This is a genomic window from Thalassovita sp. (assembly GCF_034670005.1).
Taxonomy (GTDB): domain Bacteria; phylum Pseudomonadota; class Alphaproteobacteria; order Rhodobacterales; family Rhodobacteraceae; genus Thalassobius.
Map to the genome: position 1 here is coordinate 115344 of NZ_JAXMOH010000008.1, position 57671 is coordinate 173014.

General features: G+C 60.4%; 47 protein-coding genes and 1 pseudogene (2 of these 48 cut by a window edge). 25 read left to right on the plus strand and 23 right to left on the minus strand.

Features of this window, described 5'->3' with window-relative positions:
* Positions 1-395 carry the 5' portion of a folate-binding protein gene (locus VOI23_RS14080; protein WP_323785541.1) on the minus strand. Its footprint begins 337 nt before the window's first position, so the window shows 395 of its 732 coding nt (coding positions 1-395); the start codon lies at positions 393-395; its stop codon lies beyond the left edge, outside the window.
* A gap of 67 nt (positions 396-462) precedes the next feature.
* On the opposite strand from VOI23_RS14080, the pseudogene VOI23_RS14085 reads away from it, so the two are divergent.
* Positions 463-1077, plus strand: a pseudogene (locus VOI23_RS14085) (glycosyltransferase); the annotation flags it as partial.
* On the opposite strand, the gene VOI23_RS14090 reads toward VOI23_RS14085, so the two are convergent.
* Both VOI23_RS14090 and VOI23_RS14095 read right to left on the minus strand, forming a co-directional pair.
* The gene (locus tag VOI23_RS14090) at positions 1013-2899 is read right to left on the minus strand and encodes an ABC transporter ATP-binding protein (protein ID WP_323785542.1); all 1887 of its coding nucleotides are present in this window, start codon (positions 2897-2899) and stop codon (positions 1013-1015) included. The pseudogene VOI23_RS14085 and the gene VOI23_RS14090 overlap by 65 nt on opposite strands.
* Entirely contained in the window at positions 2896-3588 is a 693-nt protein-coding gene (locus tag VOI23_RS14095; protein WP_323785543.1) for a fused DSP-PTPase phosphatase/NAD kinase-like protein, read from the minus strand. Before VOI23_RS14095 ends, VOI23_RS14090 begins: the two co-directional genes overlap by 4 nt.
* 270 nt (positions 3589-3858) lie before the next feature.
* On the opposite strand from VOI23_RS14095, the gene VOI23_RS14100 reads away from it, so the two are divergent.
* The gene (locus VOI23_RS14100) at positions 3859-5055 is read left to right on the plus strand and encodes a pyridoxal-phosphate-dependent aminotransferase family protein (RefSeq protein WP_323785544.1); all 1197 of its coding nucleotides are present in this window, start codon (positions 3859-3861) and stop codon (positions 5053-5055) included.
* Positions 5056-5324: 269 nt separating this feature from the next.
* Here the strand turns inward: VOI23_RS14100 and VOI23_RS14105 are convergent, their stop codons facing one another.
* From VOI23_RS14105 to VOI23_RS14145, 9 genes are all read right to left on the minus strand, one after another.
* Complete coding sequence (locus VOI23_RS14105) at positions 5325-5777, minus strand: carbon monoxide dehydrogenase subunit G (RefSeq protein WP_323785545.1); 453 nt, start codon at positions 5775-5777, stop codon at positions 5325-5327.
* A gap of 116 nt (positions 5778-5893) precedes the next feature.
* The gene (locus tag VOI23_RS14110; RefSeq protein ID WP_323785546.1) at positions 5894-6499 is read right to left on the minus strand and encodes a nucleotidyltransferase family protein; all 606 of its coding nucleotides are present in this window, start codon (positions 6497-6499) and stop codon (positions 5894-5896) included.
* Positions 6492-7271: an XdhC family protein gene (locus VOI23_RS14115; protein WP_323785548.1), complete on the minus strand. Its 780-nt coding sequence runs from the start codon at positions 7269-7271 to the stop codon at positions 6492-6494. Before VOI23_RS14115 ends, VOI23_RS14110 begins: the two co-directional genes overlap by 8 nt.
* Entirely contained in the window at positions 7268-8455 is a 1188-nt protein-coding gene (locus VOI23_RS14120) for a vWA domain-containing protein (RefSeq protein ID WP_323785549.1), read from the minus strand. Before VOI23_RS14120 ends, VOI23_RS14115 begins: the two co-directional genes overlap by 4 nt.
* Entirely contained in the window at positions 8452-9327 is an 876-nt protein-coding gene (locus tag VOI23_RS14125; protein ID WP_323785551.1) for a MoxR family ATPase, read from the minus strand. The genes VOI23_RS14120 and VOI23_RS14125 overlap by 4 nt, the downstream gene beginning before the upstream one ends.
* A 51-nt stretch (positions 9328-9378) precedes the next feature.
* On the minus strand, positions 9379-11793 hold the full coding sequence (locus tag VOI23_RS14130; RefSeq protein WP_323785552.1) for an aerobic carbon-monoxide dehydrogenase large subunit: 2415 nt from the start codon (positions 11791-11793) through the stop codon (positions 9379-9381).
* Positions 11790-12284 carry a (2Fe-2S)-binding protein gene (locus tag VOI23_RS14135; RefSeq protein WP_323785553.1) on the minus strand — a complete coding sequence of 165 codons (495 nt, stop codon included), beginning with the start codon at positions 12282-12284 and terminating at the stop codon, positions 11790-11792. Before VOI23_RS14135 ends, VOI23_RS14130 begins: the two co-directional genes overlap by 4 nt.
* Before the next feature lie 13 nt (positions 12285-12297).
* Positions 12298-13152: a xanthine dehydrogenase family protein subunit M gene (locus VOI23_RS14140; protein WP_323785554.1), complete on the minus strand. Its 855-nt coding sequence runs from the start codon at positions 13150-13152 to the stop codon at positions 12298-12300.
* 134 nt (positions 13153-13286) lie between these two features.
* Positions 13287-14420, minus strand: coding sequence for an MHYT domain-containing protein (locus tag VOI23_RS14145; RefSeq protein WP_323785555.1), 1134 nt, complete (start codon positions 14418-14420; stop codon positions 13287-13289).
* A 534-nt stretch (positions 14421-14954) separates the two neighbouring features.
* On the opposite strand from VOI23_RS14145, the gene VOI23_RS14150 reads away from it, so the two are divergent.
* A complete protein-coding gene (locus tag VOI23_RS14150; protein ID WP_323785556.1) occupies positions 14955-15518 on the plus strand; it encodes a hypothetical protein in 564 nt (187 codons plus the stop codon).
* 25 nt (positions 15519-15543) lie between these two features.
* Here VOI23_RS14150 and VOI23_RS14155 read toward each other — a convergent pair whose 3' ends face one another.
* A complete protein-coding gene (locus tag VOI23_RS14155; protein ID WP_323785557.1) occupies positions 15544-16290 on the minus strand; it encodes an AraC family transcriptional regulator in 747 nt (248 codons plus the stop codon).
* A gap of 645 nt (positions 16291-16935) precedes the next feature.
* Between VOI23_RS14155 and VOI23_RS14160 the strand changes: the two genes are divergently transcribed.
* Genes VOI23_RS14160 through VOI23_RS14170 form a run of 3 tightly spaced genes read left to right on the plus strand, consistent with a single transcriptional unit; the run spans position 16936 to position 19046 of the window.
* Positions 16936-17610, plus strand: a complete 675-nt coding sequence (locus tag VOI23_RS14160) for a phosphatidylserine decarboxylase (RefSeq protein WP_323785558.1) — start codon at positions 16936-16938, stop codon at positions 17608-17610.
* An 11-nt stretch (positions 17611-17621) separates the two neighbouring features.
* The gene (gene pssA / locus VOI23_RS14165) at positions 17622-18392 is read left to right on the plus strand and encodes a CDP-diacylglycerol--serine O-phosphatidyltransferase (RefSeq protein ID WP_323785559.1); all 771 of its coding nucleotides are present in this window, start codon (positions 17622-17624) and stop codon (positions 18390-18392) included.
* Positions 18393-18413: 21 nt separating this feature from the next.
* On the plus strand, positions 18414-19046 hold the full coding sequence (locus VOI23_RS14170) for a class I SAM-dependent methyltransferase (RefSeq protein ID WP_323785560.1): 633 nt from the start codon (positions 18414-18416) through the stop codon (positions 19044-19046).
* 195 nt (positions 19047-19241) lie between these two features.
* Here VOI23_RS14170 and VOI23_RS14175 read toward each other — a convergent pair whose 3' ends face one another.
* Positions 19242-19883 (minus strand): class I SAM-dependent methyltransferase, encoded by a 642-nt coding sequence (locus tag VOI23_RS14175; protein WP_323785561.1) that lies wholly within the window; start codon positions 19881-19883, stop codon positions 19242-19244.
* A gap of 61 nt (positions 19884-19944) precedes the next feature.
* On the opposite strand from VOI23_RS14175, the gene VOI23_RS14180 reads away from it, so the two are divergent.
* A complete protein-coding gene (locus tag VOI23_RS14180) occupies positions 19945-20616 on the plus strand; it encodes a hypothetical protein (RefSeq protein ID WP_323785562.1) in 672 nt (223 codons plus the stop codon).
* A 282-nt stretch (positions 20617-20898) separates the two neighbouring features.
* On the opposite strand, the gene VOI23_RS14185 is transcribed toward VOI23_RS14180, so the two are convergent.
* A complete protein-coding gene (locus VOI23_RS14185) occupies positions 20899-22014 on the minus strand; it encodes a pyridoxal phosphate-dependent aminotransferase (protein ID WP_323785563.1) in 1116 nt (371 codons plus the stop codon).
* Between the two features lie 117 nt (positions 22015-22131).
* On the opposite strand from VOI23_RS14185, the gene VOI23_RS14190 reads away from it, so the two are divergent.
* The 3 genes from VOI23_RS14190 to VOI23_RS14200 all read left to right on the plus strand — a co-directional run bounded on the left by VOI23_RS14190 (position 22132) and on the right by VOI23_RS14200 (position 24593).
* Positions 22132-22920 (plus strand): crotonase/enoyl-CoA hydratase family protein, encoded by a 789-nt coding sequence (locus tag VOI23_RS14190; protein WP_323785565.1) that lies wholly within the window; start codon positions 22132-22134, stop codon positions 22918-22920.
* Positions 22921-23313: 393 nt separating this feature from the next.
* Positions 23314-24390 carry a ribosome small subunit-dependent GTPase A gene (rsgA, locus tag VOI23_RS14195; RefSeq protein ID WP_323785566.1) on the plus strand — a complete coding sequence of 359 codons (1077 nt, stop codon included), beginning with the start codon at positions 23314-23316 and terminating at the stop codon, positions 24388-24390.
* Between the two features lie 50 nt (positions 24391-24440).
* Positions 24441-24593: a hypothetical protein gene (locus tag VOI23_RS14200; protein ID WP_323785567.1), complete on the plus strand. Its 153-nt coding sequence runs from the start codon at positions 24441-24443 to the stop codon at positions 24591-24593.
* 79 nt (positions 24594-24672) lie between these two features.
* On the opposite strand, the gene VOI23_RS14205 is transcribed toward VOI23_RS14200, so the two are convergent.
* Positions 24673-27765 carry a valine--tRNA ligase gene (locus tag VOI23_RS14205; RefSeq protein WP_323785568.1) on the minus strand — a complete coding sequence of 1031 codons (3093 nt, stop codon included), beginning with the start codon at positions 27763-27765 and terminating at the stop codon, positions 24673-24675.
* A 283-nt stretch (positions 27766-28048) separates the two neighbouring features.
* Positions 28049-28480: an Lrp/AsnC family transcriptional regulator gene (locus VOI23_RS14210; protein ID WP_323785569.1), complete on the minus strand. Its 432-nt coding sequence runs from the start codon at positions 28478-28480 to the stop codon at positions 28049-28051.
* A 104-nt stretch (positions 28481-28584) separates the two neighbouring features.
* Between VOI23_RS14210 and VOI23_RS14215 the strand changes: the two genes are divergently transcribed.
* The 3 genes from VOI23_RS14215 to VOI23_RS14225 all read left to right on the plus strand — a co-directional run bounded on the left by VOI23_RS14215 (position 28585) and on the right by VOI23_RS14225 (position 33118).
* Complete coding sequence (locus VOI23_RS14215) at positions 28585-29715, plus strand: type III PLP-dependent enzyme (RefSeq protein ID WP_323785570.1); 1131 nt, start codon at positions 28585-28587, stop codon at positions 29713-29715.
* 63 nt (positions 29716-29778) lie between these two features.
* Complete coding sequence (locus VOI23_RS14220) at positions 29779-32088, plus strand: xanthine dehydrogenase family protein molybdopterin-binding subunit (RefSeq protein ID WP_323785603.1); 2310 nt, start codon at positions 29779-29781, stop codon at positions 32086-32088.
* Complete coding sequence (locus VOI23_RS14225; RefSeq protein WP_323785571.1) at positions 32054-33118, plus strand: DUF2235 domain-containing protein; 1065 nt, start codon at positions 32054-32056, stop codon at positions 33116-33118. The genes VOI23_RS14220 and VOI23_RS14225 overlap by 35 nt, the downstream gene beginning before the upstream one ends.
* Here VOI23_RS14225 and VOI23_RS14230 read toward each other — a convergent pair.
* Together VOI23_RS14230 and metF are read right to left on the minus strand one after the other, a co-directional pair.
* Positions 33102-33590 carry a PaaI family thioesterase gene (locus tag VOI23_RS14230; RefSeq protein WP_323785572.1) on the minus strand — a complete coding sequence of 163 codons (489 nt, stop codon included), beginning with the start codon at positions 33588-33590 and terminating at the stop codon, positions 33102-33104. The genes VOI23_RS14225 and VOI23_RS14230 overlap by 17 nt on opposite strands.
* 71 nt (positions 33591-33661) lie before the next feature.
* A complete protein-coding gene (metF, locus tag VOI23_RS14235; RefSeq protein WP_323785573.1) occupies positions 33662-34528 on the minus strand; it encodes a methylenetetrahydrofolate reductase [NAD(P)H] in 867 nt (288 codons plus the stop codon).
* A 97-nt stretch (positions 34529-34625) separates the two neighbouring features.
* On the opposite strand from metF, the gene VOI23_RS14240 reads away from it, so the two are divergent.
* Together VOI23_RS14240 and VOI23_RS14245 are read left to right on the plus strand one after the other, a co-directional pair.
* Positions 34626-35531 carry a LysR family transcriptional regulator gene (locus VOI23_RS14240; protein WP_323785574.1) on the plus strand — a complete coding sequence of 302 codons (906 nt, stop codon included), beginning with the start codon at positions 34626-34628 and terminating at the stop codon, positions 35529-35531.
* Positions 35532-35686: 155 nt separating this feature from the next.
* Positions 35687-36484, plus strand: coding sequence for an inositol monophosphatase family protein (locus tag VOI23_RS14245; RefSeq protein ID WP_323785575.1), 798 nt, complete (start codon positions 35687-35689; stop codon positions 36482-36484).
* 188 nt (positions 36485-36672) lie between these two features.
* Here VOI23_RS14245 and VOI23_RS14250 read toward each other — a convergent pair whose 3' ends face one another.
* Both VOI23_RS14250 and VOI23_RS14255 read right to left on the minus strand, forming a co-directional pair.
* Positions 36673-40113, minus strand: coding sequence for a pyruvate carboxylase (locus VOI23_RS14250; RefSeq protein ID WP_323785576.1), 3441 nt, complete (start codon positions 40111-40113; stop codon positions 36673-36675).
* A gap of 209 nt (positions 40114-40322) precedes the next feature.
* Entirely contained in the window at positions 40323-41453 is a 1131-nt protein-coding gene (locus VOI23_RS14255) for an alpha-hydroxy acid oxidase (RefSeq protein ID WP_323785578.1), read from the minus strand.
* A gap of 197 nt (positions 41454-41650) precedes the next feature.
* Between VOI23_RS14255 and VOI23_RS14260 the strand changes: the two genes are divergently transcribed.
* On the plus strand, positions 41651-44071 hold the full coding sequence (locus VOI23_RS14260) for an ATP-dependent helicase (RefSeq protein ID WP_323785579.1): 2421 nt from the start codon (positions 41651-41653) through the stop codon (positions 44069-44071).
* A 693-nt stretch (positions 44072-44764) separates the two neighbouring features.
* Here VOI23_RS14260 and VOI23_RS14265 read toward each other — a convergent pair.
* Positions 44765-44983 (minus strand): DUF1127 domain-containing protein, encoded by a 219-nt coding sequence (locus VOI23_RS14265; RefSeq protein WP_323785580.1) that lies wholly within the window; start codon positions 44981-44983, stop codon positions 44765-44767.
* A gap of 304 nt (positions 44984-45287) precedes the next feature.
* On the opposite strand from VOI23_RS14265, the gene VOI23_RS14270 reads away from it, so the two are divergent.
* Positions 45288-46358 carry an Mrp/NBP35 family ATP-binding protein gene (locus tag VOI23_RS14270; protein ID WP_323785581.1) on the plus strand — a complete coding sequence of 357 codons (1071 nt, stop codon included), beginning with the start codon at positions 45288-45290 and terminating at the stop codon, positions 46356-46358.
* A 122-nt stretch (positions 46359-46480) separates the two neighbouring features.
* Here VOI23_RS14270 and VOI23_RS14275 read toward each other — a convergent pair whose 3' ends face one another.
* A complete protein-coding gene (locus VOI23_RS14275; RefSeq protein WP_323785582.1) occupies positions 46481-48571 on the minus strand; it encodes a DEAD/DEAH box helicase in 2091 nt (696 codons plus the stop codon).
* A gap of 747 nt (positions 48572-49318) precedes the next feature.
* Between VOI23_RS14275 and mraZ the strand changes: the two genes are divergently transcribed.
* The 8 genes from mraZ to murD form a co-directional block, all read left to right on the plus strand.
* Positions 49319-49912 carry a division/cell wall cluster transcriptional repressor MraZ gene (gene mraZ / locus VOI23_RS14280; RefSeq protein ID WP_323785583.1) on the plus strand — a complete coding sequence of 198 codons (594 nt, stop codon included), beginning with the start codon at positions 49319-49321 and terminating at the stop codon, positions 49910-49912.
* Positions 49913-49915: 3 nt separating this feature from the next.
* Entirely contained in the window at positions 49916-50905 is a 990-nt protein-coding gene (gene rsmH, locus VOI23_RS14285; RefSeq protein ID WP_323785584.1) for a 16S rRNA (cytosine(1402)-N(4))-methyltransferase RsmH, read from the plus strand.
* 3 nt (positions 50906-50908) lie between these two features.
* A complete protein-coding gene (ftsL, locus tag VOI23_RS14290; RefSeq protein ID WP_323785585.1) occupies positions 50909-51256 on the plus strand; it encodes a cell division protein FtsL in 348 nt (115 codons plus the stop codon).
* Positions 51253-53037, plus strand: coding sequence for a penicillin-binding protein 2 (locus VOI23_RS14295; protein WP_323785586.1), 1785 nt, complete (start codon positions 51253-51255; stop codon positions 53035-53037). The genes ftsL and VOI23_RS14295 overlap by 4 nt, the downstream gene beginning before the upstream one ends.
* 18 nt (positions 53038-53055) lie before the next feature.
* Positions 53056-54564: a UDP-N-acetylmuramoyl-L-alanyl-D-glutamate--2,6-diaminopimelate ligase gene (locus VOI23_RS14300; protein WP_323785587.1), complete on the plus strand. Its 1509-nt coding sequence runs from the start codon at positions 53056-53058 to the stop codon at positions 54562-54564.
* Positions 54561-56003, plus strand: coding sequence for a UDP-N-acetylmuramoyl-tripeptide--D-alanyl-D-alanine ligase (locus VOI23_RS14305; RefSeq protein WP_323785588.1), 1443 nt, complete (start codon positions 54561-54563; stop codon positions 56001-56003). Before VOI23_RS14300 ends, VOI23_RS14305 begins: the two co-directional genes overlap by 4 nt.
* A gap of 3 nt (positions 56004-56006) precedes the next feature.
* Positions 56007-57089, plus strand: a complete 1083-nt coding sequence (gene mraY, locus VOI23_RS14310; RefSeq protein WP_323785589.1) for a phospho-N-acetylmuramoyl-pentapeptide-transferase — start codon at positions 56007-56009, stop codon at positions 57087-57089.
* 150 nt (positions 57090-57239) lie between these two features.
* Positions 57240-57671, plus strand: the 5' end (the start) of a protein-coding gene (gene murD / locus VOI23_RS14315; protein ID WP_323785590.1) for a UDP-N-acetylmuramoyl-L-alanine--D-glutamate ligase. 972 nt of this gene lie beyond the right edge of the window; the window shows 432 of its 1404 coding nt (coding positions 1-432); the start codon lies at positions 57240-57242; its stop codon lies beyond the right edge, outside the window.

Genomic DNA, 57671 nt, shown 5'->3' on the forward strand with positions numbered 1-57671 from the left:
ACCCGGATCGCGTCCCAGTCGCTGCCGTCATCGCCATTGTCAGCGCCATAAAGCCGCCAGCCAAGCGCGGCGTCGCGCGGATCGGCAAAGGCCCCTTCGGGCATCGGCCCGGTGCCGCGCCGCACCTGTAGCCCGGTTTCCTCGATCGTGACCTTGGCGCGCAGTTTGTACATGTTCAGCCGCTGCAACAGCATCGGTGCCAGACTGCTGTCGGCATCGACAAGAATGGCGTCCGCCTCGGGCACCAGGAAAAAATCGGCCAGATATTTGCCCTGCGGTGTCAGCAGCGCGGTATAAACCAGACCATGATCAAGCTGATCGACATCATTCGTCACCAGATTTTGCAGGAAATGCCGGGCCTCTTGCCCGGTGATGCGAAAAACATGTCGGCTCATTTCAACTCTCCCTTTCGGTCATTGGCTGTAATATAGCGCGGGGCAGGGACGGCAACAGGGGACAGACATGCGCGCGGCACTCTCGGTGATTATTCCAACCCTGAATGCGGAACAACAGCTTCCGGCCTGCCTGTCGGCGCTGATCGAAGGGTTGCAAGCCGGACTGGTCCGCGAATTGGTGATCAGCGATGGCGGATCGACCGACGCGACCCTGCGCATCGCCGACGAAGCCGGGGCGCTGCTGGTCAAGGGCGCGCCATCGCGCGGCGGCCAATTGCGGCGCGGCGTACTGGCCTCGGGCGGCGACTGGATACTGGTGCTTCATGCCGACACGGTGCTGCCGCCGGGCTGGACCGATTGCGTTCAGGATCACATGAATTTCCGCATAGATCAGGCCGGGTATTTCCGGCTTGGTTTCGACAGCGGCGGCTTTGCGGCCGGTTTCGTCGCCGGTTGGGCCAATTTCCGGTCGCGCCTGTTCGGTCTGCCTTATGGCGATCAGGGGTTGCTGATGTCGCGCACGCTTTACGACAGTATCGGTGGCTTTGCCGATCAGCCGCTGATGGAGGACGTGGCGATCTGCCGTCTGTTGCAGGGGCAATTGCGGGAAATCCCGCTTATCGCCCGAACAAGCGCCGCGAAATACGTGAAAGAAGGCTGGTGCCGTCGCGGGGCGCGGAACCTTTGGACGCTTTTGCGCTATCTTTCCGGCGCCGACCCGCATGATCTTGTGCAATCATATCGGCGGTCGGACCCTCGGTCTTGAATTGCAGCCGGTACAGATCGGCATAAAGCCCGCCGCGGGCCAGCAATTCATCGTGACTGCCTTCGTCGACCACCCGGCCCTTGTCCATCACCACGATCTTGTCGGCATTGCGCACCGTCGACAGCCGGTGCGCGATCACCAGCGTGGTACGCCCCTTCGACAGCTTGTCCAGCGCGTCCTGCACCACCTTTTCCGATTGCGCGTCCAGCGCGCTGGTGGCTTCGTCCAGCAACAGCACAGGCGTGTCGCGCAACAGCGCCCGGGCAATCGCGATGCGCTGACGCTGCCCCCCCGACAGGTTCGACCCGCGCGGACCGGCCGGGCTTTGCAACCCCTCCGGCAGCTTGGGCAGGAAATCTGCCACATGGGCGGCCTGCAACACGGTGTCGAGCTGTGCGTCGCTGACATCGCTCCGGCCCAGCAGGATGTTTTCTTTCAATGTTTCGTCAAACAGCGCGGCATCCTGCGACACCACCGAATAAAGCCCGCGCAGATCGGCCAGAGACATCGCCTTTGCCGCCACGCCGCCGATTTCGACCGTGCCGCCCTGCGGATCGACCAGCCGGGTCAGGACGTTGAAAATCGTTGATTTCCCGGCACCAGAGGCCCCGACCAACGCGGTGGTCTTGCCGGCTGGCGCGATCAGTGTCGCGCCATTCAGAACCTTGGTGTCGCCATAGCTCAGCTCGACCCCGGTTAACCGGATTTCGGGCATCCCCGCGGGCGCGGGCACCGGGTGGGCGGGCGAGGTCAGCTTGGGCTTTTCGTCCAGCAATTCCTTGATCCGCTCGATCGCGGCGGCGGCGTTCTGCCAGATGCCGGTGACCGCGCCCAGCCGGCGCAGCGGTTCAAAGGCAAAGCCGATGGCGGTGAAAAAGCTCATGAACTGGCCAATGCTTTTCTCGCCTGAAATGATCTCGGCGCCGCCGAAGACCAGCACGCCCAAAAATCCCAGCCCGGCCATCACGTCGATCAGCCCGGGGATCGCAGCCGCGCCCAGTTGCGCTTTCACATCGGCCCGAACCAGATCCCCGGTCAATGCGCGGTAGCGGTTCGATTGATACTCTTCCAACCGGTTCAGTTTGACCGGCACGATACCGTGAAACACCTCGTCCAGACGGATCGCCAGCTTCGCCCCCAAATCGCGGGCTTCACGGGACCGGCTGCGGACAAATCCCTGCACGAATTGCGACGGCAGCACCAGTATCGGCGTGCCGATACAGGCCACCAGTGTCCATTGCCAATCGACCGAAATCGCCACCCCCATCAGGATGATCAGCGCAATCAGGTCGCGCCCGGCCCCGGTGATGACGGCGTTCCAGACCTGACCGACCGCTTCGACATCGGCCTGCACCCGCTGGATCAGGAACCCCGGCGGGTGGGTCTGATGGAACCCACCGTCAAGCCGCATCAGGTGATCCAGCATCTCGGTCCGCATGTCAGCGGCCGAGCGTTGCGAAATCAGCGCCAGCAGCGCCTTTTGACCGACGCTGGCGACCGCGCGGGTCACGAAAATCCCCATGATCGCTGCGCCGACCCACCACAGGGCGGCGTGATCCCCGGCGATGAACACCTGATCGAACATCGGTTTCATCATCCAGCTCAGCGCGCCAAGGGTCGATCCTTCCAGCGCCATGAAGCCAAGCGCCACCAGCAGCAGCCACAGATGTTTGTGCAGGTATTTACGCCACAGCCAGATCAGCAGCTGGCGGCTTTTGACACCGGCGGCGGCGGTCATTGCGGGACTTTCCGGCCATTGCGGTATCCGGCGGTCAGCGCCTCTTCGTCATATTCGTCGCGCAGCCAGGTTTCGAACGCGATCGGGCCATGCTTCAACCGGGCCTCGTATACGTCGAGGAAATAATCCAGAATCCCTGTCGTGTGCCATTTGATATGCAGGTATTTGAACGACAGCATGGCCTTGGCCTCGGCCAATGGTGCGCCTTCGATTACCAGCTTGTACACCGCGCTGGCCAACCCGGCCCGGTCGGCCCCGGATTTGCAATGCATCATGAACGGGCGCTCGATGTCGCGGAAGGTCTCGATCAGGTCCAGCATGTTGTCGCGCGGCGGCGCGGCGCGGGCATGCAGCCCGATATCAATCATCCGTATCCCCAGCGCGGCACAGCTTTCGCGTTCCAGCAGGTAATGCGGCCTGCCGGGCGATGCGCCGCGCAGGTTGATCACCGTCTTGATCCCCATCGCCGCGTAGCGTTCGAACCGTTCATGGGTTGGCTGGTTCGATCGGTACACCCCCGGGGCAATTTCAAAAAAATTGGTCCAGCGGCGGCGCAGAATGGCATGATCGGCCCAGTTGTAATGGGTCATCGCCCGGCGGCGATGGTCGGGATTCGTCAGATCGATCGTGGCGGGCAGGGTGCTGCCCCTTTCCCAATCCCGGTATTTCTGCACCAGAGTCATAGGCATTCCGCATCTTTTCAGTCGCGCATCTTGTAGGCATCCCGCATCACATAGGCAAGGATGATGGTTCCCGCAGCCCCATGCGCTGAATTGCAGGCAGCGCACGGAGCGAAATATATGACATCACCAAATTTGATCCTTATCGCGATTGACGCCGGTCCGGCTTTGATTAACCTCACTTCGTCAATACATTGCTTTGACACCCCGCGACATTTTTCTAACTGCCTGAATTGATGGTGCCTCCCCGGTGCCGGCAGAAACCCACCGGAGCCGCCTATGAATCTGTCCAACGGTCGTCCCTATCTCGCCATCCCCGGCCCATCCGTCATGCCCGATGAGGTGCTGCGCGCGATGCACCGCGCCTCCCCCAATATCTACGAAGGCGCGCTGATCGACATGGTCGCGGGGATGGTCCCCGATCTCAAGAAAGTGGCGGGGACCGACCATAACGCCGCGATCTATATCAGCAACGGACACGGCGCATGGGAAGCGGCGCTGTCCAATGTGGTAGCGCCGGGCGACCGGGTTCTGGTGCCCGCGACCGGCCGGTTCGGCCACGGCTGGGCCGATATGGCCGGCGGGCTGGGCGCCGATGTTCAGTTGAACGATTTCGGCCGGAACCGCCCGTTCGACCTGACCCGGATCGAGGACACGCTGCGCGCCGACGAGGAACACCGGATCAAGGCGGTTCTGGCCAGCCATGTCGATACCTCCAGTGGGGTGCGCAACGATATCGCCGGGCTGCGCAAGGTGCTGGACGCGGCGGGCCACCCGGCGCTCCTGATGGTCGATTGCATCGCCTCGCTGGCCTGCGACCGGTTCGAAATGGATGCTTGGGGTGTCGATGTGATGGTCGCGGCCAGCCAGAAAGGGCTGATGACACCGCCCGGATTGGGTTTCGTTTTCGCAAGCCCGCGCGCGGTGGAAGCGCGCGCCGGAATGGAGCGGGTCAGCCGCTACTGGGACTGGACGCCGCGGTTCAACCCCGAAAGCTTCTACCAGTATTTCGGCGGCACCGCGCCGACCCATCACCTGTTTGGCCTGCGCGCCGCTCTGGACATGATCCATGCCGAAGGGATGGAAAATGTCTGGCGCCGCCATGACGTGCTGGCCCGCGCGATCTGGGCTGCTGCCGATGTCTGGGGCAGCGACGGCCCGCTGCGCCTGAATGTCGCTGACCCAGACCACCGGGCCCGCTCGGTCACCTCGCTGCGGCTGGGCCTGCCTTACGGCCCCCAACTGCGCGAATGGGTCGAGGAAAATGCCGGCGTCACCCTCGGTATCGGGCTTGGCATGTCCGAAGACGGCGATCCGCAGGGGCGCGGCTATTTCCGCATCGGCCATATGGGGCATGTGAATGCCCATATGGTGTTGGGGATGCTGGGCAGCATCGACACCGCGTTCAAGGCGCTGGACGTGCCGCATGGCGGTGGCGCGCTGGACGCGGCGGCGATGGTGATGGCCAAGGGCTAGGCCACGGCGCCACGTGCGCGCGACATAACAGAGAGCCTCAGCCCGTCTTGTCGGCCAGCGCGAATGGCAACTAGGCGGGGCGAAGCTGCCGTTCGGTGATTTCTCTCCAATGGCCGCATTGGCCTCTTAGTAGCTCTGGCGAAGCCGGCCGTTGTGACCGGCCGGGGTTGTTCACGAACCAGTTCTCCAGCGCTGGAAACAACGCAAACGCCGACCCGTTCTGACACAGGTCGACACTTGCGCCAGAACGTCGCTTGCGATGCAACAGGTTAGCTAACCTGCTCTGCGTCCAACACCTCAGCGAAGCTCTTGAAGAACTTCGCGGCGAGTTTCTTGGCTGTGCTCTGGATCAGGCGGCTACCAAGCTGCGCCAGCTTGCCGCCGATTTGGGCCTTGGCATCGTAGGTCAGGATCGTTGTGTCACCGTCCGCCACCAGCGTGACATCCGCCCCGCCTTTGGCGTGACCGGCTGCGCCGCCGCTCCCTTGACCGGTCAGAGAAAACGCATCAGGTGCGCCACTTTTGTCGAGTTGGACATCACCGCTGAACCGCGCCTTGACCGGCCCGATTTTGAGCAGGATCTTTGCCTCTAGTTCTGTGTCGGAATGTTGGACAAGCTCTTCGCAGCCCGGAATGCATTGCCGCAAGATCTCGGGGTCATTCAGCGCCGCATAGACACGCTCCATTGGGGCGTTGATGACGATTTCGTCTTTGAGTTCCATGATCGTACCTCTTTAACAGCAGGGAAACTTGATGGTCGCAAGCGTTTCGGCTTGCTCGGGAGTGAGGTCCCATTTTTGACGCAGCGCGCGGAAATACTTCTGCAAACTTTTCATGGTCAGACCCTTTCGGAAGGTGTTTCTTGAAACGCCGCAAAGGCGGCGGGCGTGTCGATGTCATTGCAGAAACCAGACTGCGACAACGGGATGTTCTGCACCAGATCGGGGTTGCTGCGTGTGAACTTGGCGCAGCCGGGATTTGTTTTATCCGCAAGCAATCGGGACCGCATATCCTCGGGCACGATGATCGGGTTGCCCCGCTGCGTTCCCTGCAAAGGGATCGATATTTTCGCGGTGTTCCCAACCAGATGCGCGCTGATCAATGCGTGTAAATTGGCTGCCGTTAGCTGCGGTTGGTCGCCCAGTCCAATCAGCAAATGCGCCGCGTTTGGGGCGTCAAGAAGCCCCGCACGAACCGAAAAGGGCTGACCCATTTCGAAGTCTCGATTATACACCAGCCGGACAGGCAGACCCGCAAGAACCGCGTCAATCCGCATCGCTTCAAATCCAGTGACGACGCAAACCTCGCCATCAACTGCCGCAAGATAGGTTTCGACAACATGCCGGATCATCGGAACGCCGCCAACGGGCAGCAACAGCTTGTTGCGCGCTTCCATCCGGCGTGACAGTCCCGCCGCCAGTATGACCGCCCCGACACTATCCATTTTGGGCAGCCTGTGCCAGAACTTCGCGCTTTGTCTGTGTCAGTTCGGCCAGAATTGACAGGGCAATTTCCGCCGGAGTGACCGCGCCGATATTCAGGCCGGCAGGTGCGTGAACAGCCGCAACCTGCGCCGCGTCAACGCCTGTTGCCAACAGCTTGTCCGACAAGGTTGCAAATTTTTTGGCGCTGCCGACAAAGGCAACATAGTCCGCACTTTCAGCCAGTCCTGTCTGGAGCGCGGCCAAGTCGCCCTGTCCTTGTGTCGCGATCACCAAATACCGGCCGCGACCGGGCAAGCGGGATGGCAAAGCCATGTCAGTTGCCGCCTCTGCCGCAGCCCACCCAAATTGCGGCGCCAACTCCATCAGCTTTACAGCGACGGGGGATTGTCCAAAAATCAATAGATCGGGTTCCGGCAGATGCGGCTCTATGAAAATGTCGATGGTGCCTTTGGACGGACAGCCGTTGCGCGCAAACCGGACCCCATCGACGTCGTCGCCCGCCTTCACGCCCTTTTCGGCCAAGTCTTCCTCTGGAGCGACCGAGATAAACTGCGGCTGGCCGGTTGTGTAGGCACGCAACGTCGCCTCTTTGATCGCAGCCTTCACGCATCCACCGCCAAGCCACCCGTCAAGGATCGTCCCGTCCCCCCGCAAAAGCGCCTTGGCCCCCGGTTTGGCCGCAGTCGTGCCGGCTGTGCGGACAATCGTTGCGATGGCGAAGTAGTCTTCGCCCTCTTGCAACCCTTGTTCCATGATCTGCTTGGGTGTCATAACCGGGCCAACTCCTGTTCAAGTGCGGCGAGGTCTTCCAGCGTGTTCGCCGCACGGAAAAGATCAAGATGCGGCAATGCTCCCGCCATCGCGCGGGCGGTTGGTTCGTACCCGTCCCAACCTTTCAGCGGATTGAGCCATATGATCTTGCAGCCGCGTTTCTTCAACCGGATCAGCGCATCCGAAATCCCGTCAGGAGAGACGGTGTCATAGCCATCTGACAGGATCATCACGACGGTTCGGTTGTCGACAAACCGACGGCCATAGGTGCCGGCAAAAAAGTCCAGGCTCTCACCGATCTTTGATCCCCCCGCGAACCCGTCAGCAAGCAAAGACAACCGGGCCAATGCGCGCAAAGGATCCTTGTCGCGCAGGGCTTCGGTGATCCGCACCAACCGCGTGTGGAAAAGATAGGCATCCGCGCGCGGATCGGCCCGCATCAACCCCGCCAGAAAGGCAAGAAAGATGCGCGAATAGACCGTCATGGATCCCGAAACATCGCAAATGGCAGTTAACCGCAGGGTGCGATCCGGCCGATGGCGTTTAGGCAGCGCAAAGGGCTCGCCTCCCGTCGCAAGGCTCTGCCGCATGACTTTGCGAAAATGAATCTGGTCGCCTTTGCTGGCGGCTTTGCGGCGACGTGATCTGCGATCCCGCATGGCAGCACCAAGGCGCTGGGCGATCTTTTCCGCCGCCTCTATATCTTCGGGTCGTACAATATTCCGTAGGTCCGTCTTGAACAAGTTGGCCACATCAGTGGCCACCAATTTGCCTTCACCATCGCTTGTCGCTTCGCCTTCGCCACCGTCAGGTGCGCTGACATCGCCCGCGCCGCCGCTGGTGTCCGCCTCGATATTTACCTCTCGCGAAGAATGGACATTTTCGCTTTGGCTTGGTGTCGCCGTCGGTGTGACCCGGGTTTGGACCCGCCCGCCATTCATCCAGAAACTGTTGAACAAGGCGTCGAACTGCGCCGCCTCTTCGGCGCATCCCGTAAAGACAGACTTCAGCGCGCGGCGCGCGTCCTGTGGGTTTGCGGCGTTGATATGGGTCAGGGCGTCCAATGCTATGCCCGTTTCGCCCACACCAAGCCGTAAGCCATTTTCGCGCAGATGCGCGACAAACCCGGCCATGCGGGACGCAGGCCCCGGATCACGGGCAGCAAATTTGGTCACAAGGCTCATGCGGCTTTTCCTGCAAGGCGCTGGGCGATCTCCGTCGGGATTGCATCGCGGTCCAGTTGCGTTTTCAGCAGGGTCGTCAGGGTCGCCTGGAGAATCGCAGGGTCATCGGTCAGATCAGCCACACCAAGCCCCATCAGGGCCGCGGCAAAATCCAGCATTTCTGCGACGCCCGGTTTCTTTTCCAGCTCTTGCTTGCGCAGGGCCTGCACAAAACCCACGATCTGCGCGCAAAGCCTGTCGGTGATATCAGGGTAGCGACTGACCAGAATGGACAGTTCGGTCTCATGATCGGGATAGGGCACATGCGCATAGAGACACCGTCGGCGCAGCGCATCGCTTAGGTCGCGCGTACCATTAGCCGTCAGGATAACGATGGGGCGTGTCGTGGCAGTGATTGTGCCCATTTCGGGTATTGTAATTTGGAACTCAGAAAGAATTTCAAGCAAGTAAGCCTCAAACTCTTCATCTGCCCGATCAATCTCGTCGATCAGCAGCACGGGCGCTTTGTCTTGGCGGATCGCTTTGAGCAAAGGTCGTTCCAACAGGAATTCATCCGAGAAAATGCGCGCCTCGACGCTCTTGCCGGTTTCCCCATCTTCGGATGCTGCGCGGATCGCCAGGAGCTGACGCTGGTAGTTCCATTCGTAAATCGCCTGGGCGGCATCCAGTCCTTCGTAGCATTGGAGGCGGATCAACTGCGTGTCTTCGACAGCCGCCAGCACACGCGCCACTTCGGTCTTGCCGACGCCGGCCGCGCCTTCCAGCAACAAGGGGCGCCCCAGCGCCAGCGACAAATGCAGCGCCATCGCCAGATCACCAGAGGCAATATAGCCCTGATCGGCCATGGCCGTTTGCAACGTTTTCCAAGTCATCGGTGCCCTCCCTGTGGGACGGGCCGCATAACGCGGCCCGCGCCCGGTTCTTTAGTCGTGCAGTCCCAGAGAATTTGCGGTCTGCCAGATGCGCCAATGGTCATGGGGCATATTGGTGTGCCGGTTGCCAAACGGACGGAACGCATCCTGAACAGCGTTCGAGAAACAGGGCACGCCACCCACATGCGGGCTTTCGCCCACGCCCTTCGCCCCAATGGGGTGATGCGGGCTTGGTGTGACTGTGAAATCCGTTTCGTAGTTTGGCACTTCCCAAGCCGTTGGCAGGAAGAAATCCATCAACGTACCCGTCTTGACGTTGCCCATGTCGTCATAGGCAATCTCTTGCCCCAGGGCGACGGCAAGCGCTTCGGTCAGGCCGCCGTGGATCTGGCCTTCGATCACCATCGGGTTGATCCGCGTGCCGCAGTCGTCGAGCGCATAGAAGCGGCGGATTTCAGGCACACCGGTATCGACGTCGATGTCCATCACGCAGACATAGGCCCCAAACGGATAAGTCATGTTGGGGGGATCGTAATAGCTCACCGCTTCCAGACCCGGCTCCAAACCCGGAATGGCCTGATTGTAAGCGGCATAAGCGATTTCCTTCATCGTCTTGAACCGTTCTGGCGCGCCTTTGACAACAAAACGGTCGACGTCGAATTCCACGTCGTCGTCGTGGACCTCAAGCAGATAGGCCGCGATCATCTGCGCCTTGGCGCGGATTTTGCGCCCTGCCATCGCGGTTGCCGCACCCGCGACCGGGGTTGAACGAGAACCGTAGGTGCCAAGACCGTATGGCGCGGTATCCGTGTCCCCTTCCTCGATCGTGATGCTGTCAGCCGACAGGCCAATCTCGGTCGCAAGGATTTGCGCAAAGGTCGTGGCATGGCCCTGACCCTGAGAGATGGTACCAAGCCGCGCCACAGCCGACCCGGTTGGGTGGATACGGATTTCGCAGCTATCAAACATACCCATTCCAAGGATGTCACAGTTCTTGACCGGACCGGCCCCCACGATTTCGGTAAAGAACGACAGGCCGATTCCCATGATTTTCCGGGTTTCGCCGCGTTTGAACGCCGCGACGCGTTCGGCCTGCTCGGCACGCAGCCCTTTGTAGTCGACCGCCTCCAGCGCCTTATCCCACGCGGTCTGATAATCGCCAGAGTCGTATTCCCAGCCAAGTGCCGCAGTGTAGGGGAACTGATCCTTCTTGATAAAGTTGATCGAGCGCAAATCCGCCGGGTCCATGTTCAGCTCAATGGCGAGGACTTCGATCATCCGCTCAATGAAATACACGGCTTCCGTTACGCGGAACGAACAGCGATAGGACACGCCGCCGGGTGCCTTATTGGTGTAGACACCATCAACCCCCAGATAGGCGACCGGAATGTCATAGGATCCGGTGCAAATGTTCATGAATCCCGCCGGGAATTTGGTCGGGTCCGCACAGGCGTCAAACGCACCGTGGTCGGCGGTTACATGGCAGTGCAGGCCCGTGATTTTGCCTTCTTTGGTGGCGCTGATTTTACCTTTCATCCAATAGTCGCGGGCAAAGGCGGTGGACATCAGGTTTTCCATCCGGTCTTCGACCCATTTCACCGGAAGACCGGTGACAATCGAGGCCACGATCGAACAGACATAGCCGGGGTAAACTCCGACCTTGTTGCCGAACCCGCCACCGATATCTGGAGAAATGACCCGGATGTTATGCTCTTCGATGCCGGACAGCAGCGAAGCAACCGTGCGTACCACATGCGGCGCTTGGAACGTGCCCCAAACCGTCAACTTGCCATTCACCTTGTCCATCGACGCGACAGAGCCGCATGTCTCGAGCGGGCAGGGGTGGGTGCGGTGGTAGTACATTTCGGACTCGGCCACGACTTCGGCATTGTCGATGACCTGTTCGGTCGCCTCCTGATCGCCCGCTTCCCATGTAAAGATGTGGTTGTGATGTTTGCGTGGGCCGTGCGCGCCGGGGGCCGTTGGATCCAGATCCTCGCGCAGCACAACATCCGATTGCAGGGACTTGAAGGGGTCGACGATAACTTCAAGCTCCTCGTACTCCACTTCCACCAGCTCCACCGCATCAGCCGCGACATAGCGGTCTGAGGCGACAACAAAGGCTACCTCCTGGCCCTGAAACAGAACCTTGCCATCGGCCAGCACCATCTGCTTGTCGCCCGCGAGCGTTGGCATCCAGTGCAGGTTGAGCGGCTCAAGGTCTTTGGCTGTCAGAACCGCAATAACGCCGGGCAGCGCCATCGCCGCGTCGATATTGATCGACTTAACCCGGGCGTGCGCATAGGGCGAGCGCACGAAATCACCGTGCAGCATGCCCGGCAGCTTAACGTCGTCGACATAGTTGCCCTTGCCCTGAGTAAAGCGCGCATCTTCGACCCGCTTGCGGGAACACCCCATGCCCTTCAGGCCAGCGACCCGTTCTTCGCGTGTGACTTCGTCCTTCATTGCGCCGCCTCCTTGGCTGCATTCAGTTCAGACGCTGCTGACAGAATGGATTTCACGATGTTCTGGTAACCGGTGCAGCGGCAGATGTTGCCAGCGATGCCAAAGCGGACCTCTTCTTCGGTCGGGTTTGGGTTTTCCTCAAGCAGCTTGGCCGCGCGCGTGATCATGCCCGGTGTGCAGAAACCACATTGAAGGCCGTGATGTTCCTTGAAGTTCTCTTGCAGGACGTGCAACGCATCCGGGCTGCCGAGTCCTTCGATTGTCGTGATTTCTGCACCATCGGCCTGGGCCACAAAGACGGTGCAGGATTTCACGGATTTGCCGTTCATTGTCACCGTGCAGGCGCCGCAGTGCGATGTCTCGCAGCCAACATGCGGTCCGGTGATGTTGAGTTTTTCGCGCAGCGCATAAATCAGCAACTCGCGCGGTTCGGCCAGAAATTCGTGATCCGTGCCGTTCACGTTCAGTTTGACGTGCATCTTGTTTGACATTGTGAACTCCTCCCTAAGCCCTTGACCAGGCGCGTGCGATCGCGCGGCCAAGCACGATGCCAGCGGCGTGGCGTTTGAATGCGACCGGGCCGCGGTTGTCTTCTGTCGGATCAATATCGCCGAGCATGGCTGTGATCGCAGTCTTGACCGCAGCCTCTTCGCAACCGGTTCCGACCAATGCTTCTCCCGCAGCTTCGGACCAGATCGGCGTGTCGCTGAGGTTGGTCATCGCGATCGAAGCAGCCGCGACTTTGCCGTCTGCTTTGCGGATCTGCACAGCGGCAGCGGCAGTGGCATAGTCGCCAATTTTGCGCTTTTGCTTCTCATAAGCATAGCCGCCTGTCGGTGCCGCAAAGGTCACGGCTGTCAGAACCTCTTCGTCCTCACGGCCGGTCATATAGGCCGCCTCGTAAAATTCACGCGCATCAACGGCACGGTCCCCGTCAGGGCCGGTCAGGTGAAATTGCGCATCCAGGCATTGCATCAGACCGGGCATATCATTGCCGGGATCGCCGTTGGCCACGTTGCCGCCCACAGTGCCCATATACCGGACCTGCGGATCGGCAATTTGCAGCGCAGCTTCTCTCATGATGGGCGCGGCTTCGGCGAGGGGCGCAGAGTTAATGATGTCGTGCTGTGTGGTCATCGCGCCGATACGGATGGTCCCGTCGGCAACCGTGATCCCGCTCAGACCCGCGATACCCTGAAGGTCGATCAGGTGTGGCACCTCTGCCATCCGCAGCTTCATCATGGGGATAAGGCTGTGTCCGCCTGCGATGACGCGCGCATCGTCTCCGTGCTCTTGAAGCAAGGCGATGACGCCCGCCATGTCTTTCGGCCTGTAGTATTCAAACGCCGCTGGTATCATTGCTTCGCCTCCCGTTCCGCAAATGTATGTCAGGGCGGCAGAATGTACGCAGCGGTATGCCGACGCTTGCGCTGTTCAATGAAAGACCTGCTTTTTTTCACGAAATGCGCCTATGGCCGCACGAAATGCGAAAGCTATCGGCCAAGCAGGTCGCGGACGACCTTCATGTTGGACCTGCTCACCGGAACGGGTGGCAAATCATCCGTCGCAAAGCGGCAAACGCCGTTATCCTTGAACCGTTCGAAGTGTTTGACGTGCGTTGGGTTCACCAGATAGCTGCGGTGGGTCTTGATAAACCCGGCAGCATTCAGCCGCGTGGCGGCTTCGGTGATCGGCCACGCGCAGAAATGCTGCGCGTCATGTGTATAGACATTGGTATAGTGGCCTTCGGCCCGGACAAAGGCGACCTGTGCGGGATCAATCACATGCGTGATGCCGTTGCGTTCGCACGGAATGCGCAGTGCGATTGGCGCAGGCTTTGAAACGATCGGATTTGGGCTGGGCCTAGCAGCCTCGGCCGTCGGGGCTTGCGTCAAAGGCGCCGGCGCCGGCGCAGACGGCACGAAGAACGTCACCCCCATCCATAAGAACCCACCAAAGATAACGAAGCTTGAAATGATCACGCCAAGCGCAAGCGTTTCATTGCTCATCACCGGGCCAAATTCATTCAGGGCGGGAACTGCGATGAAACGAGTGCTGGCCGTGGCGACAAAATGCACAGTACAGACAGCGACCCCAAAACAAAGCGTGCCAAGAAGAATACTGCGATTGGTCCGTTGTCCATAGGCGATCCAGAACGCGGCGATGCATAACCCAATCGCAGAGATGACCGACAGAGAAATCCCAAACGGTGTATAGACCGCACGGCACAACTGAAGACCCGCCATGCCAATGTAGTGCATCGCAAGAATCCCGCATCCGACCAAAGCCCCGGCAGCAGACACCGTGGCAGGTGTCCTTTCGCGAAAATGCAAAAGCAACAAAGCTGTTCCGACAATCAGGATCGCCAACAATGCCGATGCGAGCGTTATCGCGGCATCATAATAAAACAGGATCGGCATTTGAATCCCAAGCATCGCGACGAAGTGCATCGACCAGATCCCGCCACCCAGGGCGATAGCCGAAGCTGCGACGGATACCTTGCGCCGAGACACGCTTTGTTGCGAAAGGTCTTTCGACAGCGTCAAACCCGTGAAGCCCGCAACGATGGAAATCACCACCGAGGCGACAACAAGCGCGATGTTATAGCTCACGTCCAAGAATTCCATGCTATTGTGATGGCATTAAATTTCAGACAAATCAAACGTGCAAAATTTTGCAACAATGCAAGCCCACGAGACCAAAGGAGAGTTTCGACAGCCGCATTGGAATCACGCCAAATTTCCAGAGTGGTTTTGCGGTCGGTTGAGGCAAAAAAACTGCTCTCTCGATACATGCTGGGCCCACGCGACTCGGGTTTTCTTGGGTGTCGGGGCTATCTGGAAACGCTCACGCTAATCTTGGGATGATCTTACCCTGGGCGGATCGCGAAAATCTGGTGCCATTACATGCTTCCCGCGGCATTAGGCACTTTGGATTCAACGCCGCCCTGCGGCAGCGCGACGCCCGGATTGTCACTTTCGGCCAGCGCTAAGGGCGAATAGGCGGGGCCAAGTGGACGTTCGCTTTCCAGCTTTATCGTTTTGAATCGCGATCTAGAACGTTCTGAATCATGTCTTCGGGCGAATCCCGGTCAAAACCAATGTTGATACGCATCATGGTCGCAACTGCGGCCCATGCGAAATTCATCAAGGGATTCCACGATGTCGAACTCATTAACTCTCCAACTACTGTTGGCAGGTGTCCTTGTCGGCGCATTGACTGCCAACGTCACGCAGGCAGGTGCCGCGCGCGATACAGATGCCATCGCCACGCGAGAAGAAGTGCCTACCAGTGCAGGGCATGACATTCCTGCCGGAGCCTTCGGATTTCTGTTGGTCGAACGACCCCGCGAAGTAAACCTTCTTGCTCTGCGCGGCATCGCCGGAAGCGGGAAGGTTATCCTGCGCACCGCTCAACCAGGATTGTGCCTGACCATCCCGGTCCGGTTTGTCGCGGGGGATTTCGGCGGCGAGTCAATAACTGGACATCTGGCTGCCCCGATCCACTTTGTTATCACAAGCAGGCAGGTCGCCAGATCGTTGGCGAAAGGCCAAGATGTCGTCAGCGACATGTTCAGCGTCAGTGACCACATGGGTCCAGATGCAGACATTGTGCTCCAATCCGGACTGGACGAAGGTTTTGGCTTTGTCATCAACCCGGGGCGTAACATCCTTGAAGAAATCTTTTGGATAAAGGCAAGGCCCGTTTCCTGCCAGAGTGTCTAGCCACGGATGACAGGGCGCAGGCGGGTCATCCGTCTGCGCCCTTGGCCCTGAACTGCGAAGGCGTCAGCCCTGTCACGCGTCGGAATTCCGTGTTGAAACTGGATTTCGACAGGAAACCAGCCTCGAACATGACCTCCGAGACCGGCAGACCGGTTTCCAGCAGGACGCCTTGCGCGTAGGCGATACGATACCCATTGATGAAACGCGAAAAATTCTCTGCGGTGACGCGGTTTATCGCGCCGGACAAATCGCGGGCCGGAACGGAAAGCCGCTTTGCAACCCGGGCCAGAGTCAGGTTGCTGTCGCGATAAAGCTCTTTGTCTTTCATGATTTCATTGAGGGTCTGCATCAATACGTGGTCCGCGTCAGACGGCGTCACACGGTCGGGGGCGTCCCGGTGCGATACACGCAAGATCAGCGGCACACCTATCAATATGACGACAAAGACGAACCCGGCGAACAGACCCGAAACGCCGGTCAGAAGCGTCACCAGATGCGGTTCGCTCGCCACAAGACTGATCGCAAAGACCAGGCCATCAGCGGCAACCATCAGACCTATCAACGCAATCGTTGCGTATATCGCCGCACGCCACAGGCCAGTTGCATGCGGCGGTACGGAAAGAAAATCATCAGAGCCATAGCTCAGCAAGCTTGCCAGGCGCACAATATAGATACAGTTGATGGTCAGGATGAACACATCTGCAGACACCCGTACCGGTGCAGCCAGCCCAAGCAACGCGACAGCGACAAGCCCCCCATTGCGAAGCAACATACTGTTCCAGCGCTGGCTGTTGTCCAGTGTTAAGGCCGCAAATCCGAGATAGGCTGAAGGAGCCGCCAAAATGGCGACAAAGGGCTGCACGCGGGCGGGCCAAAGCCAGTCTAATGAGACCCGCATTCCGAGTAAAACAGTGACCAACACCAGACACAGAAGAAAGGCGCAGAGGAAAAACCTAGAACGGCCAGGAACCCGCGTGTTCCAGGCAAGCATATAGGCGGCGACGGTCATCAGAAGGCTAATAAGCCAGGTTATCGGGAATGCATTCATCGGCCGACATTAATAAGAACCAGTATCTCCTGACCAGACTTTTCGCTGGAAGTTTGAGTTCTGGATTTTGTGGTATCGTGGCCGGTCCGGGCTCAACGCCGGATTGCGGCGGCGCGGTGTTCCGTTTCTGGTGCCCACGTCTGCCGCGTCGACGTGGACGGCCCATTGCGCCCGTTGTGGAACGCGAAACGACTGACCGGTGCGATTCCAAATCACCGCATATCGCACTGCGGCCAAACCGGAGCTGCGTGCAGTAAACGGACAGGGGCGCAGGCAGGGCAGGTCCAAACCGGAAATTGCATTAAGGCTTTGCTTTCCAATCCTATCATCCTATGAGTCGGCTGAAATTGACCTGAGGGAAATGTTGAAATGCAGATGCTTGGCACCTTCATCAAGCCGATGCACCCGGAAGGAAGAAAATTTGTCGCGATCTTTGCGGCGGGGACCCTCGGGCTTTTCTTTCTTTCGGTTGTTCTGGGCTGGATTGGCATCGGTCTGACGGTTTGGTGCTACTATTTCTTTCGCGACCCCGAACGGGTGACGCCCACGCGCGACGGGCTGATCGTCAGCCCGGCGGATGGTGTCGTTTCGCTGATCGAAAAGGCGGTGCCCCCGGCCGAGCTTGGGATGCCCGCGACCCCGCTGACGCGGGTCAGCGTGTTCATGAGCGTTTTCAACTGCCATGTGAACCGCGTCCCGATTTCCGGTCAGGTCACCTCGATCGCTTATCGCCCCGGCAAGTTTTTCAACGCGTCTCTGGACAAGGCAAGCGTGGATAACGAACGCAACAGCCTGTGCATCCGGATGCAGGATGGCCGGGATCTTGCCGTCGTGCAGATCGCCGGGCTGGTTGCGCGCCGTATCGTCTGTTTCGTCGAAACCGGCGCTGAAATGAAGACCGGGGAACGGTTCGGGCTGATCCGGTTCGGGTCCCGTTTGGATGTGTATCTTCCCGACGGGATCGTTCCGATGGTCAGCATCGGACAGACGATGATCGCGGGCGAAACCGTGATCGCCGAACTGAACGCCGCGACCAAAGGGTAGACAAGCGCCAAATGGCAAGAAATCCCGACAAAGCACCAACCGAGCTTTCCCTCCTTCAGCTTCTTCCCAACATGCTGACCATTGCCGCCATTTGCGCCGGCTTGTCGGCAATCCGGTCCGGGTTCCACGGTCACTATGTGCTTGCGGTGCAGCTCATTCTGGCCGCCGCGATCCTTGACGGTCTGGACGGGCGGGTGGCCCGGCTTCTGGGCAGCAACAGCAAGATGGGCGCCGAGCTCGATTCTCTCGCGGATTTTCTGAATTTCGGCATCGCACCGGCCCTGGTCCTCTATTTCTGGGTTCTGGAGGGCATGCCAAGCGCCGCATGGATCGCGGTTCTCACCTATACGGTCTGCTGCGTGGTGCGTCTTGCCCGGTTCAACGTCAGCGACAAAGCCAAGGAGGCGGCCGCCGAAGCCAGCGACAAAGCCACGGAGACGGCCAGCGAAAGCCCCTATTTCGTTGGCGTTCCGGCCCCTGCTGGCGCCTTGCTGGTGATGCTGCCGATGTTCATTTCCTTTGCGTTCGCGGATGCGCCGATCCTGCCGGGGATCGTGATCTGTTTCCACATGGTCGCCGTCGGGTTTCTGATGATCAGCCGCATACCGACCTGGTCGTTCAAGGCGACAAGGATTTCGCGCAGCAACGTGAAATTCTTTCTCGTCGGTTTCGCCATTGCCGGCGCGGCTGTCCTGATCCATCCGTGGATCACGCTCGTCGTGGTCTGCGTCTTTTATGTCGGCACGGTGATTTGGGCCCTGTTTGGCAAAGATAAGTCCTGAAATCGGAAGAGGAGCGATGATTTGGACATTAAAGCGGTGCAAACGTCCTATGCCCGTTGGGCCCCGGTCTACGACAAGACCTTCGGCGCGGTCACCAATACTGGCAGATGCCGGGCGGTCGACTATATCAATACCCGTTCTGGTACCGTTCTGGAGGTCGGCGTCGGCACCGGGCTTTCGCTGTCGTATTACAAACCCGCCCTTGCGGTCACCGGGATCGATTTCAGCGACGACATGCTGGCAAAGGCCCGCGCGAAAGTTCAGGCGATGAAACTGAACAACGTCGTCGACCTGCGCCAGATGGATGCCCGGGCGCTGGATTTTCCCGACAACCACTTTGACACGGTGGTGGCCATGCATGTCCTGTCGGTGGTGCCCGAGCCGGAAAAAGTGATGGCCGAAATCGCCCGCGTCTGCAAACCGGGCGGCAAGGTGGTGATCACCAACCACTTCAAGCGCCGCCGTGGCATCCTCGCCGCGATCGAAAATCTCGCCGCGCCGCTTGCCAATATTCTCGGTTGGCATTCCGATTTCGAAATCGAGACGGTCCTGGGCGAAAAAGACCTGATCGCCGAGGAACAAAAATCCCTGCCGCCGGTCGGGATGATGACGTTTCTGGTCTTGGGCAAAACACCGGCCGTGGAACAGCGCTAATCCGTCCGGGCCTGACCACATTGACCGCTGCCGCCCGCCGCTGGGGGCGCTGGCGGGCCTGCTGGGGGGCGTGGGCAAAGCGCGAGGCTTGTTCTTGGCCCGAAGTGGACACCGCGCTTCCGCAGAACAGGCGAAAACATTCGCCCAGGGCTTATTGCATTTCGCACTTACACCGAATTTTCTGACGCGCAGGCTTTACGGCAAACGCGCCATCAAAATTTCGCGCTGCGCTGCGTAGCGTTCCGATATGGAGGCAAGCGGTTGCCGCTGCCGGGCCATGTCGGCTACCAGATCGTCATACGACTTTCTGGCCACGCTGTCCAAGGGGCGCTCGGGGATCTGAGCCCGAGGCGCCCGCCACAGGACAGCCTGCCCATGGTTTTCCGAAACGACCTCAAAGGTCCAACTCTGCATGAAGGTCTCGATGAAATACAACAACCGGAATACGTCTCCCATCCAGGCGCGGGACGGGTTTCCCTGTTGGTCGCGTATCTCATAGCAAGCGGCCTGATCCGGAAGGGCAGCCTCCGGATTGGATGGGATCACGTCATCGATAATAATCACCCCATCAGGTACCAGGCGTTCGGTGGCATTCAGCAGATCGCGCAATGTCTGTTCCTGAGTGTGCAGCCCGTCGATGTAGATAACCTCGAACATGGGGCGTACAGGCGTTTGGGCAAACCACTCGTCACTGGTCATGGCGAAGAACTGGGCCGTCGGCTCTGCTCGCGCGATCGGATCGAACCTGAAACCGGGATCGACAGCGACTTTTCCCGCGGCTTTCAGAGCAAAGAAAGTAACGCCTGCGCCGCTGCCGGCTTTCGAGGCACTCTTCACCCATGTTCTCCCACAACTTGAAACTCCATTCGTGCTAATCACTGGATCGGAAGATGTCACAGTGCCCAACCAAACGGATCGGCGCTGGCCAAAGTTTTCCGATGAACTCAGGGCGGCGCTGCACAAGCTGTCCGAGCACCCCAAGCTCCTTCACTGGTTTGCCGAGAACCTCGACGAAGCCTTTTCTGAAAAGGTCTCACCTCTGCCTCTGGGTTTTGTATTCCCTGACAGTAAACCGACTGCGATTTCAGCCAAGATCAAGCCGCCGACCTGGGCGCGTCCTAACTCGGTGTTATGCGCTCACCGCATTCGGGAAGGGGCGCAATGGCAAGCACGCCGCGACGTGCAGGCGCTGGCTAGTGGCGCGTGGCGAACCTTTACCCACGTTGCGGACAAAGAAATGCCATTGAAAGCGTTTCAGGAGGCGTGTCGAACCCACAAATTCGTCCTTTGCGTAGAAGGTGGGGGGCTCGATCCGTGTCCGAAAGTTTTCGACGCTCTGCTGAATGGCGCAATCCCTATCGTCCGAGCTTCGGCAGCGAGTCGCGCCTTGGCGGAGTTGCCGGTCGCTTTTGTTGAAAGCTGGAGCGAAGACGCAGTGACGCCCGATTTGCTCGACGACTGGTCCGCGGAGTTTACTCCGAAATTCGACGCGCCTGGAGGATACGACGCCATTCAGAAAAAAACATCACTTGATCATTGGTGGGGCAAGATACTGCGACAGTGTATGTGACCGCGCGTTAGGTGCTATGGTTTCGGGCGAAAACAGGCTGCTGCCGCAGCTGCGCTGCGCTCAGAACGACGCCCGGGGAAGTACTGTCGGCTCCAGTTACATGCTGCCATTTTGCCAAACAGCGCGCATAACACACAACCAACGACGCTCCCCGCCTCGGCACAGGCTCCCGATCCTCTGCGGGGGGGCATAAACGCGTATGGACGCCCGTTTTCCCCCCGGCTCGGGGATCTGCACCGTTCCGCGCTACAAATTGTACAAATGGCCTCAAACGTCTGTGCGTCAGGCCGGTTGGGACCGGGCCTCTGACAGCGCCTCAGGCAGTGCTTCGGCAAACAGTTTCAGGTCTTCGGGCCGTCCGGCGCTGACCCGGATGCAGCGGTTTTGCGGCGCCACGAAGGGCATCCGCACGAACACGCCGCGCGCCACCAACCCGTCCAGCACCGCCTTGGCAAACGCCCCGTCCAGACCACAATCCACTGCCACGAAATTGGTCGCCGAAGGCAAAGCCACCAGCCCGTTTTGCGCCGCGATGCGGGCGATTTCTGCCCGCGCCGCGGCCACGTTCGCACAGGTCTGCGCCAGCCAGTTGGGATCGTTCAGCGCCGCCAATGCACCGATCTGGGCGCTGCGATTCATCCCGAAATGATTGCGGATCTTGTTGAAGCTGGTGATCAGATCGGCCGCGCCCATCGCATAGCCCACCCGCGCCCCGGCAAGCCCGTAAGCCTTTGAAAAGGTGCGCATCCTGATCAGGCGCGGATCGTCGATATCCAGTTCGACCGCGGTGCCTTCGGGGGCGAATTCGACATATGCCTCGTCCAGTATCAACAAGGTGTCGTCGGGCAAGTTGTCCATCGCCCGTACAATGTCTCGGCCGCTGTGCCAGCTGCCCATCGGGTTGTCGGGATTGGCCAGATAGACGATTTTCGCGCCCAGTTCCGCGGCCTTGGCAAACAGCGCCTCGGGGTCTTCGCAGTCATCCGTATAGGGAACCTTATGCAGCACGCCTCCAAAGCCCGCGACATGGTAATTGAAGGTCGGATAAGCCCCGTCCGAGGTCACCACCGCATCGCCGGGAACCACCAGCATCCGCACCAGATATCCCAGCAACCCATCAATACCTTCGCCCACGACGATATTTTCCGGACCAATGCCATGAACCGTCGCCAACGCATCGCGCAGGTCATGACTTTCCGCATCGCCATACATCCATAAATTTGCTGCAGCGGATTGAATCGCCTCAACCGCCCGCGGCGAGGGGCCAAAGACGTTTTCATTCGCCCCCAGCCGCGCCAGAAAAGGCCGCCCCATCGCGCGTTCCTGCGCTTCGGGGCCGACAAAGGGTACGGTTGCGGGCAGACTGTTCGTCAGTTTTGTATAGCGTGGTCCTGTCATGCCGCCAGATAAACCAAAGCGGCGCGGCAGGGCAAGCGGCCTTGCGTGCCCCAACGTCTTTGTGGATTTTGGGGCCGGAACCCCGATACTGGCCGCAAACCCAGAGGAGACCTTCAGATGAGCCGTGTCAGCGTAGAGATCGAAAACCACATTGCCCGGGTGACCCTGACCCGTGGTGACAAGATGAATGCCCTTGATCCCGCCATGGTCGAAGCGCTGATCGCTGCAGGCGAGGCGCTGATCGGCAATGACGACATCCGCGTGGTGGTGCTGTCGGGCGAAGGGGCGGCGTTCTGCGCCGGGCTTGACGTGGCCAGCTTCGGTGCGCTTGCGGGTGGCGACGTGGAAGAACGGGTCATGACGCGTACCCATGGGCTTGCCAATCAATATCAGCGGGTTTCCCTTGTCTGGCGCGACGTGCCGGTGCCGGTGATTGCGGCGTTGCATGGGGTCACCTTTGGCGGTGGTATGCAGATTGCGCTGGGGGCGGATATCCGCATTGCCCATCCCGACACCCGGTTGTCGATCATGGAAATGAAATGGGGCCTGGTGCCCGATATGGGCGGTATGGTGCTGTTGCCGCAGTTGATGCGTTCGGATGTTCTGCGTCGGCTGACCTATACCAACGATCAGATCCCGGCAGCCGAAGCACAAGTGCTGGGGCTGGTGACTGAATTGAACGAGAATCCCAAAGCCGCCGCTCTTGCCTTGGCCGAACAGATCGCCGGCAAAAGCCCGTCCGCCATACGCGCGGCCAAACGGTTGATCGCGGTGGCCGAAAGCGGCGCCTCAGAGGCCGATATTCTGCTGGCTGAAAGCCGGGAACAGACAGATTTGATTGGCAAGCCGCATCAGATGGAAGTGATCGCCGCCAATATGCAAAAACGCGCCCCGGTCTTCGACTGAGCGCTGGCGGAAAAATACCTGCCACGTCGCACGGGTAAAAAGGTGGCGCATCGCTGACCCGGCGATGCGTCATAGAGTCGGTTTGGGCTGTCGTCACGATCTGCTTCCCACCTATATTCAAGCTTATCCCTTGGCACCAAGGGCCGCGTCTGCCTTGGTGCAGTAAGCGCAAAAAGCTTGAAAAAAGAATGACCACTGTCTACATTACCTTCATCGAAAATGGAGATTTTATGTCCCGGTAAAGTGGGGAGGCAGCAGTCCTCCCGATGCACAATCAACGTATAGAAACGCTGCTGGCAGTTTGTCGGTGCGGCTGTTGATTTGCGAAATCAGATATTACTGACGCTTTGCGCCCAAGCTTTGCTTGAGGCTAGGATATGAAAGTTGACTCCAATGACACGGGACTATTCCAAGTTCCTTCCGTTTGATGCGAAAAACGGGACACCGACACGACAATTCACGATACTCGAAACCCTTGGCTGGCAGCCTTATTTTGCGCAACAGATCAGCGTGGATGAGCTGGCCGCGACACCCCCTGTCCGCATCGTCGAAGTGCATCGCAATGCGCTTCATATCATCGGGGATAATATCGACCAGACAATCCCGCCGCTGCCCGATGTAACCGTGGGGGATTGGCTGTTGCTTAATTCGGCGAACCCTCACTCGAGCCGTGCTCTTGAACGAAAAAGCCTTGTGAAGCGTCGTGCACCGGGCACGGATCGTCAGATTCAGCTGATTGCAGCCAATATCGATACGGCGTTCATCGTTTCTTCGTGCAATCAGGATTTCAACGTTGCGCGCCTTGAACGCTATATTGCATTGGCGTTGGAGGCTGAAATCACTCCGGTAATCGTTTTGACCAAAGCTGACCTGGCGACTGCGACGCAGGCTTACATTGAGGAAGCAAAGGCGATTTCAGAACTGGTGCCCGTTATTGCCCTTGATGCCCGTGGCGATGAGCCGACCGGGAAACTGGCGCAGTGGTGCAAACCCGGAAAAACAGTTGCGTTTCTGGGCTCGTCCGGGGTCGGAAAATCCACTTTGACCAATGCTTTGATCGGTACCCGGTCGATTGCAACCCAAGCCATCCGAGAAGATGATGACAAGGGCCGTCATACGACAACCCGCAGGCATTTGCACATCGTTCCGGGTGGTTGCCTGGTCCTTGATACACCGGGTATGCGGGAGTTGCAGTTGACGGATGCAGCATCCGGCATTGAGGATCTTTTTGCCGACCTTCACGAACTTTCCACCCGCTGCCGGTTTAACGATTGCCAGCATCGGGAAGAACCTGGATGCGCAATCCTGGCGGCCATTGAAGATGGCACTATCAACGAGGGGCGGTTGGCGCGATGGCGCAAGCTGATGGCAGAGGATGCATTCAATTCCTCCAGCCTTGCAGAACGTAAATCCAAGGATAAACAGCTGGGCAAGATGATCCGCCAATTCAAAAAGCAAAACAGGAAATGAGGCGGAAACAATGATCAGAGGATACCGAAAGAACGACAGAGACGCCTTGATTGAAGCTGGGAAAAGCGAATGCGCTGGCCCATCTCTTTTGCCTGCACAATATCTATCTTCCCAAAGCCGAAACATCGGTCGTGCAAGGCAAGGGGCGGCCGATTGGCTTTGTTGCCCTGATCGGCAATGAATTGGCGGTGCCAACGGCATAAAAAAATGGAAGGCACGTTGAAAACGTGCCTTCCTGCTATTTGCGAGAGGTCCAAATGTGCCGTTGGGATGACCCTGCGATCAGCCCAGTTCGGCCAGGCGTGCCAACGCCGCTTTCAGCTTGGCTTCTTCCTCTTCCCGCGCGGCCAGATTGGCGCGGGTTTCCTCGACCACCTCTTCCGGCGCGCTTGCGGCGAATTTGGGGTTGTTGAGGCGCCCGCGCAGCCCGCCCAGTTCCTTGGCCAGCTTGCCCAGCGTCTTTTCCAGCCGCGCTTTTTCCCCATCAATGTCGATGATGTCGGCCAGCGGCAGGCCAAAGGACCCACCCTCAACCGCCACGGTGATGCACCCTTTGGGGAACTCCGCCACCTCGGTCAGACTGTCGATCCGCGCCAGCCGCTTGATCAGGACCTCGTTATGGGCCCAGGCCGCCTTGCCTGCATCGTCGAGCGCACTGACCAGCATCGGGACATGCAGGCCGGCCGGCACATGCATCTGCGCCCGGGCCGAGCGGACCTCCTCGATCAGAGCAATCACCCAGTTCATTTCCCGATCGGCCGCTGTGTCGACCATTTCGGCTGCCGCGTAGCTGGGCCAACCGGCATGAACCAACATTTTGGCGCGGGTGCCGGTGGCGCCCCACAGTTCCTCGGTGATGAAAGGCATGATCGGATGCAACAGGATCAGGCACTGATCCAGCACCCAGCCCATCACCTTTTGGGTCTCTGCCTTGGCGGTCTCATCCTCGCCTTGTAGCAGAGGCTTGGAAAACTCGACATACCAGTCACAGACCTTGCCCCAGACGAAGGCATAAAGCGCCTGTGCCGCATCGTTGAAGCGGTAAGCCTCCAGCGCCGCGTCCACCTCTTCGCGGACCTTGGCGACCTCGCCGATGATCCATTTGTTTACCGTGGCCGTTGCTGCCGGAATCTCCGCCGCAGGCGCGCCAGCCTCGTAGACGCCGTTCATTTCGGCGAACCGGGTGGCGTTCCAGATCTTGGTGCCGAAATTGCGATACCCGGCGATCCGCTGCATGTCGAGTTTCAGAACACCGCCAAGCGACGCCATCGCCGCATTGGTGAAACGCAACGCGTCGGCGCCGTATTCGTCGATGATATCCAGCGGGTCGACCACGTTGCCGGTCGACTTGGACATCTTCTTGCCCTTGGCATCGCGCACCAGCCCGTGCAGGTAAACCGTATCGAACGGGATTTCGTCCACCACGGCCAGCTGCATCATCATCATCCGCGCCACCCAGAAGAACAGGATGTCCTGCCCGGTGATCAACACGTTGGTCGGGAAATAGCGCTTCAGTTCCTCGGTATCTTCTGGCCAGCCCAGCGTGCCGATAGGCCAAAGTCCCGAGCTGAACCAAGTGTCCAGCACGTCAGGATCGCGCCAGACCGGGTAGACCAGCTTGGTCGGGTCCTGATCGACGGCGTAGTGGCCCAGGCTTTCGGCCAGCTTGTGGATCGCTTCATGCTTGTCGGCGACCTCGATCACCGCGGCGTGGTTCAGCGGCGCCGGGATATCGGCGTTGTCATCGAGGAATTTCGCGATGACACCCTCGAAATCGGCGGCGCAGTGATGCACGTCGCCGGCATGCAGCATGCCGCCTTCGTTCAAGAGCCGGCCCAGTTCGACCAGGTCCAGGTCGCCATTGCCTTCGTCGTCTTTGAAATCCGGCGCGCTCAGGTCCAGCCCGTACCAGACCGGGATCTGGTGGCCCCACCACAGTTGGCGCGAAATACACCACGGTTCGATATTGTCAAGCCAGTGGTAATAGGTCTTCTCGCCGCTTTCGGGCAGGATCTTCACCGTGCCGTCGCGCACCTTGTCCAGCGCCGGGCCGACGATCTTGTCGGTGTCGACGAACCACTGGTCGGTCAGCATCGGTTCGATCACCACCTTGGACCGGTCGCCGAAGGGCTGCATGATCAGCTTGCTTTCGACGAAGGGCGCTTCCTGGCCTTCCTCGTCCCGCATCGTCACGGCAAGGTCGGCTTCGTTGATATCCTCGATCACCGCCTTTCGGGCGTCGAACCGGTCCATGCCGCGGTATTTTTCCGGCACCAGATTCAGCGCATCGACCTCGATCTCGGTCGTCTCGGACCCTTCGGCGATTTCGCGGGCACGCTTGACCGCCTCGTCATAGGGCAGCCCGTCGGCGCGCATCGCGCCCTTGGTGTCCATCAACCGGTACATCGGCAGCTTGCCGCGCTTGGCGACCTGATAGTCGTTGAAATCATGCGCGCCGGTGATCTTCACCGCGCCAGAGCCAAAATCGGGATCGGGATAGTCGTCGGTGATGATCGGGATCAGGCGGTCGCAAAGCGGCAGATGCACCATCTTGCCCACGATAGGCGCGTAACGTTCGTCATCGGGATGCACCGCGACCGCGCCGTCGCCCAGCATGGTTTCGGGCCGGGTGGTGGCGATGGAAATGTAATCGCGTGTCTCGCGCAGGGTGACCTTTCCGTCCTCGTCCTTCTCGACATATTCGTAAGTCTCGCCATCGGCCAGGCGGTATTTGAAATGCCACATATGGCCGTTTACTTCGACATTCTCGACCTCGAGATCGGAAATCGCGGTTTCGAAATGCGGGTCCCAGTTGACCAGCCGCTTACCGCGATAGATCAGCCCCTTGCGGTACATCTCGACGAAGACCTTGATCACGGCGTCGTGGAAATTGCCCTCTTCGCCCGCCGGCGCGCCCTCGGCACCTGACATGGTGAAGGCGTTGCGCGACCAGTCGCAGGATGCGCCGAGGCGCTTCAACTGCTCGACAATCGTGCCGCCCGACTGTGCTTTCCATTCCCATACTTTTTCGAGGAAGGCCTCGCGCCCCAGTTCGGCACGCGACGGTTCCTGGTTCTTGGCCAGCTCGCGTTCCACCACCATCTGGGTGGCGATGCCGGCATGGTCCTGACCGGGCTGCCACAGCGTGTCGAACCCTTGCATTCGTTTCCAGCGGATCAGGATGTCCTGCAACGTGTTGTTGAAGGCATGACCCATATGCAGAACGCCGGTGACATTCGGCGGCGGGATCATGATGCAGAAGCTCGACGCCCCCGGTTTCGCATTGGCTCCGGCTTTGAAGCAGCCCGCCTTTTCCCAGGCCGCGTAAAGGCGGCTTTCCGCTTCGGCCGCATTGAAGGTCTTTTCCATCGCCATGATCCATGAACTCGCGTCAGATTTCGTTGCCCCCCGTCTATCGAATTGGTCGGGAAAGGAAAAGCGGTTATCAGACAGAGCGCGCCTGCAGCGCACGCAGATTTATCGTGCCTCTGGCCTTTGGCCATCGCCCCGGGATCGCCTTCGGTGGGCATATCTGGGGAACGGTGAAAACACTGAAACCTGTGTTTCTTCTTGGGTGAAATACTCCGGGGGTTTGGGGGCTGGCCCCCAATGCGCGCGTCAGCGCAAGACCTGACTGCGCCATGGCGCAGACATTTTCTCAGCCACGGTCGATCTTGGTGCTAAGCTGGATCAAGCTTTCGGAGCTTCTCACCCCCTTGGCATCGCCGATCCGGTCCAGGGTGTCGTCAAGGTCTTCTGTGGTGCGGGCACTGAGTTCCACGATCATGTCAAACCGGCCGCTGGTTGTATGCACCCGGACCACGTTGGACAACGATTTCAGCCGCGCCAGCACCGCCGGACCAGATCGCGGTTCGATTGACAATAATGCCGTCGCCTTCAGTTGGGGGACGGATTTCCGCCCCAGCCGCAGGGTATAGCCTGTGATGGTGCCATTGGTTTCCAGCCGGTCAATCCGGGACTGCACGGTGGTGCGGGCAAGCCCCAGCTTGCGGGCCAAAGCGGTGACCGGCATCCGGGCATTTTCGGCCAGTAGGGCCAGCAGGGCGGTGTCAATTTCGTCATTTTGCATTGCTCGACTATGAAATTGACGAAAGAAAGAGTCAATTCAGGCGAACTTACCGGCAATTCTGGCACCTCTTCGGGGGATAGTGCGCAAAAACAGCGAGGTATTTCATGCGTCCCGATCCCCATTGGCTGTCGCCCCGGCGACATTTGCATCGTATCCAGCCCGACTCCGCAGTGATGTATTTCAGTCCTGTCACCCTGCAACAGCAGGCGCATCGGTTTCTCGACGGGTTCCCGGGATTGGTCAGCTACGCGGTCAAGGCCAATCCGGACGAGGCGGTCCTGGTCAATCTGGTCGCCGCCGGGATCACCGTCTTCGATGTCGCCTCTCCGGCGGAAATGGCGGCGGTGCGGGCGGTGTGCCCCGACGCGGTATTGCATTATAACAATCCGGTCCGTTCACCCGCCGAGGTGGCGGCGGCAGCGGAATTCGGGATCGCCTCGGCATCGGTCGATTGCCCGCGCGAACTGGACAAGCTTGCGGTGTTGGGCGGGGATCTGGAAATCAGCGTCCGGCTGGCCTTGCCGGTCAAGGGGGCAGCCTATGATTTCGGGGCGAAATTCGGGGTTGGTCCGGCTCAGGCGGTGGCGTTGTTGCGGCAGGTTGCCGCGCGTGGGTATCGTCCGGCACTGACCTTTCATCCTGGCACCCAATGCGCGGCACCCGAAGCGTGGGAAGCTTATATCACGGCGGCTGCCGATGTGGCGCGCCGTGCCGGGGTGGTCATCGACCGGCTCAATGTTGGCGGCGGCTTTGCCTCGCATCGGGCCGGCGCCGCACCCGATCTGAGCCGGATATTCGATCGAATCAGCCAGGTCGCCTGTGCGGTTTTCGACCCGGTTCCTCAATTGGTTTGCGAACCTGGCCGGGCAATGGTGGCCGAGGCGTTCAGCCTTGCCGCCCGGGTCAAGGCGATGCGGAGCGATGGTTCGGTTTTTCTTAATGACGGAATTTATGGCGCATTGTCGGAACTGCGCGACATGAGCGGGCTGGACCGACTGCGCTGCTTTGCGCCTGATGGAGAAGCCCGCAGCGGCCGCCCGGTGTCGCGCATTCTGTTCGGGCCAACCTGCGACAGTCTGGACCGGCTGCCCGACCCATTCGCATTACCCGATGATCTGCAAGAAGGCGATTATATCCTGTTCGACGGGATGGGGGCTTATTCGATGGCGCTGGCCACCCGGTTCAACGGCTATGGGCCGACACAATCTGTCACCGTTGCGTCACTTGACGGTTGAAGGGCTGGACACTCGGCGACGGCGGGTTACTCTGCGCTCCAAACACCACAAAGCGAGGGCATGATGGAAAAATTCGGGAAAAGCCAGCCGATCAAACGGGTTGAGGATGTCCGGTTTCTGACAGGCCATGGGGAATATATTGATGATGCCGCCCCGCAAGATGCCTTGCGCGCGGTGGTGTTCCGGTCGCCGGTGGCGCATGCGGTGATAACGTCATTGGATGTTTCGGCGGCGCGCGACAGCGATGGTGTGCATCTGGTGCTGACCGCTGAGGATCTGGCGCAGGCCGGAATCACCCGTGGCCTGACGGCGGTGACGGTGCAGAACCGCGATGGATCGCCTGCAGCGGCCCCGCATCGCCCGATTCTGGCGCAGGGCAAGATACGGTTCGCTGGCGAACCGGTGGCGGTGGTCATTGCGGAAACGCTGGATCAGGCCCGCGACGCGGCCGAGCTGATCGAGTTGGAGTACGACGATCTGCCGGCCAAGCTGGATATGTATCCGGGCGGCGAAGCGCTGCATGAAGAGGCCCCGGATAATCGGGCTTTCGATTGGGGGCTGGGCGATGAAGCGGCCTGTAGCGCCGCGTTTGACCGTGCTGCCAAAGTGGTGAGGATGGAAATTGTCGACAGCCGGATCATCGTCAATTCGATGGAGCCGCGTGGCTGTTTTGCCGACTGGCGCGACAACCGACTGCATTTCGGTTATGGCGGGCAAGGGGTCTGGGCAGTGAAGGATGCGTTGTCCAAAACCCTGTCTCTGGAACCCGATCAGGTCCATGCCACCACCCCCGATGTCGGCGGTGGATTCGGTATGAAGGCGCCGCCTTACCCGGAATATTTCACCGTCGCTCATGCCGCGATGGTGTTGAACCGTCCGGTACGCTGGATGGGCGAACGATCGGATGCGATGCTCAGCGATCATCATGGCCGCGATCTGGTCAGCGATGCGGCGCTGGCGTTTGACGAAAACAACCGGATCATCGGCTACCGGGTCGATACCCGCTGTAATCTGGGCGCCTATAACAGCAATTTCGGTCAGCTTATGCAAACCAACCTGTTTGCCCGCGTGCTGGCCGGTACCTATGACGTGCAGGCGACCTATCTGCATTCCGAAGGATTCTACACCAACACCACCCAGGTCGACGCCTATCGTGGGGCTGGGCGGCCCGAAGCGATCTATGTGCTGGAACGGATGATGGATCAGGCGGCGCGCGAACTGGGGGTTGACCCGTGGGAATTGCGCCGGATCAATTTCATCCCGAAAAACGCCTTCCCTTACAAGGCCGCGACCGGGGAAACCTATGACGTGGGCGATTTCAACCGGGTGCTTGGCGCTGCCGAAACCTTTGCCGACCGGGCCGGGTTCCAAAGCCGCCGTGCCGACAGTGCCGCGCGCGGCAAGTTGCGAGGCATCGGGTTGAGCTATTACATCGAAAGCATTCTGGGCGATCCGTCCGAAGGTGCGAAGGTGGAATTCAATGCCGATGGCACCGTGACGATCTATGTTGGAACCCAGTCAAACGGGCAGGGGCATGAAACGGTCTATGCCAAGTTCCTCAGCGACCAGACCGGCGTCCCGCAGGACAGAATTTTTGTGGTCCAGGGCGACAGCGACCTGATCGCGCAGGGCGGCGGTACGGGCGGATCGCGCTCGGTGACGACCCAGGCCAATGCCACGCTGGCCACGGTGGACAAGATGATCGCGGCCTTCACCCCTTATCTGGCCGACAAGATGGGCGTGACCGAAGACGATTTACGGTTCGACGACGAAACCTTCCGTGCGCCGGGATCGAACCTGACTCCGACCCTGCTGGAAGCCGCCGAAATGGCGCGCGTTGACGGTCGCCAAGACCTGCTGACGCACGAAGCCCGCGCCACCCTTCCGGCCCGGTCCTATCCCAACGGCGCCCATGTCGCCGAGGTCGAAATCGACCCCGACACCGGTCATGTGGATCTGGTGAAATACACGGTGGTTGACGATTTCGGAAACCTGATCAATCCGCTGCTGGCCGAAGGTCAGGTTCATGGCGGTGTGGCGCAGGGCGCGGGTCAAGTTCTGATGGAACGGGTCGTATATGATGATGACGGGCAGCTTCTGTCCGGGTCCTTTATGGATTACGCAATGCCGCGTGCGGCCGATATGCCGATGATTGAATTCACCACAGAAGCGGTGCCGTCGACATCGAACCCTATGGGCATGAAAGGATGCGGCGAAGCGGGTACCGTTGGCGCGATGGCAAGCACGATGAACGCGGTGCTGGACGCGCTTTGGCAGCGCGGCGTGCGCCGGATCGACATGCCGGCGACGCCCGTGAATGTCTGGGAGGCTTTGAGCCATGCGGCTGGGAAGGCTGACGAAACGGCTAATTGAATGGGTTAAACCCGGCTTCTGGTCTGGGCACTCCCCGATCAGCGCATCGCGCGGTGCGCTGACCCATGTGATTATCCTCGATGGCACAATGTCGTCACTGGAGCCGGGCGAGGAAACCAATGCCGGGCTGACATATCGGTTGCTGGCGCAGATGGGCGCGCCGATTTCAGTTTATTACGAAGCCGGAGTGCAGATGGCGGAATGGCGCCATGCTCCCGATGTCCTGATGGGGCGCGGCATCAACCGCCAAATCCGCCGCGCCTATGGCTATCTCGCCAGCCGGTACCGCCCCGGTGACCGGGTGTTCCTGTTCGGTTATTCACGCGGGGCCTACGCGGTGCGGTCGCTGGCCGGGGTGATTGATCAGGTCGGGCTGCTGCGTTCCGAAGCTGCCACCGAACGCAATATCCAACTGGCCTATCGCCATTACCAAAGCCCCCCGGGCAGCCCTGCCAGCGCCGCGTTCCGCGCCGCCAATTGCCATGACGAATTCAAGATCGAAATGATCGGCGTCTGGGATACCGTCAAGGCGCTGGGCCTGCGGTTGCCCTTTTTGTGGCAATGGACCGAGGACAAGCATTCATTCCATTCGCACGAACTGGGTGGATCGGTGAAATACGGGTTCCATGCTCTGGCGATGGATGAAACGCGGGTGGTGTTCGAACCGGTGCTCTGGGACAGTTCTGAAACCGGCGCGGACCGGATCGAACAGGTCTGGTTCCGAGGTGCCCACGGGGATGTCGGGGGGCAACTGGGCGCTTTTCGGGCGGCACGGCCACTGTCCAATATCCCGTTGGTCTGGATGCTGGAACGGGCGCAGGATTGTGGCCTGCCACTGCCGGACGGCTGGCAAGGGGCATTCCCTCGCGATCCCCGGGCGCCTGCTGTCGGCACCTGGCTTGGCTGGGGCAAGATGTTCCTGCTGCGCAAGCGCCGCCGCATCTGCGAAGACCCCTCTGAACGCCTGCACGAAACAGCACAGGCCGGTCTGTGCGACGTGCCGTTACCGAATTCTAACGCAATTTCATGACGATGCAGGTGGTCGACCCGGTGGCATAAAGCTTGCCGTCCTCAACCCCACGGATTTCACCAATCGCAATGCCGGTCGATCGGCCGACATGTTGCGCGGTGCCGATCGCTTCGATCTGCATGCCCAGCGGAATCGGGCGCAGGATGTTGATTTTGTATTCCAGTGTCGTGTAGGTGCTGCCCTTTGGCACTTTGGTCATCACCGCGCAGGCCATGCAACTGTCCAGCAACGTACCGTACCATCCCCCATGCACGGTCCCCATCGGGTTGGTCACCTTGAAATCCGGGGACCCTGAAAAAACCACGCGACCGTCTTCGACCGACGAAATGGTATAGCCCAGTGCGCCCGCAATCGGCGGCCCTACGGTTTCGCCTCTCAGCATCCGCTGCATCGCCTCCAGACCCGAAATACCCAGCATTTCTTCCATGCTGGGCAAGTCGTCCGGCGATGTTGCGATTTTACGTTCAACCATGATCTGTCCTTCCGCGTATTCATCCTAAATTGACGCGGGGCCAGGGGAGGGGCAAGTCCGGGAATGAGGTGTTACGCCACGTTTTCCAACTGCGCCTTCGGCGTGACGCCCAAGGCGTGACAGACATCGCGGGTCAGTTCCGGACGGTTGAGCGTGTAGAAATGCAAACTGTCCACGCCGCCTTCGATCAGGTCGCTGCACAGCTCGGTGCACAGCGCGGTGGCCAGCAAATCCTGACGCCCGTCACGTTCGGCCTTCTCGAAGGCCTCAATCACCCAGTCGGGCACCGTGGTGCCGCAGCTTTCGGCGAAGCGGCGCGCGCCCTTGAAATTCTCGATCGGTAGGATGCCGGGGATGATCGGCTTGTCGATACCGGCCTTTACGCAGGCGTCGCGGAATCGGAAAAAGGTTTCAGCTTCGAAAAAGAACTGGGTCAGCGCTTCGTCGGCACCGGCGTCGAATTTGCGTTTCAGCCATTCGATATCGGCCTGATGGTCGGTGGATTCGGGGTGTTTTTCGGGATAAGCGCCCACGCGGATGGTGAATTTTCCCTTGGCTGCCAGCGCCTCGATCAGTTCGACAGAGCTGGCAAACCCATCCTCATGAGCCCGGAACGCACCGGTGCCCTTGGGCGGATCGCCGCGCAGCGCCACGATATCGGTCACGCCCGCTTCGGCAAAGTCGTCGGCGATCGACAGAGTCTCTTCACGGGTGGCATCGACACAGGTCAGATGGGCCGCAACCTTCAGGCCGGAATGTTTGTGGATCGTCGCCACCGCGTCGCGGGTCAGATCGCGGGTGGTGCCGCCTGCGCCATAGGTTACCGACACGAAACGCGGCCCCAGCGGCGCCAGCGTCTGCACCGTGTCCCACAGGCGGAACGACGCCTCCAGGTTTTGCGGCGGGAAAAACTCAAACGATACTGCGGGCACGGTCATGATACGGGTTCCATCTTTTCTGGTTGTCCCCTTGTCGCGTGAATCCGTTTGTGAGACAACTTCATAGTTTTCAAGGTGAACATGAGGTTCATTCATAATGCACATCGAATTGCGCCATTTACGCACGATCAAGGCCATTCATGACGCCGGTGGTCTGGCCCGGGCGGCGGGGCAGCTGAACATCACCCAATCTGCGCTCAGCCACCAGATCAAGCATCTGGAAGAACAGACCGGGGTGGAACTGTTCGTGCGCCGCTCGAAACCGATGAAACTGACAGCGGCCGGGATGCGGCTGCTCCGGGCAGCGGAAAAAATCCTGCCCGAGATGTCCGCGCTGGAAGAACAGTTCAAAGGCATCCTGACCGGCAAGACCGGTCGGTTGCATATCGCCATCGAATGCCATGCCTGTTTCGAATGGCTGTTCCCGGTATTGGAACAGTTCCGCAAAGCCTGGCCCGAAGTCGATGTCGATATCCGCGCCGGCCTTGCCTTCGATGCGCTGCCCGCGCTGCAACGCGAAGAGGTCGATCTGGTGATTTCCTCCGATCCCGACAAGCTGCCGGGTGTGGAATTCGTGCCGTTGTTTGACTACGCGCCGGTCTTCGTGGCGTCCAGCGCCCACCCGCTGGCGCAAAAGGACTATATCGAGGCCGAAGACTTCGCCGGCGAAACCCTGATCACTTATCCGGTCGATCGCAGCCGTCTTGATATCTTCACCGAATTGCTGACCCCCGCCGGGATCGAACCGGCGGCACTGCGCCCGGTTGAACTGACCGCAGTGATCCTGCTGTTGGTGGCCTCCAACCGCGGCGTTACCGTGCTGCCCGACTGGGTCGTGCGCGAAGTGAAATATTCCTCCGATTATGTCACCCGCCCGATCACCGAAAACGGCCTGACCAAACGGCTTTACGCCGCAGTGCGGACCGACGATGCCACCCGGCCTTATTTCGCTCATTTCATCCGTCTGGCGCGGACCGAACCGGTAAAGTTGCAGCGGCAGTAACCGCTTTCATCTTGGTCCAAATACTCCGGGGGGCCGCCGCTTGCGGCGGTGGGGGCCGCGCCCCCGATCCCGCTTGGCCGAAATCCCGGCTTCCCCCTTGGCAAGCGCAGTCTTGCGGCGTATACGCGCGGCTTGGAAACTGAGGGACCGAACCGATGCAAGGCAGCGCAAATCTCAACATCATGCTCAAGGCCGCCCGTAAGGCAGGCCGTTCGCTGGTGAAGGACTTCCGCGAAGTGGAAAACCTTCAGGTTTCGATGAAGGGTGCCGGCGATTTCGTGTCCAAGGCCGATATCGCCGCCGAAGCGATCATCAAGGAAGAACTGATGGGCGCGCGTCCGACCTATGGCTGGCTGGCCGAGGAAGGCGGCGAGGAACCGGGACAGGACCCGACCCGGCGCTGGATCGTCGATCCGCTCGACGGTACTACCAACTTCCTGCATGGGCTGCCGCATTGGGCGATCTCGATCGCGCTGGAACACAAGGGGCAGATCGTATCGGGGGTGATCTATGATCCCGCCAAGGATGAAATGTTCTATGCCGAAAAGGGCGCTGGCGCCTGGATGAACGATTCCAACCGGCTGCGGGTGTCGGGCCGGCACCGGATGATCGAAGCGATCTTCGCCACCGGCATTCCGTTTGCTGGCAAGAAAACCTTGCCTGCCACGTTGCAGGATCTGGCCCGGATCATGCCCGAATGCGCCGGTGTGCGGCGTTGGGGATCGGCAGCACTGGATCTGGCCTATGTCGCGTCGGGACGGTATGACGGGTTCTGGGAACGCGAACTGAATATCTGGGACATCGCCGCCGGGACGTTGATTGTCGCCGAAGCGGGCGGCATGGTTGGCGCGATCCGGGACGGTCACGAACCGCTGCAAGATGGTGATATCGTGACTGCGAATGGCGCGCTGTTCGAAAAGTTTTCCGAACTTGTGCGCGCTCGCGGCGTCTGATCGCCCGTTCGTTCTTCACCTCTGGCTGTGCATGAACAACCGCTCCGAATGGGGCGGTTGATCTGTTTTCAAGAATAGGTTTTGTAGTCTGATCGCAAAACGACCACGCACAAAAACGACGCCCCGCCATGCAGGCATGGCGGGGCGCAGTACATCATCCGAGCTGGCCGGTTGTGCCGGGGCCGGGCTTATTCGAACTCGATCAGCAGGTCTTTTGCATCGATCTGAGTTCCGGGCTGGACGTGGACAGCCCTGATCACCGCGTCGCGTTCGGCGTGGATGCCGGTTTCCATCTTCATCGCCTCGATGGTCAGCAACAGATCGCCCTCGCTGACCTTCTGGCCGACCGATACCGCGACGCTGGCCACCACGCCGGGCATCGGCGCGCCGACATGGGCGGGATTGCCCAGTTCGGCCTTGCGCCGGGCCTGGGTGGAGGATTTGATCAACCGGTTCGGAACCCGGATCACGCGGGGCTGGCCGTTGAGTTCGAAGAACACTTTCACATCGCCGTCTTCGCTGGTCTCGCCCACCGCCTGCAACCGGATTTCCAGTGTCTTGCCCGGATCGATCTCGGCTTCGATTTCCTCGCCCGGTTCCATCCCGTAGAAAAAGGTCCGGGTCGGCAGGCTGCGCACCGGGCCATACATCGCATGGCGCGCCATGTAATCGGTGAACACCTTGGGATACATCAGGTAACCGTTCAGGTCCTCGTCGTCGATCCCGATCCCGTCACAGGCCGCACTGGCCTGTTTGCGGGCGGCGTCCAGATCGACCGGGTCCAGATGTTTGCCTGGTCGTTCGGTGTTGGGCGCCTCGTCCTTCAGCACCTTCTTGACGATCCCCTCGGGGAAGCCGCCCGGCGGCTGACCAAGATTGCCGCGCATCATGTCGATCACGGAATCAGGGAAAGCGACTTCCTTTTTCGGGTCTTCGACATCGGCACGGGTCAGGTTCTGGCTGACCATCATCAGCGCCATGTCGCCCACCACTTTTGACGATGGCGTCACCTTGACGATATCGCCGAACATCTGGTTGACGTCGGCATAGGTCTGCGCGACCTCGTGCCAGCGCTCCTCCAGCCCCAGACTGCGCGCCTGCGCCTTGAGGTTGGTGAATTGCCCACCCGGCATTTCATGCAGGTAGACTTCCGAAGCCGGGGCCTGCAGCCCGCTCTCAAACGCCACATATTGCGCCCGCACCTGTTCCCAGTAGTTGGAAATTTCGCGGATCCGCGCGATGTCGATGCCGGTATCGCGGTCGGTATTGCGCAGCGCCTCGACGATCGAACCGAGACAGGCCTGCGACGTGCCGCCCGAGAACGCGTCCATCGCCGCGTCCACCGCATCGACGCCCGCGTCGCTGGCCGCCAGGATGGTGGCCCCGGCGATGCCGCTGGTGTCATGGGTGTGAAAATGCACCGGGATGGTGAGTTCATCCTTCAGCGCCTTGACCAATACGCGGGCGGCAGCGGGTTTCAGCAGCCCCGCCATGTCCTTCAGCCCGATGATATGGGCGCCCGCCGCTTCCAGTTCCTTGGCCATGTCGACATAATATTGCAGGTCGTACTTGGCGCGGTTCGGGTCGAGGATATCGCCGGTATAGCAGATCGTGCCTTCGCAGATCTTGCCGCTCTCGATCACCGCGTCCATCGCCACGCGCATGTTTTCGACCCAGTTCAGGCTGTCGAAGACCCGGAATACGTCGATCCCGGTCGCCGCCGCCTGGCGGACGAATTCGCGCACCACGTTGTCGGGGTAATTGGTATAGCCGACCCCGTTGGAGGCGCGCAGCAGCATCTGGGTCAGCACGTTCGGCATCGCCCAGCGAAGATCGCGCAGCCGCTGCCACGGGCATTCCTGCAAGAAGCGGTAAGCCACGTCGAAGGTCGCCCCGCCCCAGCATTCGACGCTGAACAATTGCGGCAGGTTGGCGGCGTAGGCCGGCGCCACCTTGATCATGTCGATCGAGCGCATCCTTGTGGCCAGCAGGCTCTGATGGCCGTCGCGCATGGTGGTGTCGGTCAGCAGCAGCCGCTTCTGGTCCAGCATCCAGTCGGCCACCGCCTTGGCGCCCTTTTGTTCCAGCAATGTCTTGGTGCCGGGGTGCACCTCACCGATAGAGACCGGGGCTTTCGGCAGTTTCACATCGGCCGACGGTTCGGCGCGGCCTTCGGTTTCGGGATGCCCGTTGACGGTGATGTCGGCGATATAGGTCAGAACCTTGGTGCCGCGGTCGCGGCGCAGTTCGAAATCGAACAGTTCCGGCGTCTCGTCGATGAATTTCGTGGTGTAGGTGTTATTCAGAAACGTCGGGTGCTTCAGCAGGTTTTCCACGAAGGCGATATTGGTGGAAACGCCGCGGATACGGAATTCGCGCAACGCCCGGTCCATCCGGTGGATCGCCGCCTCGGGCGTCGGCGCCCAGGCGGTCACCTTGACCAGCAGACTGTCATAATAGCGGGTGATCACGCCGCCGGCATAGGCGGTGCCGCCGTCGAGCCGGATGCCCATGCCGGTGGCCGACCGGTAAGCGGTGATGCGGCCATAATCGGGGATGAAGTTGTTCTGCGGGTCCTCGGTGGTGATCCGGGTCTGCAGCGCGTGACCATGCAGTACGATATCTTCCTGCCGCGCCATGCCGGTGGCCTCGGCCAGCGTCTTGCCCTCGGCGATCTTGATCTGCGCCTGGACGATGTCGATGCCGGTGACTTCTTCGGTGACGGTATGTTCCACCTGCACCCGCGGGTTGACCTCGATGAAATAGAACTTGCCGCTGTCCATATCCATCAGGAATTCAACGGTCCCGGCGCATTCGTAATTCACATGGGCACAGATGCGGCGACCCAGATCGCAGATTTCATCGCGCTGCTGCTGGCTCAGATAGGGGGCAGGGGCGCGTTCGACCACTTTCTGGTTGCGCCGCTGCACCGAACAGTCGCGTTCCCACAGATGATAGATCGCGCCGTGGCTGTCGCCGAGGATCTGCACCTCGACATGGCGCGCCCGGATGATCATCTTTTCCAGATAGCCTTCGCCATTGCCAAAGGCCGCCTCGGCCTCGCGCCGACCTTCCAGCACCTTTTCCTCCAGCTCACCCTCGGACAGGATTGGCCGCATACCGCGGCCGCCGCCGCCCCAGCTGGCCTTCAGCATCAGGGGATAGCCGACTTCGGCCGCCTCGGCCTTGATCTCCGCCATGTCATCGCCCAGAACTTCCGTCGCGGGAACCACCGGCACCCCGGCTTCGATCGCCACCTTGCGGGCGCTGGCCTTGTCGCCAAGCGCGCGCATGGTCGCCGCCTTGGGACCGATGAAAGTGATCCCGGCCGCTTCGCAGGCATCGACGAAATCGGGGTTTTCCGACAGCAGGCCATAACCGGGATGGATCGCGTCCGCCCCTGACAGCTTGGCCACCCGGATGATTTCCGCGATGCTCAGATAGGCCGCCACCGGACCCATCCCTTCGCCGATCCGGTAGGCTTCGTCGGCCTTGAACCGGTGCAGCCCCAGCTTGTCCTCTTCGGCATAGACCGCAACGGTCCTTTTCCCCAGCTCGTTCGCCGCCCGCATGATGCGGATCGCGATCTCGCCGCGGTTGGCAATCAGGATTTTTTTGAAGTCGGCCATGGATGGTCCCCCGGTTTGACGGTCTTTTCTGGAACATACTGCATTTCATGCTGCAATGCAGCGACTTTTGCGACCTATCGGTTACATTTTCTGACCAAAGTCAAGCGTAGAGGTGCAGAAACACAAACTAGAAATCTGCCTGAGCATTTGGGTGTGCGAAAATGCAAAATGGATTTTGTTCGACCCGGTCTGTCCCGGCGGCATTGCTGCTATGCCAACCGGCCGGGCAGATCGGCCAGCCGCGTCACGCCCATCTGTCCCAGATTGGCCAAAAGATCCTGACGCAACATGTCGATCAGGTGATCCGGCCCCTTTGCCCCCAATGCCCCAAGCGCAAAATGCCAGGCCCGCCCCAGCATTACGAAATCGGCACCAAGCGCGATGGCGCGGCAGATATCCAGACCGCCTTCGACGCCGCTGTCGAAAATCACCGGCAACCGGGTCTCGGACCGGATCGCTGGCAGGGCCTCGATCGACGCAGGGGCCGCATCGAACTGCCGGCCGGCATGGTTCGACACCCAGATCCCGTCAACCCCGGCGGCTTCCAGCCGCCCGACATCGCGCGGGTCCAGCACCCCCTTGACCACCAACGGCCCGTCCCATCCGTCGCGCAGCGCCTTGAGGTAATCCCAGTCGGGCGAGGTGCGCAGCAGATAGCCAGCATGTTGCGTCGATCCCAACCCTGTCACATTGCTGGCATAGCTGTCGATCAGCCGCATCCTCGGCATCCCCATCCGCGCCATGCCCATGGCCCAGGCCGGACAGCGCGCCACCTGCGTCAACAACCGTGGCGTCAGCCGCGGCGGGCTGGTCAGGCCGGAGCGCACCTGCCGTTCGCGGCGGCTGGCCACCGGCACATCGACGGTCAAAACCAGCGTGGTGAACCCAGCTTCACGAGCGCGTTTCAGCATATCGGCGCGAATCTCCGGATCGCGCGGCGGATAGACCTGGAACCAGCCATTGCCGTTCAGACAATCGGCGACATCCTCCGGTGTCCGGCTGGCCACTGTCGATAATCCATAGGGCAACCCGTGCCGCGTTGCCGCCTGCGCCAAAATCCGTTCGGCGTCTGGCCAAAACAACCCCGACATGCCCACCGGACTGACCCCGAAGGGCAGCGCCAGCTTTTGTCCGAACAGGTCGACCGACAGGTCCGGCTCTGCCTCGCCATGCAGGATCGAGGGTATTAATACCACCTCGTCCAGCTTCTGCCGGTTCCGGGCCTGGGTCATTTCCGCCCCGGTCGCACTGTCAAGATATTCGAACACGAACCACGGCATCCGCTGCCGCGCGCGGGCCTTCATATCGCTGAAGCCGGGATATTTCCGATGTAAATCCATGACTGCATTTGGGCGATCCGGGCGCGAAATGTCCAGAAAACTTGTTGTTTCTTCTTGGAATAAATACTCCGGGGGTGAATGGGCCAGCGGCCCAGAGGGGGCAGCGCCCCCTGACCCCTATCGCCTCTGGGGAAAACATGGGAACAGAATAAGAACGTCCCTTTATCTCGCCCGCTGCCCGCGCTAGATTGCCGGTCATGAGCAGTTTCGACGAAAATGACGCCTTTGAGGGCGCTTCGCTGTCGGCCCGCGCCATGGCGGCGCGGCCAGCACCCTATCTGGATGAATTGAACCCCGCCCAACGTGCGGCGGTCGAGGCACTGGATGGCCCGGTGCTGATGCTGGCGGGGGCTGGCACCGGCAAGACAAAGGCGCTGACCGCGCGGATCGTGCATCTGCTCAATACCGGCCGGGCGCAGCCCAACGAAATCCTTGCCGTCACCTTCACCAACAAGGCGGCGCGGGAAATGAAGGACCGGGTCGGCCGGATGCTGGGACAGGCGGTCGAAGGCATGCCCTGGCTTGGTACCTTTCACGCCATCTGCGTCAAGCTGTTGCGCCGCCACGCCGAATTGGTGGGGCTGAAATCCAATTTCACCATTCTGGACACCGACGATCAGATCCGGCTGCTGAAACAGCTGATCGCGGTCAATAATATCGACGACAAGCGTTGGCCCGCACGGCAGTTGGCCGGGATCATTGATCATTGGAAAAACCGCGCCTGGACCCCGGCGCAGGTGCCCGGGTCCGAAGCCGGGGCCTTCAACAATCGTGGCACCGAACTTTACGATCAGTACCAGACCCGCCTGCGCGAACTGAACGCGGTGGATTTCGGCGACCTTCTGCTGCATGTGGTGACGATCTTTCAGACCCATGACGATGTGTTGGCGCAGTACCGTCGCTGGTTCAAATATATCCTGGTGGACGAATATCAGGATACCAATGTGGCGCAGTATCTTTGGCTTCGCCTGCTGGCGGGGGCGCATAAGAATATCTGCTGTGTTGGCGATGACGATCAGTCGATCTATGGCTGGCGCGGGGCCGAAGTCGGTAATATCCTGAGGTTTGAAAAGGATTTTCCCGGCGCACAGGTGGTGCGGCTGGAACAAAATTACCGGTCTACCCCGCATATTCTGGCCGCTGCGTCCGGCGTGATCGCGGGCAACGAGGGCCGTCTTGGAAAAACCCTGTGGACCGAGGCCGAAAGCGGCGAGAAACTGCGCCTGATCGGCCATTGGGACGGTGAAGAAGAAGCCCGCTGGATCGGCGAGGAAATCGAAGCCCTGCAAGGTGGCACCCGGGGGCTGCGCCCGTTCGATCTGGACCAGATCGCCATTTTGGTCCGCGCCAGCCACCAGATGCGCGCCTTCGAGGATCGTTTTCTCACCATCGGCATGCCTTACCGCGTCATCGGCGGTCCGCGTTTTTATGAACGCTTGGAAAGCCGCGATGCCTTGGCCTATTTCCGCGTGGTGGTCAGCCCGGATGACGATCTGGCCTTTGAACGTATCGTCAATACGCCCAAACGCGGCCTTGGTGACAAGGCGCAGCAAACCATTCAGGCCATTGCCCGCGCCAATGGCGTCAGCCTGATCGACGGTGCCCGGATCGCCTTGGCGAATGGCGATATCAAGGGCAGGGGCGGCGCAGCGTTGCGGCAGCTGGTTGATGATCTGGCCCGTTGGCATGACATGACCCGCGGCCCGGTTCTGGCCTTTGACGAAGATGACACGGCGGTCATTGACGACGGCCCCGCACCGCAGGCGCGCTTTGGCGATCCCGAGCTTAGCCATGTCGAACTGGCGCAGATCATTCTGGACGAATCCGGCTATACCGCGATGTGGCAGAACGACAAAACGCCCGAAGCGCCGGGGCGGCTGGAAAACCTCAAGGAACTGGTCAAGGCGCTGGAACAGTTCGATAATCTGTCCGGGTTTTTGGAACATGTCGCGCTGATCATGGACAATGCGCAGGGCGATGATGGCGCCAAAGTGTCGATCATGACACTGCACGCGGCCAAGGGGCTGGAATTTCCGGCGGTGTTCCTGCCCGGCTGGGAAGACGGGCTGTTCCCGTCGCAACGCTCGATGGACGAATCCGGGTTGAAGGGTCTGGAGGAAGAACGCCGCCTTGCCTATGTCGGCATCACCCGGGCCGAAGAGCTGTGCACGATTTCCTTTGCGGGCAACCGCCGTGTGTTCGGTCAATGGCAATCGCAGCTGCCCTCACGTTTCATTGACGAATTACCCGAAGATCATGTTGAGGTGCTGACCCCGCCTGGCCTTTATGGCGGCGGTTACGGCGCGGCGTCCCCGATGCAGTCAGGGCTGGAAACCCGCGCCTCCGAAGCCAACGTTTACAATTCCCCTGGCTGGAGGCGGATGCAGGACCGCAGCAATTCCCGTCCTCTCAGCCAGCCGCGTGAAAACCGCAAAACCGTGATCGATCTGGAAGCCATCAGCGCCTATACGGTGGGGGACCGGGTGTTTCATCAGAAATTCGGATATGGTGCGGTTTTGGGGATCGAAGGCGACAAGCTCGAAATCGATTTCGACAAGGCCGGGATCAAGAAGGTCGTGGCGCGGTTTATCACCGGCGCGGATGATGTGCCGTTCTGAAGGCGATAACTCTGGAAAGCTGACAGGGCTATCCTGACCGGAGCACGGTTTCCGATCAGGTGCAAACCGCGCAAGCCGCGAATCTCAGGCTATTGCTGTAACGGCCGAGAGAATGTGTCTTGTTTCGGCCCGGCTCGACTGAAACTCCCTCCCAAACCGAAGCTCTCTGAAACACCGGAACGGTCCGGCGTTAGCGCGGCAGCCTGCGGCAGAAACGCTGCGCCGGGATCTCTGCTATTCAAATTTGATAATCATGCATCGCCCATTTCATCTCATCGGGCGGGATCGGCTGTCCAGACAATAAAAAACGGCGATGCCCAGGGAGGAGGAGGGGCATCGCCGTCTTTGCTCCGGTAACCTTAGGGAGGAGGAGAAAGGCCACCGTGTCTGGTTCAAGGCGCGGTGGTCCCCAGGGAGGAGGAGAGAAGACCACCGCTCTTGACAACGATCAGGACCTAGGGAGGAGGAGAAGGCCCCGTCGTATTCTGTTGTGTCAGGCGCGGTGATCCCCAGGGAGGAGGAGAGGAGATCACCGCTCTTGACAACGAAACCTCAGGGAGGAGGAGAGAGGTTTCGCATCTGGCTGGACCGTTCTGGTCCGAATTAGGTGCGGCGACATCAGGGAGGAGGAGGATGTCGCCGCCATTCTACAGAAGCCCCAGGGAGGAGGAGAGGGGCTTCTGATCCGTGAAATTAGTGCGCGTCGTAAGCGTGTTCCCATGCAATCGAGCGAAGCTGTGACCGGCACAGGCCCATGTCGCGCAGATCACGATCGCCCAGTGTGGACAGTTCATTCAGCGTTGCGCGATAGGTCTTGTAGCGGGCATAACGTGCGCCCACTTCGGTGAAGAAGCCGGCGGCGCGATCAACAATCCCGCTGTGTTCGGTGCGGATATCGGATGCAGTAGCCATTTTTTTCTCTCGCTATTTATTGTCTGTGTTGTGTTGTGTTCGTTTCGTTGACCTCAATTTGGGGCTTTTGCTGCAAGTGCACAATGCCCGATGCTGCAATGCAGCTATGCGCGAAGTGCATATGAACTACTGACCTATTTACAGTGTGAACTATCTTTTGACCATTTGGTAAGCACTCGGTAAAAATGTCGCGCCTGATGTCGTGGGGTAATGTCTGAAATTACGTAGGGGGGGCTTGCGCTCGGGGCTTGCCCCTGTCGCAAAAACCGCCACTTATTGCGACGAATCAAAAAAGGAGGCGATCATGGCAGTGACGCGAACAGACGTAGAAACCGCGCTGGAACGAATCGAAATCCCCGGCGGCGGTAATCTTGTCAGCCGTGACATGGTGCGGGCATTGCATATTGAAGATGGCAAAGTCCGTTTCGTGATCGAAGCGCCCAACCCTGAGGCCGCCCGCGCGATGGAACCGCTGCGCGCTGCCGCCGAACGCTGTGTGGCCGCGCTTGATGGCGTGTCCACGGTCAGCGTGGCGCTGACGGCGCATGGCCCGTCGGAACAAAAACCGGCCCCCAGTCTGAAGGTCGGCGGCCATCCCAAACCGCAGGCCGAACCGCTGAAACCGGCGGGGGTCGATCGTATTCTTGTGGTCGGGTCGGGTAAGGGCGGGGTGGGCAAATCCACAGTGTCGTCGAACCTTGCCGTGGCATTGGCGAAACAGGGGCGCAAAGTCGGGCTGCTGGATGCAGATATATACGGTCCCAGCCAGCCGCGCATGATGGGGGTCAGCAAACGCCCCGCCAGCCCGGACGGAAAAACCATTGAACCGCTGCACGCGCATGGCGTCACCCTGATGTCGATCGGATTGATGATGGACCCGGACAAGGCCGTTGTCTGGCGTGGCCCGATGCTGATGGGGGCGTTGCAGCAAATGCTGGGGCAGGTGAACTGGGGTGAACTGGACGTGCTGATCGTCGATCTGCCGCCCGGCACCGGCGATGTGCAGCTGACACTGTGTCAGCGCGCCGTCCTGACCGGGGCCATCATCGTGTCGACGCCGCAGGACGTGGCGTTGCTGGACGCGCGCAAGGCCATCGACATGTTCAACACGCTGAAAACCCCGATTCTGGGAATGATCGAAAACATGTCATCGTTCCATTGCCCCAATTGCGGCCATGAAACACATATCTTTGGTCATGGTGGCGTCGCGGCAGAGGCCGAAAAGCTCGGTGTGCCCTTGCTGGCGCAATTGCCGATTGATCTCGATACCCGGCTGGCGGGTGATGGTGGCGCGCCAGTGGCCACTGGAGACGGCCCCGTGGCCGAAGCCTATGCTCAGCTGGCGGATCGTCTGGTCAAGGGTGGTATGGCCTGAGGCCAGCGGTTTCTACCGCCGCCATTGAGGGGCGCAGATACAGTCGAACAAAGCAAAGGGCCGCGCCTTCCCGAAGGAAGGCGCGGCCCCTTACATTATTCAGACCGATTGTCTGCCTGTCACTATTTCCGCCGTTTCGGCGTCGCGTTGGGACCGCGATCAGGACCGGCCGATTTATGGCGCGGCTTGGGCTTGCCCATGCGTTCTGACGTTTTTGCAGCCCCGGCTTTGTATTTGGACGCGGCGCCTTTGCGCGGTGCCTTACCGTCAGGTGCGGGTTTGTCCCACTTCTTCTTGGCGCGCGGTTTGTCCGTGCTGTCCGGGCCGCCATCTTTGGGTTTGAACTTGTCCTTGCGTGGTCCTGCCGCGCTGTGGACGGCGTCATCGCGCTTCTTATAGTCGTCGCGCTTCTTGAAATCGTCCCGTTTCTTGAAACCGTCGGGCTTTGCGCCGTCTTCACGCTTCTTATACGGCTTGGATTTCGGCGCGCCGCCTTCGGGCTTGTCCCAGACGCGTTTGGATTGCGGTGGCCGCGGCGCGGATCGCGCGCCCAGTTCCGGGGCGGAGGCCAGGACCGTGACCTGAATGCCTTGTTCCAGCGTCGCGTCGGCCCCGATCCGGGACATGAACGCATCGCGTGCGGGGGCTTTCATTTCGACAAATGTCTGTTGATCCTGAATGCGGATCGCGCCGATCGAATCCTTTTCAATGCCGCCAGAGCGCAGCAGCATCGGCAGCAGCCAGCGGGCTTCAGCCTTTGCGTCATGCCCGATCGACAGGCTGATCCAGGCCGAGGGGCCAAAGGGGGTGCGGTCGCGCTTTTCCGACTTGGCCGGGGACAGGTCCAGATCTTCGGGCGCGGAATGGCGGGTTTCGTACAGCGCCAGATAGGCCTTGGCCAACTGTTCGGGGCTAAAGGTCCCGGTCAGGGTTTCAATGAAATCCGCCTGTGTTTCCGGCGCGGGATCGGTCCAGACCGGATCCGCCAGCATCCGTTCACGGTCCTTGCTGCGCACATCTTCTGCCGACGGTGGCGGGCCCCATTCTGCGTTCAGCTTGGCAAAGCGCAGCAACCGTTCGGCCTTGTTCTGGCTGCGATGGGGCACGATCAGCGCCGAAACGCCCTTGCGCCCGGCGCGACCAGTCCGGCCCGACCGGTGCAACAGGGTTTCCGATCCGGTCGGCAATTCGGCATGCACCACCAGATCCAGTTTGGGCAGGTCGATGCCGCGGGCGGCCACGTCGGTGGCGACGCAGACACGTGCACGGCCATCGCGCATCGCTTGCAGCGCATGGGTGCGTTCGCTCTGGCTCAATTCGCCGGACAGCGCAACAACCTGGAATCCCCGGTTCGACAGCCGCGCGGTCAAACGGTTCACCATCGCGCGCGTGTTGCAGAACACGATGGCGTTTTCGGCATCATAATAGCGCAACGCGTTAATCACCGCGCCTTCGCTCGACGCCGGGGAAACGGTAAAGGCACGATAATCAATGTCGCTGTGCTGCATCGTTGCGGAGGTGGTTTTCACCCGCACAGCGTCTTCGCGCATGAAATTCTTCGACAACCGTTCGATTTCACGCGGTACTGTGGCCGAGAACATCAAGGTGCGACGGGTTTCAGGGGCAGAGCCCAGAATGAATTCCAGATCTTCGGCAAAGCCCAGATCCAGCATTTCATCGGCTTCGTCCAGAACCACCGCGCGGATTTCCGACAGATCGATGCCGCCGCGCTGAATGTGATCGCGCAGTCGGCCCGGGGTGCCAACAACGATATGTGCCCCGCGTTCCAGCGCGCGGCGTTCGGTGCGCATATCCATACCGCCGACACAGGAGGCCAGAACCGCACCGGTCGGGGCATAGAGCCATTCGAATTCGCGCCGCACCTGCAATGCCAATTCCCGTGTCGGCGCGATGATCAGCGCTAGCGGGGCTGCGGCATGGGGCAGGCGGGTTTCACCTTTTAATAGGGTCGGGGCCAGTGCGAGGCCGAAGCCCACGGTTTTGCCGGATCCGGTCTGGGCCGAAACCAGCAGGTCGTTTTCGGTCAGATCGTCCCGGATCATTTCCTGTTGCACAGGGGTCAGCGTTTCATAGCCGCGTGCGGTCAGCGCCTCGGCCAGTGCGGCAGGGAGAACAGATGGAAGCGTCATGTCGGAATAGTCGTCCTCGGCGGTGGCGACAGTCCCGAAGAGTCGGAAAAGGGCGGACCGCATGTGTAAGCCGTGCGGATTACCCGGTTTTGAGGCAAATGAGAAGCGGAAACTTCGCCGGGTGGTCAAAGGCAGGTGCGGCAAAGTGGGGGGCAGTACCGGGGGGGCTGATAATGGCACCCGGGATTGCCAATCCCCGGATCACTGCCGAACTGCCGCGGAGCTAAGGAGCGATGCTGATGAAAATAGGCAGGGATGGGAGTTTTGGGAATTCATGGGACGGATCTGAGCTCAAGCGGCGCCCGGAGCGATTCACTTCGTTCCACCTTAGATTTAGGCTTGTTTCTTAATGATGGTAATCTGTTTTTCTCAGTATCTGCCCGATTGCCGTGTTGAGCAGAAGGGCGTTGAGGAAATTTTTTTGGGATATTGTGGGATTTTCTGGCGAACTGCAATTTTATCAACATTTAGTGATCAATTGCGTTTGTGAATCTAATTGTGCTGCAGTTCGATCCAATATCGATCGTCTTCTATCCTGTAATGCCCCTGTAAATGTCCTTGCAGAGAAGGGAGTGGGGAAATTTCCTGTTGATTTCCATGAATTCCCATGTCATTCCTAGTTCACACGATGAAGACGGGAAAATTAAGGGGCAAAAAGACCCCAGGTAAAAACTTCCAAGTCAGGTTTCATACAGGCACCCGCATTCATCGAAACACGAGAGATCCGGCGCGCGAGCGAGCAGACATCCCCCCAGGTGGCGCGCGCAGCTGGACACCCCGCAAAGCGGGACGAGGGCGGCGGATTGGGCAGTGGCAGCAGCTCAATCCGCCGTTTCGTTTTTCAGGCTTGCGGGTCGATACCAATTCATCTGGGCGGGCAACAAGGGACGGGCCAAGACAGTGGGTCTGAGTTTCAGAGGCGAATTCGACCAGAAGGTCGATAGCAAGGGTCGGATGTCGATTCCTGCTGCTTTTCGCCGTGTGCTCGAAGATGGCGATCCCGATTTCCCGCAAAACCCCAGTTCGCGCATGGTGGTGCTGTACGGTCCGCATCTGAAGGGCTGCCTGCATGCCTACACGATCGACGCGATGGCCGAAATCGAAGCCGATATCGAAGCCCTGCCGCGTGGTTCGAAACGCCGTAAATACGCCAGCCAGATGATCCTCGGGAAATCCTGGGAAACCGAGATCGACCGTGATGGCCGTATCGTGTTGCCAAAGGAACGCCGCGAACAGATCGGGCTGGAAGGCGTGGCCACAATGGCTGCCCGTGGCGACTATTTCGAAATTTGGAACGCCGATACCTACACGGCAGAAGAAGACGCAGATCTCAACGAATTCCTTGCCGAACAGGACGACGATTTCGATCCGCTGTCACTGCTGGATGGTGCGAAAGGGGCATAACTCATGGCCACAACGGTCCCAAGCCCCGAAAATGCGCCGCATATTCCAGTTCTATTGCGTCCCCTGATCAAGGCGGTTTCACCGGTTTCCGGTGTCTGGCTCGACGGCACTTTTGGTGCTGGCGGCTATTCCCGCGCGCTGCTTGAGGCTGGCGCCGACAAAGTGATCGGTGTGGACCGCGATCCGCTGGCGCTGGAAATGGCCGCGCCCTGGGCCGGTCAATATGGCGACCGGCTGGAATTGGTGCAGGGGGTGTTTTCCCGGCTCGACGAATATGGCTCCGATCTCGATGGCGTGGTGCTGGATCTCGGGGTCAGCTCGATGCAGCTCGATCTGGCCGAACGCGGCTTTTCCTTCATGAAGGAAGGTCCGCTCGACATGCGGATGAGCCAAGAGGGGCGTTCCGCCGCCGATATCGTCAACGAGGCCAGCGAAAGCGATTTGGCCGATATTCTGTTTCATTACGGCGAAGAACGCGCCAGCCGTCGTATCGCCCGCGCGATCCTGCGCGAACGTGATCTGGAACCGATCACCACTACATTGCGTTTGGCGAAGATTATTGAATCCTGCCTGCCACGGTCGAAACCCGGTCAATCGCATCCCGCCACCCGCAGCTTTCAGGCGCTGCGGATCGCGGTAAATGACGAATATGGTGAACTGATCGGCGGGTTAGAAGCCGCCGAACGGGCGTTGAGGCCGGGCGGGCAACTGGCCGTGGTCACGTTCCATTCGATCGAGGACCGGATGGTGAAGCGATTCTTGCAACAACGGTCCGGCGGTGCAGGCCGGAGCAACCGCTATGCGCCGGAACAAGAAACCGTCGCGGCCCAGTTCATAATGAAATCGCGCAAGGCGATCGGCCCGGACGATCAGGAACTGTCGGAAAACCCGCGCTCGCGCAGCGCCAAGTTGCGGGTCGGTATTCGCACCGATGCCCCGGCCGGGTCCTGCGATCGCAAGGGTTTGGGCATGCCGATGTTGAAAGGAACCTGAGGGATGCGCAGTTTTTTCTACATTTTTACCGCTCTGGCCGTGATCGGTCTGGCTTTTTGGGCCTATCAGGAAAATTACAAAACTCAGGCTGCGCTGGACCAAACCGAAGAATTGCAGGCCGCCATCGGGCAGGCACGGTCGCGGCTGGCGACGCTTAAGGCCGAATGGGCCTATCTCAACCGTCCAGACCGGCTGCGCGAACTGGCTGATATCAATTACGACCGGCTGGGCCTGCTGCCGCTGGCCCCTGAACAGTTCGGCAAGACCGATCAGATCGCCTATCCGGCGTTAAATTCGAGCTATGTCATCACCGATCCGGTCGATGTATCGTCAAGCGAGGAACTGCAATGATCCGGACCCCACTGCGCCCGCTGGCCCGTATTCTGGATGCCCGGTCCAAAGGGGAAAATCCCGACGCCATCGAACGCGAAAACATTCGGCTGCGGCACGAAGAAATGCGCGACCGCGCCCGCCAGCGTGCCGAGGGCCGCCTGTTGGTGCTGGGGTTGTTTTTCTTCTGTGCCTTCTCGGCGGTGGGGATGCGCATGGCGGCGCTGTCGGCAACGGAACCGACTGAACCCCGCGCCAGCGCAGCCGGGGCCGCGATCATGGCGCAACGCGCCGATATCGTCGATCGACAGGGCCGCATTCTGGCCACCAATCTTGAAACCTACGCGCTGTATGCTCAGCCGACAGAAATGATCGACCCGGAACATTCCGCCACGGAACTGGCGCGGATTTTCCCCGAACTGGACCGCGAATCCCTGCTCAAAGATTTTACAGGAAAGCGCAAATTTCTGTGGATCCGCAAAAAGTTAAGCCCCGAACAGAAACAGGCTGTTCACGATATTGGCGATCCCGGTCTGATGTTTGGTCCGCGTGAAATGCGGCTTTATCCCAATGGCCATCTGGCCGCTCATGTGCTGGGCGGCGCGGGCTTTGGGCGTGAAGGCGTTCATGCCGCCGAAGTGATCGGAGTGGCCGGTGTCGAACGCCAGTTTAATGAACTGCTGCGTGACCCGGCCAACGAAGGCAAGGCGCTGCAGTTGTCGCTCGACCTGTCGGTGCAGGCGGCCGCCGAACGGGTATTGTCGGGCGGGATGAAGCTGATGAATGCCAAAGGGGCCGCGGCGATTCTGATGGATGTGCATAGCGGCGAAATCCTGTCGCTGGTGTCCTTGCCCGATTTCGATCCCAATGACCGGCCGCGCCCGCCGACCCAGGGCCACGCCGCCGACAGCCCTCTGTTCAATCGTGCGGTGCAGGGGGTTTACGAACTGGGCTCGACCTTCAAAATCTTTGCCGCGGCTCAGGCGATGGAACTGGGTTTGGCCAACCCGTCCACGATCGTCGACATCCGCGGCCCGCTGAGATGGGGCAAATTCAAAATCCGGGATTTCCACAATTATGGCAAGGAACTGACCCTGACCAAGATCATCGTGAAATCGTCCAATATCGGTACCGCCCGGGTCGCTCAGCAGATCGGCGTGGACCGGCAGAAGGACTTCTTGCGCAGCCTTGGTCTGTTCGAAGCAACCCCGGTCGAATTGACCGAAGCCGGCGGCGGCAAGCCGCTGTTGCCGAAAAACTGGTCGGAACTGTCGACGATGACGATTTCCTACGGTCACGGCCTGTCCGCGACGCCGATGCACCTGGCTGCCGCTTACGCCGCCATTGCCAATGGCGGCACCAAGGTCGAACCAACCTTGCTGAAACGGGACAAGGCGCAGACCGGCCCGCGTGTGATGTCGGCACAAACCGCCCGCGCTGCGCGGATGATGCTGCGCAAGGTGGTCTCCGAAGGCACCGCCAGCTTTGGCGAAGTGCCCGGCTATGCGGTCGGGGGTAAAACCGGCACCGCAGACAAGCCCAAGGAAAACGGCGGCGGTTATTATGACGACCGGGTGATCGCTACCTTTGCGTCGATGTTCCCGGCCTATGATCCGCAATATGTTCTGGTGGTGACATTGGACGAACCCAGCGAAAATTCGGGTGACAAACCGCGCCGCACCGCTGGCTGGACCGCGGTGCCGGTGGCGGGGGAAATGATCCGCCGTATCGCGCCGTTGCTGGGTCTGCGGCCCGAGATTGAACCCGACACTCTGGCTGATATAACGCTGACATCAAACTAAGCCGGGAAAGGCGCATGGATGGCAGAGCAGGGCAAATCTCGGGACAAGTCGGCAGGCAAATCGCTGGGTGAACTGGGGCTGACCGCCAAGGGCGGGCGCAATCCGTTTATCGCCGGTCTGGCCGTGGATAGCCGCGAGGTGCGCAAAGGTTTCCTGTTTGCCGCGTTGCCGGGCACGAAAATTCATGGCGCGACCTTTGTTGAAACCGCATTGGAACAGGGCGCGGATGCCATCCTGACCGATGCCGAGGGCGCGCAGATCGCCGCCGACGCGCTGGCGCGCAACGACGCGGCGCTGATCATCGCCGAAGACCCGCGTCAGACGCTGGCCTATACAGCCGCATTGTGGTTCGGAACCCAGCCCAAGACGATGGTGGCGGTTACCGGCACCAATGGCAAAACCTCGGTCGCCACCTTCGCCCGCCATATCTGGTCCGAACTGGGCTTCGAGGCGGTCAATCTGGGCACCACCGGGGTCGAAGGTGCCTATCAGGCCCCATTGCATCACACCACGCCGGAACCGATCACCCTGCACCGGATGTTGGCGGAATGCGCCGCAGCAGGCGTGACCCATGCCGCGATGGAGGCTTCCAGTCACGGGTTGGCGCAGCGGCGCCTTGACGGCGTGCATCTATGTGCTGCGGGGTTCACCAATTTTACCCAGGATCACCTCGATTACCACGCCACATTCGACGATTATTTCCAGGCCAAGGCGGGGCTGTTTTCCAGGGTTCTGCCCGAGGATGGTGTCGCGGTGGTCAATGTCGACGATCCGCGCGGTCAGGATATCGCTGCGCTTGCTGCCGAACGCGGCCAGCGGGTGATCCGGGTCGGGCGGCTGCCGCTGGCGGATCTGCAATTGCAGGCCCAGCGGTTCGACGCGACCAGCCAGGAAATCCGGTTCCGGTTTCAAGATCAGCTCTATCTGGCACGGTTGCCGCTGATCGGCGGGTTCCAGGCCGATAACGTGCTGTTGGCTGCCGGTCTGGTGATCGGGGCCGGGGCCGATCCGGATCGGGTGTTTGAAACCCTGCCACATCTGGGTACGGTGCGCGGCCGGATGCAACTGGCCGCAACGCGTGCCAATGGCGCCACCGTGTTTGTCGATTACGCCCACACACCCGATGCAGTGGAAACCGCGCTCAAGGCGTTGCGCCCGCATGTGATCGGACGCCTGGTTGCGGTGATCGGCGCGGGTGGCGACCGTGATCGCACCAAACGGCCATTGATGGGGCAGGCGGCGGCGGACAATGCCGATCTGGTAATCGTGACCGACGACAATCCACGCAGCGAAGATCCCGCCGCGATCCGCACCGATGTGCTGATGGGCTGTCCCGACGCGATCGAAGTCGGCGACCGCGCCGAAGCGATTTTGCGCGGCGTTGATGCGCTGGGACCGGGCGACGCGCTGCTGGTCGCCGGCAAGGGCCATGAAAGTGGCCAGATCATTGGCGAAAACACCTACCCCTTCGATGATGTCGAACAGGCCAGCGTGGCGGTCGCGGCGCTGGACGGGGGAATGGCATGATCCTTTGGACCGCAGACGAGGCCGCCCGGGCTACCGGCGGACGAACCACCTCCGATTGGCAGGCCAGCGGCGTGTCGATCGACACCCGCACATTGCTGCCCGGTGACCTGTTCGTCGCTTTGAAGGCGGCGCGGGACGGGCATGAATTCGTGGCGCAGGCGTTGCAAAAGGGCGCGGCGGCGGCCTTGGTGTCGCATGTGCCAGAAGGCGTGGCTGCGGACGCGCCCTTGCTGATTGTGCCCGACGTGCTGAAAGCGCTGGAGGATCTGGGTTGTGCCGCCCGGGCGCGCACAAAGGCCAGGGTCGTGGCCGTCACCGGGTCGGTCGGCAAGACCTCGACCAAGGAAATGCTGCGCACCGTGTTGGCAGGGCAGGGCAAGACCCATGCGGCGGAGGCGAGCTACAACAACCACTGGGGTGTGCCGCTGACGCTGGCGCGGATGCCGCGCGACACCGATTTCGCGGTGATCGAGATCGGCATGAACCATCCCGGCGAAATTGGCCCGCTGGCGCGGATGGCGCGGCCGCATGTGGCGATGATCACCACCGTCGCCGCCGCCCATCTGGAAGCTTTCGACAGTATCGGGGGGATCGCGCATGAAAAGGCCGCGATCTTCGACGGGTTGGAACCGGGCGGCGTGGCAGTGACCAATGGCGATCTGGATACTGCGCCGATCCTGGAACAGGCGGCGCGCCAGCAGGGCGCGCAGATCATCACCTTCGGCGAGGCTCCGCGCAACCATCACCGGGTGACCGAAGTGACCCTGGTCGATGACGTGACCGTGGTGCGCGGGCGCCGCTGGCGCAGTCCGGTATTATTCAAGATCATGGCGGCGGGGCGGCATTTCGCGGTCAACGCGATGGGCGTAATGGCGGTGATCCATGCGCTGCGGCTCGACCCGACGATGGCGGCCGCCGACTTGGCACTGTGGCAGCCGCCGGCGGGGCGCGGAATGCGCGAACGTATCCAGTTCGATCCGGTGATGGAGGAGCAGGCGATCGAATTGATCGACGACGCTTTTAATGCCAATCCGACCTCGATGGCCGCCGCGTTGGAGGTGTTGGCCGCTGCCCATCCCAAGGATGGTATCGGGCGCGTCTCCAAGGGGCGGCGGGTCGCGATCTTGGGCGATATGCTGGAACTCGGCCCGGATGAAAATGCTATGCACAAGGCCATCGCAGAGCTGCCTTTCGTGGCGCAGATCGATGTGTTTCATTGCGTCGGGCCGCGGATGAACCGGCTCTGGTCGCAGTTACCTGTTGCAAAGCGCGGCGAATGGGCCGAAAGCGCCAGCAAGCTGGCTGATCGCGCCCATCGGCTGATTGATGCCGGTGATGTGGTGCTGGTGAAGGGCTCGAAGGGATCGAAAGTGTCCAAGGTTGTTGACGCGATCCGAAAACTGGGCCATCCCGCGCCCCAATCTGAACAAGGGGCGTAACATATGCTGTATTGGTTGACCGGGCTTTCGGACGGTGGCGACTTCTTCAACCTGTTTCGCTACATCACATTCCGCTCGGGCGGGGCCTTCATGACGGCACTGATCTTCGGGTTCATCTTCGGCAGGCCGCTGATCAACGTGCTGCGCAAGCGGCAGGGCAAGGGTCAGCCGATCCGCGATGACGGTCCCGAGGGGCATTTCGTCAAGGCCGGAACGCCAACCATGGGCGGGTTGCTGATCGTGGGGGCGCTGTTGACCTCGACCATCCTGTGGGCGCGGCTGGACAATCCCTTCGTCTGGCTGGTGCTGTTCGTCACCCTGGCCTTTGGGTTGATCGGCTTTGCCGACGATTACGCCAAGGTTTCCAAGCAGAACACCAAGGGGGTTCCGGGCAAGCTGCGGCTTTTGCTGGGTTTTGTGATCGCGGGGATCGCGGGCTACTGGGCGACGCTTTATCATCCCGAGGCGCTGCAATACCAACTGGCGCTGCCGGTGTTCAAGAATACGCTGATCAATCTGGGGCTGATCTTCATCCCCTTTGCGATGATCGTCATCGTTGGCGCGGCCAATGCTGTGAACCTGACCGACGGGCTTGACGGGTTGGCAATCATGCCGGTGATGATCGCTGCCACCGCTTTGGGCATCATCGCCTATGCGGTGGGCCGGGTCGATTTTACCGAATATCTGGACGTGCATTACGTGCCCGGCACTGGCGAGATACTGATCTTCGTCGCCGGGCTTGTCGGCGGCGGTCTGGGGTTCCTGTGGTACAATGCGCCGCCTGCGGCTGTGTTCATGGGCGATACCGGGTCGCTGGCCCTGGGCGGCGCTTTGGGCGCTATCGCGGTGGCCACCAAGCACGAAATCGTGTTGGCCATCGTGGGCGGGCTGTTCGTGGTCGAGGCGCTGAGCGTGATCATCCAGGTGCTCTACTTCAAGCGCACCGGCAAACGGGTGTTCCTGATGGCCCCGATCCATCACCATTACGAAAAAAAGGGCTGGGCCGAACCGCAGATCGTGATCCGGTTCTGGATTATTTCGCTGATCCTGGCGATGATCGGGCTGGCGACGCTGAAGATCCGCTGAAGCTGCCATCGTCGCGATGTGCAGGCTTTACGGCGCGCGCAGGTTTGTTTCGTCGCGGGCCATTGGCCCTCTCCTCGGGATTTGCGCTCCACGCGGGAGTGTTTAAGGAACAGTGTAAGCCTGCGGTAGCGGGAATGGGGACAAGAGAACATGATACCTGTCACGGGATTTGAGACGCGCCGGGTGGCCGTTCTGGGGCTGGGCCGGTCGGGTCTGGCCACCGCGCGGGCGCTGCGGCTCGGTGATGCGGTGCCGCTGTGTTGGGACGATAATGCCGAGGCCCGCGACCGCGCCGAGGCCGAAGGATTCGAAATCCGCGACCTGATGCGCCCCGGTGCCTTCGACGATATTTCGTGGCTGGTGGTCAGCCCCGGTATTCCGCATCTGTATCCCGACCCGAACAAGGTTGTCGCCGCCGCCTGGGAGGCGGGCGTTCCGGTGGACAACGATATCGGGCTGTTTTTCCGGTCGCTCGGTTCGGGCGACTGGGATCATCACGACACGCCGCCCCGGGTGATCGCTGTGACCGGGTCGAACGGCAAGTCGACCACCTCGGCGCTGATCCACCACGTGCTGGAAGAG

What these genes read in the sequence shown, in the direction of transcription:
- VOI23_RS14090 (WP_323785542.1), bottom strand. Translation starts at nt 2,899, where the DNA reads ATGACCGCCGCCGCCGGTGTCAAAAGCCGCCAGCTGCTGATCTGGCTG.
- VOI23_RS14095 (WP_323785543.1), bottom strand. Translation starts at nt 3,588, where the DNA reads ATGCCTATGACTCTGGTGCAGAAATACCGGGATTGGGAAAGGGGCAGC.
- VOI23_RS14100 (WP_323785544.1), top strand. Translation starts at nt 3,859, where the DNA reads ATGAATCTGTCCAACGGTCGTCCCTATCTCGCCATCCCCGGCCCATCC.
- VOI23_RS14105 (WP_323785545.1), bottom strand. Translation starts at nt 5,777, where the DNA reads ATGGAACTCAAAGACGAAATCGTCATCAACGCCCCAATGGAGCGTGTC.
- VOI23_RS14110 (WP_323785546.1), bottom strand. Translation starts at nt 6,499, where the DNA reads ATGGATAGTGTCGGGGCGGTCATACTGGCGGCGGGACTGTCACGCCGG.
- VOI23_RS14115 (WP_323785548.1), bottom strand. Translation starts at nt 7,271, where the DNA reads ATGACACCCAAGCAGATCATGGAACAAGGGTTGCAAGAGGGCGAAGAC.
- VOI23_RS14120 (WP_323785549.1), bottom strand. Translation starts at nt 8,455, where the DNA reads ATGAGCCTTGTGACCAAATTTGCTGCCCGTGATCCGGGGCCTGCGTCC.
- VOI23_RS14125 (WP_323785551.1), bottom strand. Translation starts at nt 9,327, where the DNA reads ATGACTTGGAAAACGTTGCAAACGGCCATGGCCGATCAGGGCTATATT.
- VOI23_RS14130 (WP_323785552.1), bottom strand. Translation starts at nt 11,793, where the DNA reads ATGAAGGACGAAGTCACACGCGAAGAACGGGTCGCTGGCCTGAAGGGC.
- VOI23_RS14135 (WP_323785553.1), bottom strand. Translation starts at nt 12,284, where the DNA reads ATGTCAAACAAGATGCACGTCAAACTGAACGTGAACGGCACGGATCAC.
- VOI23_RS14140 (WP_323785554.1), bottom strand. Translation starts at nt 13,152, where the DNA reads ATGATACCAGCGGCGTTTGAATACTACAGGCCGAAAGACATGGCGGGC.
- VOI23_RS14145 (WP_323785555.1), bottom strand. Translation starts at nt 14,420, where the DNA reads ATGGAATTCTTGGACGTGAGCTATAACATCGCGCTTGTTGTCGCCTCG.
- VOI23_RS14150 (WP_323785556.1), top strand. Translation starts at nt 14,955, where the DNA reads ATGTCGAACTCATTAACTCTCCAACTACTGTTGGCAGGTGTCCTTGTC.
- VOI23_RS14155 (WP_323785557.1), bottom strand. Translation starts at nt 16,290, where the DNA reads ATGTTGCTTCGCAATGGGGGGCTTGTCGCTGTCGCGTTGCTTGGGCTG.
- VOI23_RS14160 (WP_323785558.1), top strand. Translation starts at nt 16,936, where the DNA reads ATGCAGATGCTTGGCACCTTCATCAAGCCGATGCACCCGGAAGGAAGA.
- pssA (WP_323785559.1), top strand. Translation starts at nt 17,622, where the DNA reads ATGGCAAGAAATCCCGACAAAGCACCAACCGAGCTTTCCCTCCTTCAG.
- VOI23_RS14185 (WP_323785563.1), bottom strand. Translation starts at nt 22,014, where the DNA reads ATGACAGGACCACGCTATACAAAACTGACGAACAGTCTGCCCGCAACC.
- VOI23_RS14190 (WP_323785565.1), top strand. Translation starts at nt 22,132, where the DNA reads ATGAGCCGTGTCAGCGTAGAGATCGAAAACCACATTGCCCGGGTGACC.
- rsgA (WP_323785566.1), top strand. Translation starts at nt 23,314, where the DNA reads ATGACACGGGACTATTCCAAGTTCCTTCCGTTTGATGCGAAAAACGGG.
- VOI23_RS14205 (WP_323785568.1), bottom strand. Translation starts at nt 27,765, where the DNA reads ATGGCGATGGAAAAGACCTTCAATGCGGCCGAAGCGGAAAGCCGCCTT.
- VOI23_RS14210 (WP_323785569.1), bottom strand. Translation starts at nt 28,480, where the DNA reads ATGCAAAATGACGAAATTGACACCGCCCTGCTGGCCCTACTGGCCGAA.
- VOI23_RS14215 (WP_323785570.1), top strand. Translation starts at nt 28,585, where the DNA reads ATGCGTCCCGATCCCCATTGGCTGTCGCCCCGGCGACATTTGCATCGT.
- VOI23_RS14220 (WP_323785603.1), top strand. Translation starts at nt 29,779, where the DNA reads ATGGAAAAATTCGGGAAAAGCCAGCCGATCAAACGGGTTGAGGATGTC.
- VOI23_RS14225 (WP_323785571.1), top strand. Translation starts at nt 32,054, where the DNA reads ATGCGGCTGGGAAGGCTGACGAAACGGCTAATTGAATGGGTTAAACCC.
- VOI23_RS14230 (WP_323785572.1), bottom strand. Translation starts at nt 33,590, where the DNA reads ATGGTTGAACGTAAAATCGCAACATCGCCGGACGACTTGCCCAGCATG.
- metF (WP_323785573.1), bottom strand. Translation starts at nt 34,528, where the DNA reads ATGACCGTGCCCGCAGTATCGTTTGAGTTTTTCCCGCCGCAAAACCTG.
- VOI23_RS14240 (WP_323785574.1), top strand. Translation starts at nt 34,626, where the DNA reads ATGCACATCGAATTGCGCCATTTACGCACGATCAAGGCCATTCATGAC.
- VOI23_RS14245 (WP_323785575.1), top strand. Translation starts at nt 35,687, where the DNA reads ATGCAAGGCAGCGCAAATCTCAACATCATGCTCAAGGCCGCCCGTAAG.
- VOI23_RS14250 (WP_323785576.1), bottom strand. Translation starts at nt 40,113, where the DNA reads ATGGCCGACTTCAAAAAAATCCTGATTGCCAACCGCGGCGAGATCGCG.
- VOI23_RS14255 (WP_323785578.1), bottom strand. Translation starts at nt 41,453, where the DNA reads ATGGATTTACATCGGAAATATCCCGGCTTCAGCGATATGAAGGCCCGC.
- VOI23_RS14260 (WP_323785579.1), top strand. Translation starts at nt 41,651, where the DNA reads ATGAGCAGTTTCGACGAAAATGACGCCTTTGAGGGCGCTTCGCTGTCG.
- VOI23_RS14265 (WP_323785580.1), bottom strand. Translation starts at nt 44,983, where the DNA reads ATGGCTACTGCATCCGATATCCGCACCGAACACAGCGGGATTGTTGAT.
- VOI23_RS14270 (WP_323785581.1), top strand. Translation starts at nt 45,288, where the DNA reads ATGGCAGTGACGCGAACAGACGTAGAAACCGCGCTGGAACGAATCGAA.
- VOI23_RS14275 (WP_323785582.1), bottom strand. Translation starts at nt 48,571, where the DNA reads ATGCGGTCCGCCCTTTTCCGACTCTTCGGGACTGTCGCCACCGCCGAG.
- rsmH (WP_323785584.1), top strand. Translation starts at nt 49,916, where the DNA reads ATGGCCACAACGGTCCCAAGCCCCGAAAATGCGCCGCATATTCCAGTT.
- ftsL (WP_323785585.1), top strand. Translation starts at nt 50,909, where the DNA reads ATGCGCAGTTTTTTCTACATTTTTACCGCTCTGGCCGTGATCGGTCTG.
- VOI23_RS14295 (WP_323785586.1), top strand. Translation starts at nt 51,253, where the DNA reads ATGATCCGGACCCCACTGCGCCCGCTGGCCCGTATTCTGGATGCCCGG.
- VOI23_RS14300 (WP_323785587.1), top strand. Translation starts at nt 53,056, where the DNA reads ATGGCAGAGCAGGGCAAATCTCGGGACAAGTCGGCAGGCAAATCGCTG.
- VOI23_RS14305 (WP_323785588.1), top strand. Translation starts at nt 54,561, where the DNA reads ATGATCCTTTGGACCGCAGACGAGGCCGCCCGGGCTACCGGCGGACGA.
- mraY (WP_323785589.1), top strand. Translation starts at nt 56,007, where the DNA reads ATGCTGTATTGGTTGACCGGGCTTTCGGACGGTGGCGACTTCTTCAAC.